The organism is Nocardioides ungokensis (assembly GCF_013466985.1).
GTDB classification, from domain to species: Bacteria; Actinomycetota; Actinomycetes; order Propionibacteriales; family Nocardioidaceae; genus Nocardioides; species Nocardioides ungokensis.
This window is the reverse complement of sequence record NZ_CP059164.1, coordinates 3,894,804-3,949,859: the sequence shown is the minus strand read 5'-3', so window position 1 is coordinate 3,949,859 and position 55,056 is coordinate 3,894,804. Positions and strand designations below refer to the sequence as shown.

The following is a 55,056-nucleotide window of genomic DNA, read 5'->3' as shown; positions in this document are numbered from 1 at the left end:
GGCTGGTCGCGGTGCGCCTCGACCAGCTCGCGCACGACGTCGATCTTGTGGTGGGTGCAGGACGCCAGCCGGTAGCGCTCGTCGGCCTCCGCGGTCGCGTAGACCAGCCGCTCGTTGGTCGGCAGCGTCACCCTGACCTCGACGCAGTCGGCCGGCGCGATCCAGCCCTGCGCCTCGATGTCCTTCCAGGGCGCGTCGTACCGCTTCGGGCCGATCAGCGAGAAGACGTCGCCCTCGCGGCCGTCCTCGCGGACCAGGGTCGCGGTCAGCCCGATCCGCCGCCGCGCCTGCAGGTTGGCAGTCATCCGGAAGATCGGGGCCGGCAGCAGGTGCACCTCGTCGTAGACGATCAGGCCCCAGTCGCGGGCGTCGAGCAGCTCGAGGTGCGGGTAGACGCCCTTCCGCCGGGTCGTCAGCACCTGGTACGTCGCGATGGTGACGGGCCGGACCTCCTTGACCGCGCCGGAGTACTCCCCGATCTCGTCCTCGGTCAGGGAGGTACGACGCACCAGCTCGTCCTTCCACTGCCGGGCCGAGACGGTGTTGGTCACCAGGATCAGGGTGGTCGCCTGGGCGTGGGCCATGGCGGCCGCGCCGACCAGGGTCTTGCCGGCGCCGCAGGGGAGCACGACGACCCCGGACCCGCCGTGCCAGAACGACTCGGCCGCATCGCGCTGGTAGTCGCGCAGGTGCCACTCCGACTCGTCCAGGGCGATCGGGTGCGCCTCGCCGTCGACGTAGCCCGCGAAGTCCTCGGCCGGCCAGCCCAGCTTGAGCAGCGCCTGCTTGAGGTTGCCGCGCTCGGAGGCGTGCACCACGACGGTGTCGTCGTCGATGCGGTCGCCGAGCATCCCGGCGATCTTCTTGGCGCGGAGCACCTCCTCGAGCACGGGCCGGTCGTTGGAGACCAGCACCAGCCCGTGGATCGGGTTCTTCTCCAGCCGGAGCCGGCCGTAGCGTGCCATCGTCTCGGCGACGTCGACGAGGAGCGCGTGCGGTACGGCGTACCGGCTGAACTCCAGCAGCGTGTCGACCACCTGCTCGGCGTCGTGCCCGGCGGCGCGGGCGTTCCACAGCCCCAGCGGGGTGAGCCGGTAGGTGTGGATGTGCTCCGGCGACCGCTCGAGCTCGGCGAACGGCGCGATCGCCTTGCGGCAGTCGGCGGCGCGCTCGTGGTCGATCTCGAGCAGGAGGGTCTTGTCGGACTGGACGATCAGGGGTCCGTCGTTCACCCGGCGAGTCTACGGAGCGGGCCACGTCCGCCCTCGGCGGCACGATCAGGCGCCGGCGACCAGCTTCTGCCGGGCGCGGTACGCCGCGACGTTGGCGCGCGACGAGCACCGGTCCGAGCAGTAGCGCCGGGACTGGTTGGGGGAGGTGTCCACGAAGACGTTGGTGCACGGCGACGCCGAGCACACCCCCAGGCGGGTCGGCCCGAGGTCGCAGACCAGCGTGGCCAGCCCCAGGAGCGACTCCCCGACGAGCAGCTCGGCGACGCTGGCGCTCTTGGTGGCCACGTGCATGTGCAGGTCGTGGTGATCGTGGTGGGCGATCCGCGGGGTGATGGGGTGGCGGACCATCAGGTCGTTGAGCCCCTCCACCACGCCCTCGACGTCGCCGGCCTCCCCGGCCTCGAAGACCGGGCGCAGCTCGCGCCGGAACTTCCGCAGCAGCATGCAGTCGCGGTCGGTGCACTGCTCGTGCAGCCACTCGCGCCCCGCGAGATGGGCGACGAGCGCATCGACGTCGGCGATCTCGGTGTTGACGAGACCCGCCGACTGCTCGGCGTACCGGAGGAAGTCCACGCCCTCCAGTCTACGGAGGGTGCGCCACCGCAGGGCTTCCGCGACGGCTACGGCCCGGCGGTGACCTGGCTGACCGTCGTGATCCGGTGCACCGCGAAGGTGCGGACGTCGTCGCTGCGGTGGTCGTGCGCCGTCAGCCAGCCCCCCTCGACCTTGAGCGGGTCCACGATCCGTTCGGAGCTGCTGCCGTGGTTGTCGACGTACCCGATCAGGACGGTCCTGCCGCCCTCCACGGCCTCGCGCAGCGCAGTCAGCGACCCGCTCGGGGTGAGCGTGGCCACCGGGACGGCCGGGCGCTCGGCCGTGACCCGGTCCCCGGAGCGCACCGCGTTCACCACCTGGGCGACCTGGGCGCTCTGGTGGGCGGCCCGCACCGCGGTCCCGCGCCGGTCCCGAGGCGTGCGGGCGCGCAGCAGGTCGGGTCGCGCGACCCGCACGGTGCCGTCGGCCGCCTCGATGACCGGCGCCGCGCCGAGGTCGCGCAGCCGGGGGAGGAGGACGTCGAGGGGGGTCCCGGAGATGAGCACCGTCGGCGCGATCCGGCGAAGCCCCAGCGAGGCCGCCTGGGGATGGTGCAGCAGCTCCGTCAGCGCGGTCTCGTCGTCGGCGCGCAGGAACGCCTCCGCGTGGCCCACGCGCACGGTCCCGAAGGTGCGGGCGGTGTCGTCGACGAGGTAGGTGAGGGGCTGCGGCACCGGCGTGCGGGACACCGACTCCAGGAAGTCGTGGATCTCCACCGCGGACCAGCCCGTGTCGAGGGCCCGGCGCACCGAGGACGGGGTGAACCGGTAGACCGTGGCCCCGCCGCGCGACTCGACGTCGGCGAGCAGCTGGAGGGTGCGTGCCAGCGGCGCCTCGAGCGGGCCGGGCGCGACCGCGGTCAGGTCGGCCTGGACGAGGACGTGGTCGACGGGCTCGGGCAGCAGCCCCGCGAGCTGCTCGACGGCTCCGGCGTCGTCACCCACGAGCAGGCTGCGGGCGTACGACGGCAGCCCGCCGAGCCCGGTCACGCCGAGCGCCGCGGACTCGCCGACCGCCCACGCCACCTGGTCGGCGCGGGTACGCGGTCGCCGGGGCCGCAGCCACGCGACCCGCTGCACGAGCGAGGGCAGTCCGGTCCCGGAGGCCAGGACCTGGCCGGCCGGGAGGTCGGCGAGCACCTCCAGCGCCATCCGCCGGCTCTCGACCTGGGTGGCGGCGGCCAGCTCGGGGGCCAGGGCGTTCCAGGCCTTGCCGTTGGAGTCCCTCGACCCCACCAGGCCGGGCATCCGCGGCGAGTCCAGCCACGCCCGCACCAGCGCCACCCACCGCTCGGCGATCGAGCGGGTGACCCAGGCGTCGAAGGCGTCGGTGGGGATCCACACCGGGTTGCCGCCTCCGTCGGAGCCGGTGGCGAGCAGCTCGGCCGCGTGGGCGGTCTCGATGACCAGGGCCGCGGTGGGCTCGTCGAGGTGCAGGGTGCCGGCGGCCGCCTTCAGGTCGCGTACGCCGAGCCCGCCGCTGCGAAGCGCGCCGGGCGGGTGGCTGCCCCACTGGTCGAGCAGCAGCTCCACCCGGCGTACCGCCTCGAACGCCGTGCCCGCCGCCGCCCGCTCCACCAGGGCGGGGTCGCGGTCGGAGGTGATGACCTCCGGAAGGTCGTCGACCGGCTCCCGGGTGGTGTGACCCCCGCGCAGGGCGATCCCCACCTCGCCGGGCAGCACGACCACGCCGCCGCCGCGGGGCACCAGCAGCCTGCGGGCGAGCAGCTCCTCGGCCGGCGTCTCGGCGTCCTGGGGCAGCACCGTGTGCCGGGCCGACCCCGTGGTCGCCTCGCCGCCGCTGTCGGCGACGTGCTCGAGCAGGGCCCGGGCCGGCTCCGACAGCTCGGCCAGGAGCGCCTCGACCCGGGCCCGCGGTGGAGGCTCGGACGAGACCGGACGCAGGCCGCTGAGGCCGCGGGCCTGGCCCCCGGTGAGTCCGTCGGCCACGCCGCTGAGGGGGCGCAGCCCCTGGTCGGACTCCCAGACCAGGGCCAGGTCGAGCAGCCGCTCCAGTGCGGCGGCGACCCGCTCCGGGGCGGCGTGCACGATCCGCGCCAGGTCGGACGGTGTGGTTTGGCCGGCGACGACGAGGGCATCAAGCACACAGAGCTCGAGCCTGGTGAGCAGGTCGAGGGCGCGCAGCAGCGAGGCACGGGTGGCCGCACGGGAGGCCAGCTGGCCGAAGTCGTGAGGGGCTGGAGTGGCGAGATCGGGACGCGCGACGAGGAGCCGCGACAGTCGCTCGTCCGGCCAGCCGCGGAGCTGGTCGGCGAGGGTGCGGTACCCGTCGCGGCGGGAAGGCGATCCGGACATCCCTTCCACGCTACCCGCCCGTGGCCGCCTGTTCGGCCGTACGCTCCTCCCCACCCGGGAGGTGGGATGACAGGTCAGTCGAGGGGCATCGAGCTCCGCCACGGCGCGGCGACCGACGTGGGCCTGGTGCGGCAGGTCAACGAGGACGCGTTCCTCGCGGCACCACCCGTCTTCGTCGTCGCCGACGGGATGGGGGGCCACGCGAGCGGCGACGTGGCCAGCGCCATCGTGGTCGAGGAGTTCGGACGGCTGGCCGACGCCGGCTACGACCCACGCCGCGGGACCGACGTCGTCGCCGAGACGCTGGGTGCCTGCCAGGCCCGGATCGCGGAGTTCGGGGCCGCCCACCGACCGCGGGGCGGCAGTGCCTTCTACGCCGGCACCACCGCCGTGGTCGCGCTGCTCGTCGAGGACGACGAGGGCCCGAAGTGGCTGCTGGCCAACCTGGGGGACTCGCGGATCTACCGCTACGCCGAGGGCCGGCTAGAGCAGGTCAGCGTCGACCACAGCCTGGTGCAGGAGCTGGTCGACTCGGGACGGATCAGCCCCGACGAGGCGGCCACGCACCCCGAGCGGCACGTCATCACCCGGGCCCTCGGCGGGCCCGACCGGGCCGAGGCCGACTACTTCCTGCTGCCGCTGCCCTCGGTGGAGCGTCTGGTCCTGTGCTCGGACGGCATCACCGGGATGATCGACGACGCCCGGATGGCGGAGATCCTGGGCAGCGCGAGCGACCCGCGCGACGCGGCCGAGGAGCTGGTCGCCGCCGCGGTGGGCGCCGGCGGGCGGGACAACGCCACTGCCGTCGTCGTCGATGTGGTGGGATTGACGGCTGAGGACGACCACGACTCCGAGCACCAGCGGGTGAGTCTCGACCAGGATCTGGGGGCGCTCCGGTGAGCGACGAGCACGAGCACGAGCAGACGACGCGATCCTTCCGGCCCGGAGAGTGGTTCGGCATCTTCGGGGAGCACGCCAGCGTGATCCTGCCGCCGACCGAGAAGTCCCGGGTCGCGGCGCTGTGGGAGATGGTCGACGACGGTGCCGGGTTCGACGAGACGCTCGACGCGTGACGCGCGCGGCGGCCTCCGCGACCTCCCCGGCTTCGTGCTGGTCAGCGAGGCCGGGGGCGAGACCAGGGTCGTGCTGCGCGGCGCCGCCCGCGCCAGCTTCACCACCGCCGACGAGACGGTCGACCTCGACGGGTCGGTCGCCACCACCTGGGTGGAGCACACTGCACGGCGTCACGCGGATGAGCGTCGAGGTCGCCGAGGAGGCCGGGCAGGCCCAGAGCGGAGTCGAGGACCTACGGCTGGCCGGTGGCCTGGTGCGGCTCTCGCGCGTCGACCAGCCGGCGAGCAGTACGGCGCCCGCAGGCCCCGTGCCTGCGGAGCCGCTGCCTGTGGAGCCCCCACCCGTCGATCCGCTGCTCCCCACGGAGCCGCCGCCCGCAGAGCCGCCCCCCACAGAGCCGCCCGGCGTCCAGTGGTACGCCCACCTCGAGGACGAGCCCACCCAGGCGGTCCCCCTCCTGGAGGGAGGCCCGCCCGAGGAGCAGCCCGCCGAGGAGCAGCCCCTCGTCGAGGAGCCGGTCGAGGACGACGTCGACCCGTACTACGACGATCCGCCGATCTGGGTGCCGCGACCCCCGGCCCCGCCCTTCGGCCCGCCCGTGCTGCCGCCCGAGCCGGAGGTCCCCGGCGCGACCACGGGCCCGGTGGCCCGGCTGGTCTTCTCCAGCGGGGAGACGGTCGAGGTCGACCGCGCCGTGCTCGTCGGCAGGGCTCCCGAGGCAGCCCGCTCCGCCTCCGGCGAGGAGTCCCGACTGGTCACGGTGGCGAGCCCGCACCAGGAGATCTCCTCGACGCACCTGGAGATCCGGCCGGGCACGGGGGCCGACCACGGCACGGCCGTGATCACCGACCTCGGCTCCACCAACGGCACCGTCCTGGTCCAGCCCGGGCTGCCGCCCGAGGACCTGCAGCCGGCATCGCCGTGCAGCTGGTCCCGGGCGCCGTGGTGGACCTCGGCGACGGGGTGTCGATCCAGGTCGCGGCACCGTGACCGACCCGGGCTGCCAGCGTCGACTCTGAGAGCCAGGTCACGCCGTCCGTCTTGAGCGGTCTCACAGCAGCCACTTTCATAACAGTCTGGTAACGGTGCCGAGTTGAGGCTCGCGGAATCTCCCGATCAGGGTTCAACTACCCCGGGTCCGTGTCCTGAGGAGATGCTGAGAACCAGCTGTCTTTTTCCTGCAAGGCCGGGCCAATTCATGTGCTCAACGCCGTTACACGCGGCAATACGGGAGGCTTTGCATGAGAAGGACCAAGCTCGTCGCACTCGCGACGGCTTCACTCATCAGCGCAGCGGTCACGCTGCCGCTGAGCTCGACCCAGGCCGGTGCCGTCACGGGTACGGCCGCCGGCGCGGCGCCGTCCTCGTCCGGCAACGCCGCTCCGTCGGACTCGCTCACGCCGAAGTGGCGCGCGAAGTTCGAGGAGCGCAACCAGAAGGCGCTCGAGAAGCGCCTGCGCCAGGGCGGTCGCGGCACGTCGGTCAAGGTGGGCAAGCACGCCTACGGCCGCGTGGCCCAGACCGGCCAGGACAAGATCTTCGTGGTTCTTGCGGAGTTCGGGAACACCCAGCACTCGGCGTACGCCGGCCAGTCGCCCGACGCCCAGAAGGTCGACGGCCCGCTGCACAACCAGATCCCCGAGCCGGACCGCTCGAAGGACAACTCCACGCTCTGGAAGTCTGACTACAACCAGGCGCACTACCAGAACATGTACTTCAACCGGATGAAGAAGTTCTACGAGGACCAGTCCTCGGGGAAGTACTCCGTCGACGGCCAGGTCACCGAGTGGGTGAAGGTGCCCTTCAACGAGGCGCGCTACGGCCGTGACAAGTGCGGCAGCATCGTCTGCAGCAACACCTGGTTCCTGATCCGCGACGCCCTCGCCGAGTGGACCCAGTCCAAGCTCGACGCCGGCTGGTCGATGACGAAGATCCAGGACTACCTGAAGACCTTCGACCACCAGGACCGTTACGACTTCGACGGCGACGGCAACTTCAACGAGCCCGACGGCTACATCGACCACTTCCAGATCGTGCACGCGGGTGGCGACCAGGCCGACGGCGACCCGGTCTACGGTTCGGACGCCATCTGGAGCCACCGCTGGAACGCCCAGATCGAGCCCTTCGGCACCGGTCCCGAGGGCGGGGCGCCGATCGGCGGCGTGAATGTCGGTGAGGGCGGCGTGTCCGACCCGAACGGCGCGAACGTCCAGATCCCGAACAACCCGACCGGCGTCTGGGTCAACGACTACACGATCCAGCCCGAGAACGGCGGCCTGTCGGTCTTCTCGCACGAGTTCGGCCACGACCTCGGCCTGCCGGACCTCTACGACACCTCCGGCAACACCGGTGGCGCCTCCAACACCGTCGAGCACTGGTCGCTGATGAGCCAGTCCCGCGGCACCGCGCAGAAGGACCAGGGCATCGGCGACCAGCCCATGCCGTTCGGCGCCTGGGAGAAGTTCCAGCTCGGCTGGCTCGACTACGACACCGCCCGCCCGGGTCACGACGCGACGTACAAGATCCGTCCCGGCCAGTCGACCTCGGGTGACGAGGCCAACGGCCTGATCGTCCTGCTGCCGAACAAGCACACGACGCTCCAGCTCGGCGCTCCCTGCGCCACCTGCGGGTCGCGCTACTACTACAGCGACAAGGGCGACGACCTCGACACCACGATGACCCGTGAAGTCCCGGCCGTGTCCGGCACTGCTCCGCTGACCGCCAAGGTCCGCTACGACATCGAGCAGGACTACGACTACGCCTACCTCGAGGCCTCCAGCGACGGTGGCCAGACCTGGTCCGCGATCCAGACCAGCGAGAGCGAGCCTTCCAACGAGGCCAACCCGGACGGGACCGGCATCACCGGCAGCACCGATGGCGAGTGGGTTGACCTGACCGCGGACGTGCCGGACGGCACCAACGCCCTGCGTTGGGAGTACCGCACCGACGGCGGCGTGGCCCTGAACGGCTTCCAGGTCGACAACATCACCCTGGACGGCAACGACATCGGCACCGCCGAGACCGGCGCCGAGGGCTGGACCTTCGACGGGTTCCGCACCACCACGGGCACCGAGGACCAGTCGTTCACGAACGCCTACTTCGTGGACAACCGTCAGTACGTCGGTCGTGACCGCCTGCTGCAGCACATCTACAACTTCGGCGACATCGCTCACACGCCGGACAAGGGACTTCCAGCACTTCGAGCCGGGCGCGCTCATCTCCTACTGGGACACCTCGTACACCGACAACAACGTCGGTGACCACCCGGGCGGTGGCGAGATCCTCCCCGTGGACGCGCACCCGTACTTCGTGCACTCAGGCACCAGCCTGATGCGCACGAAGGCGCAGACGGCCGACTCGACGTTCTCGCTCGAGCCGACCGTGAAGCAGACGTGGCGTCTCAACGGCGTTCCGACCACGGTCCGTTCGGAGTCGGCGCAGCCGGTCTTCAACGACATGAAGACCTGGTGGTTCGACTGCGACGAGCACGGCTGCGGTGACCACCCCGGCTTCTACGAGCCCGAGTGGATGGGTGTGGACGTGCCGCAGACCGGTACGAAGATCCGCGTCCTGAGCGTCAGCAAGTCCGGTGTCATGACCGTCAAGGTCACCTCCTGACAGTCTGAACAGCCAAGGACGGGCCCCGTCGATCCCTCGGGATCGGCGGGGTCCGTCGCGTTCCGACCCGGCGACGGCTACGGTCCGACCGTGGCCGCCTCCTTCCTCGACCTCCTCTACGACGAGGCGCCCCGGGCGTCGTTCGACGAGGTGGTCGCGACCGCCGAGCGCGACGGCGCCGGCCCCGAGGCGCTCGCGGAGCTGCGGCGGCAGTACGACGTGGCGCTGCGGCTGCGCGACCTGATCGCCCGTCAGCGCTCCCGCGAGGCGGAGCTGAGCGCCCTCTACGACACCGCCAGCGACCTCACCGCCATCCGCGACGTCGACGCGATCCTGGCCGCGATCGTGCGGCGGGCACGGCAGCTGCTCAACGCCGACATGACCTACCTCTCGCTCAACGACGAGGCCGACGGCGCGTCGTACATGAAGGTCACCGACGGCGCGCTGACCCAGGAGTTCCGGACGCTGCGGCTCCCGCTCGGCACCGGGCTGCTCGGCCTGGTCGCGCAGTCGGGCGCGCCCTACTACACCCAGGACTACCAGTCCGACGAGCGCTTCCTGCACCGGCCGTTCATCGACGACGCGGTGGCGGGGGAGCACATCCGCGCCATCCTCGGCGTCCCGCTCGTCCTGGACGGCCGGGTCATCGGGGCGCTGCTCGCGGTGCACCGCAGCGTGCGTCCCTTCCCGTCCTCCGAGGTCAGCCTGCTGACCTCGTTCGCCGCGCACGCGGCGGTCGCGCTTGAGAACGCCCGGCTCTTCGCGGAGCTCGACGAGGCCAACCGCACGATGACCGAGCACACCGCCGCGGTGGAGAGTGCCGCGCACGCCCACGACCGGCTCACCGACCTGCTGCTGCACGGGGGAGGTGTCGAGGAGGTCGCCCGGGTGCTCGCAGAGGTCCTCGACGGGCGGCTGGCGGTCCACGACGCGACCGGGGACCTGATGGCCGGCACCGCCGCCGCCGACGGCTGGCAGGAGCGGGTGGCGGACGCGGTGGCCTCGGGCCGTTCTGTCGAGGCAGACGGCGCGTACGTCGCGGCGGCGCTCGCCGGCACCGAGCACGTCGCCACCCTGGTCCTGCACGGCCGTGCCCGGCCGCTGGCGCTCGCCGAGCGCCGGACGCTGGAGCGTGGCGCCCTGGTCACGGCCCTGGTGCTGCTCTTCGCACGCACGGTCGCCCAGACCGAGGAGCGGCTGGGGGGTGAGCTGCTCACCGACCTGCTGGAGGGCGCCACCCCCGACCTGCTGCTGCGCGAGCGGGCCCGCCGCCAGCGGGTGGTGCTCGACCCGCCGCTGTCGGTGGGCGTCGCGGCGGTGGACCGGCTCGAGCGCCACGCGGCGGTCCGGGCCGCGGCGCGGATCGCGACGGCCCGGCGGGGCCTGGCCGGCGAGCACCGCGGCGCCGTCGTGCTGCTGGTCCCGGGGGGCGACCCGCTCGAGCTCGGGACGGCGCTGCGCGAAGCGGTGCGAGCCGCGGGCGGCGAGGCGACCGTCGGGGTGGCCTGCGCCGGCGCAGACCTGGCCCCGGCGTACGCCGAGGCCCGCCGGTGCCTGGACTCGCTGGTCACCCTGGGCCGCTCGGGCGACGTGAGCGACCCGGCCGGGCTGGGCGTGACCCGGCTGCTGCTGGGTGAGAACGGTCCCGCCGAGCTCGAGGAGTACGTCGCGTCCACCCTCGGCCCGGTGCTCGCCTACGACGCCCAGCGGGGCACCAGTCTGCTGGAGACCCTCGAGGCGTGGTTCGCGACCGGCGGGCGGGTCCGGGAGACCGCCGAGCGGCTGCACGTCCACCCCAACACGGTGGTGCAGCGGCTGGACCGGGTCACCGAGCTGCTGGGGGCCGACTGGCGCGACCCGGGTCGCGGCCTCGACGTGCAGCTGGCGCTGCGGGTGCACCGGCTGCGCGGAGGAACGCCGACCGGAGGGTAGTCGTCGGCCACATGTGTGGGCGCAAGTGTGTGCTCCGCGCACATGGGGTGGGGCAGGCCTCAGCACCTAGCGTGACGGCCATGTCCGAGACCCCCGTCACACCCCTGACCCACCGCACCGCGCTGGTGACCGGCGGCGCGAGCGGCATCGGCGCCGCCGTCGCCACCCGGCTCGCCGAGCTCGGTGCCCACGTCGTGGTGCTCGACCGCGACGACGAGGGCGCGGCCAAGGTCGCCGCGGCCATCGGCGGCGAGTCACGCGGCCTCGACCTCACCGACGGCGCGGCCATCGACGCCCTCGACGTCGAGGCCGACATCCTCGTCAACAACGCCGGTATCCAGCACGTCGCCCCGATCGAGGAGTTCGACCCCGAGCGCTTCGCTCTCATCCTCCGGCTGATGCTCGAGGCGCCGTTCCGCCTCGCGCGCCGGCTGCTGCCCGGCATGTACGACCGCGGTTGGGGCCGGATGATCCACGTGTCCAGCGTGCACGGCCACCGGGCCTCGGCGTACAAGGCGGCCTACGTGAGTGCCAAGCACGGCCTCGAGGGGCTCTCCAAGGTGATCGCGCTGGAGGCGGCCGGCAAGGGCGTCACCAGCAACACCGTGTGCCCCGGCTACGTCCGCACGCCCCTGGTCGAGGGCCAGATCGCGGCCCAGGCCGAGACCCACGGCATCGACGAGAGCGAGGTCCTCGACGAGGTGCTGCTCGCCCGCACCCCGGTGAAGCGCCTCGTGGAGACCGAGGAGGTGGCCGACCTCGTCGGCTACCTGTGCGGCCCCGGCACGGCCTCGATCACCGGCTCGTCGTTCCTCCTCGACGGCGGCTGGACCGCCGGCTGACCCGCCCCCGGCTCCCGCACGACCGCAGCACCGCACCAACCCATCCCGAGCAGCGCCCCCGGCGCGGCACCCCGAAAGGCAGGACCATGACCACGTACGACGCCACCACCCCCCGCACACCGGGGAGCGATCCCGGCCGCCGCTCGATCGGCAAGGTCGTCTTCGCCAGCCTCATCGGCACGGCGACCGAGTGGTACGACTTCTTCCTCTTCGGCTCCGCGGCCGCCCTGGTCTTCGGCGAGGTCTTCTTCGGCAAGATCGGCGGCACCGAGGGCACCCTCTACGCCTTCATGACCTACGCGCTCGGCTTCGTGGCCCGCCCCATCGGCGGCGTCGTGTTCGGGCACTTCGGTGACCGGGTCGGCCGCAAGAAGATGCTGGTCGCGTCGCTGCTCATGATGGGCCTCGGCACCTTCGCCATCGGCCTGCTGCCGACGTACGCCACCATCGGCGTCGCGGCTCCGCTCCTCCTGGTCTTCTGCCGGCTCCTGCAGGGCTTCGCCGTCGGCGGCGAGTGGGGTGGCGCGGTGCTGATGGTCTCCGAGCACGGCAGTGACGGCTGGCGCGGCTTCTGGGCGTCCTGGCCGCAGGCCGGCGTCGCGATGGGCAACCTGCTCGCCACCGGCGTGCTGTGGGTGCTCGCGGCCGTCCAGTCCGACTCCGCGTTCCTCGCCTGGGGCTGGCGGATCCCGTTCCTGCTGAGCGCGGTGCTCGTCGCCGTCGGCATGTGGGTGCGCCTCACGATCGAGGAGTCCCCGGTCTTCGCCGAGGCCAAGACCGAGATGGAGAAGCAGGACCGCGGCATGCCGATCCTCGAGGTGATCCGTGAGTACCCCCGCGAGGTCTTCGTCGCGATGGGCATGCGGATGGCCGAGAACATCAGCTACTACATCTTCACGGTCATCTCGATCACCTACGCCACCACCTACATCGCCGTGGACAAGCCGGTCATCCTGCGCGCGCTGCTGATCGGCGCCGCGGTCCAGTTCTGCGTGGTCCCGGCCATCGGGGCGCTCTCCGACCGGGTCGGCCGGCGTCCGCTCTACCTCGCCGGCGCGGTCGGCGTCGCCGTGTGGACGTTCGTGTTCTTCAGCCTGCTGGACACCAAGGACCCGAACAAGATCCTGCTCGGCGTCGTGGTCGGCCTCATCCTGCACTCGCTGATGTACGCCCCGCAGGCGGCGTTCTTCTCCGAGCTGTTCGGCACCTCGGTGCGCTACACCGGCGCGTCGGTGGGCTACCAGCTCGCCTCGATCTTCGCCGGTGCGCTGGCGCCGATCATCGCGCTCAAGCTGCTCGGTGACGTGACCGACGGCAACACCACCGCGGTGGGGATCTACGTGGCCATCGCCTCGGCGCTGACCGTCATCGCGGTGCTCTTCGCCCGGGAGACCCGGGCCAGCTCGCTGCGCCACGACCGGGTCCTGAAGAACGCCCCGGTGCTCGCGGAGGCCGAGAGCCGCTGACCACTGTGTGGTCACCGCCACAGGCCACGGCCCGCCGCACGATGTGTGGCGGGCCGTGGTCATGGGTATGTTGCCGACGGTCATGTCCTATGTGTGGTACGTCAGCTACGGCTCCAACATGTCCGCGGCCCGCCTCGCGGCCTACCTCGAGGGCGGCCGCCCACCCGGCGGCTCCCGCGCCCACCCGGGAGCCCGGGACCGCACTCCACCGGCCCGCAGCATCCCTGTCGACCTGCCCGGGTCCCTCTACTTCGCCGGCGAGTCCCGCCAGTGGGGCGGCGGCGTCGCCTACTACGACCACGACACCCCCGGCTTCACCGCTGCCCGCGGCTACCTGGTCACCGCCGGCCAGTTCGCCGACATCGCGGCGCAGGAGATGCACCGGGTCCCGCAGGAGGGCGACCCCATCGAGGAGGTCGTCCTCAGCCCGCTCGAGGGCGGCCGGCACACCGCCGGGCCCGGGCGCTACGAGACGCTGGTCGAGGTCGGCCGCCACGAGGGCATCCCGCTGCTGACCTTCACCTCCCCACACGGCGTCGACCACGTCGAGCACACGCACCCCTCACCGACCTACCTCGACACCATCGGCCTGGGGCTGCGCGAGTCCCGCGGCTGGGACGAGGAGGAGGTCGTGGCGTACTTCGAGCGGGTGCTGCCGGATCCGGCTGTGCTGCCGGCCGTCCCGGCGCCGAGGCCGTTCGGGGAGATCTCGTCGGACCTCGTCGTCTCCAAGTCGTCCCGCGCCCGACGAGACTGACGGCTCCCTGGACGACCGAGCGGGCCCGGCCCGAGGGCCGAGCCCGCTCACGTCACTGTCGGGGCTGCTGGTTCGCGTCACCCCGCGAGGTCACGGTGCCGGGTCGTAGGCCGACAGCAGCGGCAGGCCGCCGCTCTGGCGCGCGATCGTGGCGTAGGCGTCGCGACCGTTGTGCTGGGGGTCGGTGACGCAGGCGCTGATGCAGCCGTCGGCGAAGCCGACCAGCACGCGACCGTGCGAGTCGGTGGTGACGTCGATGAAGTCGAGCAGGTTGCGATCGTTGCCGCAGGTCGTGCCGCCGGTGCAGATGGAGCCCACCTGGACCGGGTCGCCCGGCGTCGCGTCGGTGGTCGTCCAGGTCTTGCCGCCGTCGTAGGTGGTGTCGACGTAGAGGTGCCACTCACCCTTGAAGTTGGCCTCGTCCTGGTAGTTGCCGCCGGTGGGCGTGCCCAGGTAGGCGAACGCCGCGCGGTCGTCGTCACCGGCGACCACGGTGGGGAAGACGGCGTTCTTGATGCCGAACGCCGTGCCCACGCTCTGGCGGTCGGTCCACGTCTTGCCCTGGTCGTGGCTGACCGCGACGCCCGGGGTGCCGCTGCCGTCGACGTACCCGAAGTAGAGCGTGCCGCCGGAGCCCACGCCCACGCTCGGGTCGGAGTCGCTCGGGGTGGTGCCCGGCACCGGGTCGACGGTCCAGCTGGTGCCGTTGTCGGTGGAGGTCACCACCGCCTGGTTGGAGCCACAGCTCTTGTTGGGGAGGTACGCCGTGCCGTCCGGGGCGACCTTCACGTGACCGTGCAGGCCGTCGCAGTCGAGCAGGCTGTAGGTCGGCACGCCCGCACCGAACGTCGTGCCGCCGTCGCGCGAGACGGCGCAGAAGGCGGTGGCGATGTCCTGGCTGCAGTAGTAGACCGCGTTCGGGTAGCCAAGCGGGAGCCCGCCGAGGCCGTTGGTCGAGAAGGGGCCGCCACCGATGGTCTGGTGGTCCACGCCGCTCGGGATCCCGCCGCCGGTGCTCGGGTGCCAGCTGGCGCCGTCGTCGTCGGTGTAGCAGGTGAAGGAGTCCACGCCCGTGAGCTGCGACTCGAAGGTCCGACCGGTCGCGTGGTCGGTGAAGAGGATCGGGTCGAGGCTGATCGTCGAGCCCTGCGGGCACCCGTTGGAGGCGCTGGCCGAGACGTCGGACCAGTGTGGCGTCGCCGGGGTGGTCGAGTCGTCCCACTTCACGGAGTAGGTCGACAGGCTGGACTGGTACATCGTCGTACCCGTCTTCCAGTCGTCGCCGATCGAGGGCTCCCCGGCGTTGTCGGAGTCGGTGAACGACGACGGTGCGGCGAAGCTGGTGAACGTGGGAGCCGAGGCCGCCAGGCTGGCGGTGCGGGTGTGGTGGGGCTTGGCGACCGCCGCGTCGGCATGGGCGACGCCGAGGGCCGCGAGGATCGCGGCGGATGCAGCCAGGACGTGCAGGTGGCGAGAGCGCAGGAGTAGGTGGCGACTGGTCACGGTTGTTCCTTCCGAGGGGACCCAGCCTGAGGTTGGGGGGTACCTGGGAGGGTGCCCGTCCGGGCAACGAGCAAAACGCGGCGAGGTCACGCGGCACGAGCGGCGCAGGCGCCGCCGTGACTACGCTGGCCGGCATGACGTCGTACGCCGCGGGAGAGCTCGAGCCGGTGCTGCTCGAGGAGACGATCGGTGCCAACTTCGAGCGGACGGTCGCTGCCCATCCCGACCGCGAGGCGCTGGTGGAGGTGGCCAGCGGGCGGCGGTGGACCTGGGCCGAGCTGGACCGGGACGTCGACGCGCTGGCCGTGGGCCTGATCCGCGCCGGGATCGGCAAGGGCGACCGGGTCGGGATCTGGTCACCGAACTGCGCGGAGTGGACGATCACGCAGTACGCCACGGCCAAGATCGGCGCGGTCCTGGTCAACATCAACCCCGCCTACCGGACGCACGAGCTGGGGTACGCCCTCAACCAGTCGGGCACCCGGCTCCTGATCTCCGCACCCTCGTTCAAGACCAGCGACTACCGCGCCATGGTCGAGGAGGTCATCGACACGACCCCGGTCGAGCAGGTGCTCTACCTCGGCTCGCCGGAGTGGACCGACCACAACGTGAGCGACCCCGGGGTGACGCTGGCGGAGGTGATGACGTGGTCGCTCGACCCGGACGACCCGATCAACATCCAGTACACCTCGGGCACGACCGGCTACCCCAAGGGCGCCACGCTCAGCCACCGCAACATCCTCAACAACGGCTACTTCACGACCGAGCTGATCAACTTCACCCACGAGGACCGGCTCTGCATCCCGGTGCCCTTCTACCACTGCTTCGGCATGGTGATGGGCAACCTCGGGTGCACCACCCACGGCGCCACGATGGTGATCCCCGCTCCCGGCTTCGACCCCGAGATCACCCTGCGCACGATCGCCGCCGAGCGCTGCACCGGGGTGTACGGCGTGCCCACGATGTTCATCGCCATGCAGAACCACCCGAGCTTCGCCGAGCACGACCTCTCCACCCTTCGCACCGGGATCATGGCCGGCTCGATCTGCCCGGTCGAGGTGATGAAGCGGTGTGTGAGCGACATGCACATGACCGAGGTGTCGATCGCCTACGGCATGACGGAGACCAGCCCGGTCTCCTGCCAGACCCGCGCCGACGACGACCTCGACCGGCGGACCGCCACCATCGGCCGGGTGCACCCGCACGTGGAGGTCAAGATCGTCGACCCGGTGACGGGGGAGACCGTCGAGCGCGGGCAGACGGGGGAGTTCTGCACCCGCGGCTACTCGGTGATGCTGGGCTACTGGGACGACCCGGAGAAGACGGCCGAGGCGATCGACGCCGACGGGTGGATGCACACCGGCGACCTCGCCGAGATGCGCGAGGACGGCTACTGCAACATCGTCGGCCGGATCAAGGACATGGTGATCCGGGGGGGGGGAGAACGTCTACCCGCGCGAGATCGAGGAGTTCCTCTACCAGCACCCCGACGTCGAGGACGTGCAGGTGATCGGCGTCCCCGACGAGAAGTACGGCGAGGAGCTCTGCGCCTGGGTGAAGATGAGGGCCGGCGCCGCCCCGCTGGACGCCGACGCCGTACGGGCCTATGCCACGGGCAAGCTCGCCCACTACAAGATCCCGCGCTACGTGATGGTGGTCGAGGAGTTCCCGATGACCGTGACCGGCAAGATCCGCAAGGTCCAGATGCGCGAGGAGTCCGCCAAGGCGCTCGGCCTCTGACGCCGAGTCGGCGCACGTTGACACCCCAGGAGCGCCGAGTCGGCGCAGGTTGACCGGCGTGCGCCCCACCCGAACCCGGTGTCCCGTGCGTGAGTAGGGGTGTGGAGGACTTCGAGGCCTGGGTGCAGGCGCGGTCGGGCGCGCTGGCCCGTACGGCGTACCTCCTCACCGGCGACGTCCACCTCGCCGAGGACCTGCTCCAGGACACCCTGGCCCGGGTCGCCGACCGCTGGCGGCGGCTGGCGCGCACCGGCGGGCCCGACGCCTACGCACGCCGGGTGATGCACAACCTGTCCATCGACCGGTGGCGGCGGCGCTCGGCGCGCCCTCCGGAGCTGCTGACCGGGGAGCACCCCGAGCTCGGCCGGCCCGGTGACGACGCCGACGCGGTCGAGCGCCGCCTCGTGCTGGCGCAGGCGCTGGCCCGCCTAACCCCGAAGCAGCGCGCGGTGCTCAGCCTCCGCTTCTACGACGACCTCACGGAGGTCCAGACGGCTGCGGTGCTCGGGTGCTCGCCCAACACCGTGAAGTCCCAGACCCGGCAGGCGCTCGATCGCCTCCGCGTCCTCGCTCCCGACCTGCTCGCATCCCTCGTCGAGGAGGCGAACCCCCGATGAGCCACCAGCTGCACGAGCCCCTCCACGACCTGGTCGCCGAGGTCCCGTCGTACGTCGCGCCGGACGCCCGCGCGGCGTGGTCCGCCGGAGCCCGGCGCCGGACCCGGCGCCGGGTCGGCGTCGCTGGACTGGTGGTGCTCCTGGTCCTCGCGGCGAGCGCCGGGATCGGGCTTCTGCCGCACCGGGCGTCCGTGCCCCCCGTCGACCAGCCCGGCGGCGGGGTGGACGGCCACCCCAGCCGGATCGACTACCCCTACTGGACCCGGGACCTGCCGGAACGTCCCGGCCCGGTCGCAGGCGTCCTGGAACGGGTGTCGCACGCGGGAACCGCCGACCAGCCGCTCGGCTGGTCGCGGTCTCGCCGACCGGGAACCTGTGGCACCTGCCCGGCTCGAACAACAACTTCACACCCGCGATCTCCCCGGACGGGACGCGGCTGGCCTACCTCGACACTCGCCCCGGCCGGTGGTTCGAGATCCGCGACCTGCGGGAGGGCTCCACCACCAGCATCGACATCGGTGACAACCCGGACAGCCGGGAGCCCTGGCTGCTCCGTGGGCAGTCGCCGTTGTTCTGGTCGCCGGACTCGTCGCGGCTCCTGGCCCCGGTGTACGCCGCCAAGCACAACCGCCAACGCGGTGTGGACGCGCTGGTGCTCGACGACCGCGGCGCGACCGAGGTCCGTCGGCCGCGGACCCGGGAGGCGGTGATGCCGGTCGGCTGGGTGTCCGACAGCTCGCTTGCGTGGCTGGTGTGGCACGAGACGAAGGGCACCGTCGACGCGGCGCGCGTCCAGGTCACGGACGACCACGGGCGCCTGCAGCGCACGGTCCGGCTCGATGTCGGCCGCGGCGTGGGCGACCTCAGCCAGTGGGCAGGAGTCGTGTCTCCGGACGGGCGCACGCTGGCCCTCGGAGCTACCGCGCAGGAGCACCGGACCGCAGTCCACTTCTACGACCTCACCACCGGCAGGCTGAGGTCGACCATGCCGGGTGTCCCCGACGCGGCCGGCGTCTGCCTGCCCTCGTGGGGCGACGGCACCCTCCAGGTGCCCACCGAGAACAGCTTGCGCGACACCGTGCTCCGGTCGATCAACGGGTCGACGACGATCCTGGCCGACCCGCGCCTGGGCGCGGGCTGCTCGCTGTGGGCGACCGACGCGCTCGACGGCCCGGCCCACGCCGGCCTGGGTGGGACGATCTTCGGGGACAGCACGTCGTGGCTGTCGTGGCACTGGCGTGAGATCGCCGCCGGCGCCGCGGGGGACTGGCGCTCCTTGGCCTGCTGGTGGGGCTGCGCCGTCTCCGGCGCCGCGCCCGCCTCAGCGGCTGAGCAGCACCGGGATCCGCGCGCTCGTCCCGTTGCCGCCGCGCCAGGTGACCCAGCCGTCGTCGAGCGGGTGCACCTCGGCCCCGTGGGCGACCCGGACCGTGAAGCGGGCGCTCTCGCCGGGCGCCAGCCGGACCGCGGCGGGGCGGACCTCGACGGTGTGGCGGGTGAAGCCCGAGGCGGAGGAGGAGAGTAGAGAGCCTTCCGGCCGACGTTGGTGATGGTCCGGGTGGCCGAGGTGTCCCGGCCGGTGAGCAGGATCGAGGGCGTGTTCAGCCGCTCGGGGCGGATTGACCCGTCAGCCAGGACCGGTAGTCGCGGGGCTCGACGGAGTAGACGACGCCGGGCGGTCCTGCGGTGCCGCCCGGACCCGGCCGGCCCGCTGCGGAGGACCGAGGGCCCGCCGGTGACGTGGGCGGCGGTGGTCGCCAGGACCGAGCGGACCACGCTCGCCGGCCAGTCGTGGCGCGAGCGGAGCAGCGCGGCCGTGCCGGTGGTGTACGCCGTGGCCGCCGAGGTCCCGGACACGAAGTCCCAGCGGGTGTCGCGGACGGACGGCGGGACGGCGCCGAGCAGGCCGACGCCGGGCGCGACCACGTCCGGCTTCAGCACCCCGGCGGTCGGGTCGCCACCCGCGGACCACCCGGTGAGGCGGGCGGGTGGGTGCTCGACCCCGACCGGACGCAGAGCGACCCGCCCGTGGGGGTGATCGGCGAGCCCAGTGCCGCAGCGTCCGGGCCGACGCCACGTCGAGGTGGACGGTCGGGACGCTGTGGAAGTCGGAGTCGACGGTCCCCGGGGCGGTGTTGGCGAGCACCATGCCGACCCCGTCGGCCGCCGCGACCGCGGCGGACTTGTCGACCCGGCCGATGGTGCCCGGTCGCAGAGCACGATCGCGCCGCGGACCCGCGACGCGTCGAGGCTGCCCGGCGTGCAGACGCGGGCCTGTGCGTTGGTGGACTCGGGCGCGCGACGCGCCCGCCGATGACGACCCGGGCCGGTCCGACGCCCTGCATCGAGGCCATGGCGCCGGTGAGCGAGGGGGCGCCGGTGAGGACCACCCGACCGCGCCGGGCCACGCCGGTGGTGCTGCCGACGGTCGTCACCCAGGGGCCGGGGTGCGCGGCGTACGAGCGGGTGCCGTGGTTGCCGGCGGCCGCGACCACCACGACGTCGGCCTCGGCCGCGCCGAGCAGGGCGCGCTCCACGGTGTCGAAGGTGGGCGGTCCGCCCACCGATAGGTTGAGCACGTCGACCCGTCGCGGTCGCCTGGTCGATGGCCGTGACCAGGTCGGCGGTCGCGCAGCCGTCGTCGGCCGGGTCGGGTGCGGTCCAGCAGGCCTTGTAGACGGCCAGGCGGCCTGGGGCGCGATGCCGCCGTACCTGCCGAGGCGCTGGTCGTCACCAGCACCGAGACCCCGGCGTTGCCCGCCGCGATCGAGGCCATCTCGCTGCCGTGGCCGTCGTCGTCGCGCGCGGACAGCGAGGACGAGGTGCGGACGCGGTCGGCACCGAAGCCGTCGACGAACCAGCGCGCGCCGACGAGCTTGCGGTTGCAGGTCGCGGCGTCCCAGTCGTCACCGCCCTGGCACTCCCCGTGGAAGCTCCGCGGTGCGCGGCCCAGGTGGGGCACGTCTGCGAAGAGCGGGCTGTCGGGCCAGATCCCGGAGTCCACGACCCCCACGACCGTCCCGGCGCCGCCCTTCTGGTGGCCCGACCCGGCGAGCCCGGCAGTGTGCGCCGGTGCTCCCGCGAGGTGGCGCACGGCGTTCTTCTCCACCAGCGTCACGTGCGGGGCGAGGGCGACCTCGTCGGCCTGGGCCCGGGTCAGCCGCACGGCGAAGCCGTTGAGGGCGGTGGTCCAGCGGTAGACCGGCTCCGGCTCGCCGACCCGCGCGAGGACGGCGTCCTGCTCCTGGCGCATCTCGACCCGGTTCAGCGGCGTCGGGAGGATCCCGTGGTAGCCGGAGGTGCCCGGCCCGTCCAGGGTCACCAGGTAGAGCTGGGTGGGGCCGGTGGCCGTGGCCTGCGCGGGGGCCGAGGTGCCGATCAGGGCTGCGGTCGAGGCCACCAGGGCCGCGGCGGACCCGGCGGCGACCAGCGCGCGGCGCAGGTGCCTGTTCACTCCGCTCACCACGTCTCCCATCCGCCTCACTGGTCGCGAACTGCTCATTCTGACGCAGGACTGCCCCGCGCGACAGTGAATCCTTCCCGATTGAGCGGCGGCGCGCGCGCTGCCTACGCTTGCCAGCATGCCCGGCCTCCCCTCGACGACACCTCTGGTGGTCGGCTTCGACCTCGACATGACCCTCATCGACACGGTGCCCGGCTTCAGCGCGACCCTGCGCGTCCTCGGTGCCGAGCTCGGCGTGGAGTTCCCGGTCGCGGAGATGACCGCCCGCCTCGGCCCGCCGCTGGACCACCTGCTCTCCGAGCACCTGGCCGAGGAGGCGGTGGCATCCGCCGGGGACCGCTTCCGCGAGCTCTACCCCGACCACGCGGTCGCGCCGGTCCCGGTGCTGCCGGGCGCCCACGAGGCCATCGCCGCCGTACGCCGCGCGCGCGGACGCGTCGTGGTGGTCACCGGCAAGTTCCCCGACAACGCCCGGCGCCACGTCGACCACCTCGGCCTCGACGTCGACCACGTCGAGGGCTGGGTGTGGGGCGTTGGCAAGGCCGACGCGCTGCGCCGTGAGGGCGCCTCGATCTACGTCGGCGACCACGTGCACGACGTCGAGGGGGCGCTCGCCGCGGGCGCGCTCAGCGTGTCCGTGCTGACCGGCGGGTGCACCCGAGAGGAGCTGCTCGACGCCGGGACCCACGTCGTCCTCGACGGCCTCGAGGAGTTCCCGGCCTGGCTCGACGAGCACCTGCTCAGCACCCGGCTCGCTGCCCTCGAGGCCGACCTGCGCGAGCGCGGCTCGGTGCTGGTCGCCTACAGCGGCGGGGCCGACAGCGCCTTCCTGCTCGCGGCTGCGGTGCGGGCGCTCGGAGCCGACCGGGTCGCGGCGGCGACCGGTTACTCCCACTCGCTGCCGCAGGTGGAGCGCGACCCGGCCCGGGCCTTCGCCGAGTCGATCGGTGTCGAGGTGCTGACGCCGCGGACCAACGAGATGGAGCGCGAGGGCTACCGCGCCAACAGCGGCGACCGCTGCTTCTTCTGCAAGGCCGAGCTGCTGGACGTGCTCACCCCGCTGGCAGCCGAGCGGGGCCTGGCCCACGTGGCGACCGGCACCAACGCCGACGACGCCGTGGCCGGCTTCCGCCCCGGGATCCGGGCGGCCGCTGAGCGTGGCGCGATCACCCCGCTACGCGACGCGGGGCTGAGCAAGGCCCAGATCCGCGAGGCCTCGCGACGCTGGGGGCTGCCGACCTGGGACAAGCCGGCGGCAGCCTGCCTGTCCTCCCGGGTGGCCTACGGAGTGGAGGTCACCCCCCACCGGCTGGCCCGGGTCGAGCGGGCGGAGGCGGCGGTGCGCGCCGCGCTCGGGCGGCACGGCGTACCCGTGCGGGACCTGCGGGTCCGCGACCTCGGGGACCGGGCCTCGGTCGAGATCGACGCCGTCCTGCTCGAGGGCCCGCTCCACCCCGACGGTGAGCTCGCGACGTCGCTGCTGGCGGACGTGCGTGGGGCCGGCTTCGCGGAGGCGGCGCTGGACCCGCGTGGGTTCCGCTCCGGCTCGATGAACGACGCCCTGCGCCCCTGAACTGGTTGGCAGCCCGTGCGGGCGCCGACATAGGCTTGGCCCTCGCCACGGCACGAGGTCGCGGCGCGCACACGAGAGGTCAGACCGTGCCCACTGGCAAGGTGAAGTGGTTCGACGCCGAGAAGGGTTTCGGCTTCCTGTCCCAGGAGAGCGGCCCCGACGTCTACGTGCGCGCCGAGGCGCTGCCCGAGGGGGTCACCACCCTCAAGGCCGGCACCCGGGTCGAGTTCGGGATCGCCCAGGGGCGGCGCGGTGACCAGGCCCTGCAGGTGCGCGTCCTCGACGCCCCCGCGTCGGTCTCGCGCGGCCAGTCCCAGGCCCGCCGCAAGAAGCCCGAGGAGATGGTCCCGATCGTCGAGGACCTGATCCGCCTGCTCGACGACGTGGGCGAGGGCTACCGGCACGGCCGCCACCCCGAGCCCCGCACCGCCCGGCCGACCGCCAAGCTGCTGCGCGCCCTGGCAGACGAGCTCGAGCTGTAGTCCCCGCGGTCAGGCGGGGGCGCGGTCCGCGGCCCGGCGGCCGGTCAGCACGTACAGCGACCAGGCCGCCAGCACCGCGACGGCGACCCACAGCCCCAGGTGGGGGTCCCGGCAGGGCGATGCCGAGGAAGCCGCCCAGAACCCACGCCAGCTGCAGGGTGGTGTCCGAGCGTGCGAACGCGCTGGACTGGACGCGCTCGGGCACGTCGCGCTGGATGGTGGCGTCCAGGGCGAGCTTCGCCAGCGCCTGGGCGAGCCCGGCGGTCACGCCGAGCAGCGCGAGGGTGACCACGCCGTAGAACAGCGCCGCGAGGAGCACGGCCACGGCGTCCGCCAGCAGCGCGAGCACCACGGTGGTCGCGGGGTTGACGCGGCGCAGCAGCGAGCCCGCGGCGATGCCGAGGGTGTTGCCCAGCCCGGCCGCACCGATGACGATCGCGAGCAGCACCTGCGGGCTCCAGCCGCCGATGGGGTTCTCCCGCAGCAGGAACGCCATGAACATGATGAGGAAGCCCGACAACCAGCGCGGCCCACAGTTGGCTCGCAGCGCGAAGGCGACTGCCGGCGGCATGCGCGGGCGCGCGGTACGGCCGGTCGCGGGCGCTGACGAGCCGGGGCCGAGGGCGAGCCTGATCTCGCCCTGGCTGGCGTCCACCTGCGGCGGCAGCAGGATCGCCAGGATCGTCGCGACCACGAAGAGCACGAAGGCGTAGCGCAGCGACCACTCGGAGCCGAACTTCGACGCCAGCACCGCGATCGGTGCGGACACCGCGGCGCCGACGATGCCGGCGAGCGAGATCCGGGCGTTGGCCTTGACCAGGGTGAGGGAGCGCGGCACCAGGCGGGGTACGGCGGCGGCGCGGGTCACGCCGTACGCCTTGGACGCGATGAGCACGCCGAGTGCGGCGGGGAAGAGCCAGGTGGAGTCGGTCATCACCGCGGTGGCGAGCACCCAGCACAGGAAGCCCCGGATCGCCATGGTTGCGCCGATGGCCCAGCGGCGGCCGTGGCTGAAGCGGTCGAGGAACGGGCCGATCAGCGGCGCCACGACCGCGAACGGCAGCATCGTCAGGCCGAGGAAGAGCGCCACCTGGCCGCGCGCCTCCCCGGTCGGCACCTGGAAGAAGAGCGTGCCCGCCAGCGAGATGGCGACCGCGGCGTCGCCGGCGGTGTTGAAGGCGTGCATCTCGATCAACCGTGAGAGCCCGGAGTCGCCGGCGCCCTCGGCCCGGGCCGCCCGGCGCGCCTGGAGCACCGTGTATCGGCCCGCCCGGCCAGTCACGCGCGCGGCGCCGCGGACCCCGCGGGCCGTGGCCCGCGCCCCCGTGCCGAGACCGCGCCCGACGGACCGGGTGCGCTCGCCGGATCCGGTGGCGGAGCCTGTGCCGGGGCCGCCGGGGGAGCGCTCGCCCGGAGGCGGCTCGGACCAGCGCGAGTCCCCGGCAGGGGAGTCAGGGTGCGGCGCGCTCATGTCCCCATCCTGCCTGCTGTCGGCGACGCGGGAGGACCGAGACACGGGGCCGACCTGACAGCGCGGTGCCCCATGGGTCATGATTTCGCCGTGATGACCTCCGTGCGCACCAAGCCCGATGCCGCCGCCGTCGCCGCGGTCGACGCGGCCCGCGCGGCGCTGCTCGAGGAGGTCGACGCCGCCGACGTGGGCGAGCACCTCGGCCACCTCGTCGAGGGCGAGCGCCTGGTGACCCATCTCTTCGCCTGCGAGCGGGCCGGCTACCGCGGCTGGCGCTGGTCGGTCACCGTCGCCCGCGCGCCCCGCCAGAAGGTGGTGACGGTCGACGAGATCGTGCTCGTCCCGGGTGCCGAGGCCATCATCGCGCCCGAGTGGGTGCCCTACCGCGAGCGCATCAAGCCCGGGGACCTCTCGCCCGGCGACCTGCTGCCCGTCGACGACGACGACCCGCGGCTGGTGCCCACCTACTCCTTCGGCGACGACCCCCTGGACGCCGACGAGAAGGCCCAGGTCCGGCAGGTCGCACAGGACCTCGGCCTGGGCCGCGTCCGCACCCTGTCGCCCGAGGGCCGCGAGCTGGCGGCCCAGCGGTGGTACGACGGCGACGGCGGCCCGGGCTCGCCCCTGGCCCAGTCGGCGCCCGACAACTGCACCACCTGCGGCTTCCTGCTGCGCATCGCCGGGCCGCTCTCGGAGACCTTCGGCGTGTGCGCCAACGGCGACGCCAACGACGACGGCCGCGTGGTCTCCTTCGACCACGGCTGCGGCGCCCACTCGGAGGTCCGGCTGGCCAAGAAGCACGAGCCCCTGCCGCTCCCCGAGCCGGTCTTCGACACCCTGACCCCGGCCGAGGTCGAGACCTTCTGACCGCCGCGACCTAGCGGGTGGTTCCCCTGCGTCGCAGCTCGGCGCGGGCCCGGCGGCGGCGCCGGCAGTACTCCAGGCCGAAGAGGCCCAGCCCGAAGCCCGCCAGGCAGGTCCACAGCCACCACACGTTGCCGGATTCCTCCAGCCGCCCGTAGAAGGGCAGCAGGGCGAGGAAGCCGACCAGCCACAGCGCCACGCCGACCTCGACGGTGCGGACTCCGTCGACGTCGAGCGGCTCGACGTCTGCCACGAGGTACGTGCGGCTGCCGATCTCGTGCTGCATCGGCTGGTCGTCGCTGAGCTCCACGTCCCCAACGCTAGTCCAGCGAGCCCGGAAGGTGGTCGTCACCCGCACGAAACACGACGTCTGCCAGAATGACGGCCCGTGAGCAACCAGGGCAGCCCCCGCAGCAGCACGACCACCGCGACCGGCCGGCGTACCGGCGGCCTCGACGGCTTCTTCAAGATCTCCCAGCGGGGGTCGACCGTCGGGCGGGAGGTGCGCGGCGGCATCGTCACCTTCTTCACGATGGCCTACATCGTGGTCCTGAACCCGCTCATCCTCGGCTTCGCCACCGACGTCGACGGCAAGACCCTGGGTGGCCCCAACCCGGGCAACCTGGCCGCGATCGCCGCCGCCACCGCCCTGGTCGCCGGCGTGATGACGATCCTGATGGGCGTCGTCGCCAACTTCCCGCTCGCCCTGGCCACCGGGCTCGGCCTGAACGCCTTCGTGGCCTTCTCGATCGCCTCCCAGATGACCTGGGCCGACGCGATGGGACTGGTCGTCCTCGAGGGCCTCGTGATCCTGGTGCTGGTGCTCACCGGCTTCCGCCAGGCGGTGTTCCACGCCGTACCGGCCCAGCTGAAGACGGCCATCTCGGTCGGGATCGGGCTCTTCATCGCGCTGATCGGCTTCGTCGACGCCGGGTTCGTACGCCGCATCCCGGATGCCGCGCACACCACCGTCCCGGTCCAGCTGGGTCAGACCGGCGAGCTGGCCGGCTGGCCGGTGGTCGTCTTCGCGATCGGTCTCGCGCTGGTCATCACGCTCTGGGTTCGCCGCGTCAAGGGCGCCATCCTGATCTCGATCGTCGCGACCACCCTGATCGCCATCGTCGTGGAGGCGATCGGGAACTTCGGCAGCGGCAACGACAGCCCCACCGGGTGGAGCCTGAACGTGCCGACCTGGCCCAAGGACGTGATCGCCAAGCCCGACTTCGGCACGCTCGGCCACTTCTCCCTGCTCGGCTCCTTCGAGTCGGTCGGCGTCGTCGCTGCCGTGCTGCTGGTCTTCACGCTGATGCTCGCCGACTTCTTCGACACCATGGGCACGATGACCGCCATCGGCGCGGAGGCCGGGCTGCTCGACGCCGACGGCGTACCCCCGAACACCCAGCGCATCCTGGTCGTCGACTCGCTCGCCGCCGCCGCGGGTGGCGCGGCCGGCGTCTCCTCGAACACCTCCTACATCGAGTCCGCCTCCGGCGTGGGCGAGGGCGCGCGCACCGGGCTCGCCTCGGTGGTCACCGGCCTTCTGTTCCTGGTCTCGATCGTCTTCGCGCCGCTCGTCACGATCATCCCGTCCGAGGCGGCGGTCCCCGCCCTGGTCCTGGTCGGCTTCCTGATGATGCAGCAGGTCAAGGGCATCGACTGGGACGACCTCGAGATCGCCATCCCGGCGTTCCTCACCATCGTGCTGATGCCGTTCACCTACTCGATCACCGTCGGCATCGGCGCCGGCTTCCTCGCCTTCGTGCTGATCAAGGTGGTCCTCGGCAAGGCCGCGAAGGTCCACCCCCTGCTGTGGGTGGTGGCCGGGCTGTTCGTCGTCTACTTCGCCATCCACCCGATCACCGCCTGGCTGGGCTGACCCCCCGAGTCGGCGCTGCTTGGACGCCGACCCCACGCCGAGTCGGCGCAGGTTGACCTCTCACCGGGGCAACGGCGCCGGCTCGGTGGCATTTCGGGGGTCAACGAACGCCGACTCGGCGAGGAATGCTTAGCAAGGGTAATGAGTTATGCTAACGACATGCCCACGGTCGAGAAGGTTGCCCGCACCGACGCCGGACTCGCGTCCGAGCTGCGGCTCTCCGTCATGCGGCTGCGCAGGCGGTTGGCCAACGAGCGCCATCCCGACAACGAGCTGAGCCTGAACCAGATGGCCGTGCTCGGTGCGCTCTACCGCGCCGGCGACCTCACCGTCGGTGAGCTGGCCACCCGGGAGCGGGTGCAGCCGCCGAGCATGACCCGCACCGTCAACTGCCTGGAGCAGGGCGGGTACGTCGCCCGCCGTCCGCACGAGACCGACGGCCGGCAGGTGCTCGTCGTGCTGACCGAGTCGGGCCGGTCGACCGTGCTGGCCGACCGGGCCCGCCGCGACGCCTGGCTCGCGACCTGCCTGCGTGACCTCACCGCCGAGGAGCGCGCGGTGCTGCGCCAGGCCGCCCCCATCCTCGAACGTCTCGCCCAGAACGACTGACCTGAAGGACTGATCACCCGCTTGAGTCCCACATTCCGCGCCCTCGTCAACCCGAACTAACCCGCCGCTACCTCGCCGGTAGCGTCGTGTCGAACACCGGCACGTGGATGCAACGGGTCGCGCAGGACTGGCTGGTGCTCCAGCTCCCCGGCAACAGCGGCACGGCGCTGGGCATCACCAACGGACTGCAGTTCCTGCCGGTGCTGCTGCTCTCGCCGTACGCCGGGGTCATCGCCGACCGGTTCCCCAAGCGCCGGCTGCTGCAGCTGACCCAGCTCACGATGGCGGCGGCGTCGCTGCTGCTCGCCGCGCTGGCCGTGACCGGGGTGGTGCAGACCTGGCAGGTCTACGTGATCGCCTTCGCCTTCGGCGTCGGGTCGGCCTTCGACGCCCCTGCCCGCCAGTCCTTCGTCTCCGAGATGGTCGGGCCCGACGAGCTGACCAACGCCGTCGGCCTCAACTCCGCCGCGTTCAACGTCGCGCGGATCCTGGGGCCCGGCCTCGCCGGCCTGATGATCGGCGCCCTCGGGGGCGGGGTGACGGCCACCGGCTGGGTCATCCTCATCAACGCCGCGTCGTACGCCGCGGTCATCTGGCAGCTGCAGCGGATGGACCCGCGCCTGCTGCACACCACCGAGCTGCGCCCGCGGACCCCGGGGATGCTCCTCGAGGGCGTGCGTTACATCCGCAGCCAGCCCAAGATGGTGATGATCCTGATCATGGTGTTCTTCGCCGGCACCTTCGGGATGAACTTCCAGATCACCTCGGCGCTGATGGCCACGCAGGTCTACGGCAAGGGCGCGGGGGAGTTCGGCATCCTCGGGTCGGCGATGGCCGTCGGGTCGCTCACCGGGGCGCTCCTCGCCGCGCGCCGCACCCGGATCCGGATGCGCCTCCTCGTCATGGCCGCCCTGGGGTTCGGGGCCGCCGAGGTCGTCGCCGGGCTGCTGCCGTCGTACGTCGCGTTCGCGCTGTTCGCGCCCGTGATCGGGCTGTGCACGCTCACCCTGCTCAACTCGGCCAACGCCACCATGCAGCTGGAGTCGGACCCGGCGCTGCGCGGGCGGGTGATGGCGCTCTACATGACCATCGTGATGGGCGGCACGCCCCTCGGCTCACCCATCATCGGCTGGATCGGGGAGCACCTCGGCGCCCGCTGGACCCTGATCTCCGGGGGCCTGCTCACGATGCTCGGCGTCCTGGTCGCCGTGCTGGTCCTGGCGCACCTCCGCGGGGGCGTCCGTACCGTTTTGACCGCTGTTCAGCGACCGAGTAATCTCGTTCCTCGTGTCTGGGACAACCAGACCGTTGCGCGTGCTCGGAAATAGCCCGCGACCTCAGGTCCTCCAGGATCCGGCCGCGAGCGGCGCCAGCACTCAACCACAGGCACACAGCACAGAGCAGCATCACCGTGCCCGGCAGAGCGCCGGGTTCTGACGAGAGACCAAGAAGGGGAACCACCAAGGTGCCCACCATTCAGCAGTTGGTCCGCAAGGGCCGCCAGGACAAGGTGTCGAAGAACAAGACGCCTGCCCTGAAGGGTTCGCCCCAGCGACGCGGCGTCTGCACGCGCGTCTACACCACCACCCCGAAGAAGCCGAACTCCGCCCTCCGCAAGGTCGCCCGCGTGCGCCTGTCGAGCGGCGTCGAGGTCACCGCTTACATCCCGGGCGTGGGCCACAACCTCCAGGAGCACTCGATCGTGCTCGTGCGCGGCGGCCGTGTGAAGGACCTCCCCGGTGTCCGCTACAAGATCATCCGCGGCACGCTCGACACCCAGGGCGTGAAGAACCGCAAGCAGGCTCGCAGCCGCTACGGCGCCAAGAAGGAGAAGAGCTGATATGCCGCGCAAGGGTCCCGCACCGAAGCGCCCCATCGACATCGACCCCGTGTACGGGTCGCAGCTGGTCTCCCAGCTCGTCAGCAAGGTTCTCCAGGACGGCAAGAAGCAGGTCGCTCAGCGCATCGTCTACACCGCGCTCGAGGGCTGCCGCGAGAAGACCGGCACCGACCCGGTGGTCACGCTCAAGCGTGCCCTCGACAACGTGAAGCCGGCCATCGAGGTCAAGTCCCGCCGCGTCGGCGGTGCGACCTACCAGGTCCCGATCGAGGTCAAGGGCGGCCGTGGCACCACGCTGGCGCTGCGCTGGCTGGTCGGCTACGCCCAGGACCGTCGCGAGAAGACGATGTCCGAGCGCCTGATGAACGAGATCCTCGACGCCTCCAACGGCCTCGGTGCCGCTGTGAAGAAGCGCGAGGACACCCACAAGATGGCCGAGTCCAACAAGGGCTTCGCGCACTACCGCTGGTGACCACGGGCGGGACGGGGTGCCCCACAGGGTGCGCCGTCCCGCTCCACCTCACTCTCCCGAAATCTTTCTAAGGAACGCTGACCACAGTGGCTGTCGACATCACCACGGACCTCAACAAGGTCCGCAACATCGGCATCATGGCTCACATCGACGCCGGTAAGACCACGACCACCGAGCGGATCCTGTTCTACACCGGCATCACCTACAAGATCGGTGAGGTCCACGAGGGCGCTGCCACGATGGACTGGATGGAGCAGGAGCAGGAGCGCGGCATCACCATCACGTCCGCCGCGACGACCTGCTGGTGGAAGAACCACCAGATCAACATCATCGACACCCCCGGCCACGTGGACTTCACGGCCGAGGTCGAGCGCTCGCTGCGCGTCCTCGACGGCGCCGTCGCGGTGTTCGACGGTGTCGCCGGTGTCGAGCCCCAGACCATGACCGTGTGGCGCCAGGCGAACAAGTACTCCGTGCCCCGGATGTGCTTCGTCAACAAGTTGGACCGCACCGGCGCGGACTTCTTCCGCTGCGTCGACATGATGGTCGACCGCCTCAACTCCACCCCGCTCGTCCTCCAGCTGCCCATCGGCGCGGAGTCCGACTTCCTCGGTGTCGTCGACCTGGTCGGCATGCGTGCCCTGACCTGGCGCGGCGAGACCAAGATGGGTGAGGACTACGAGGTCGAGGAGATCCCCGCGGAGATGGCCGAGCAGGCCGCCGAGTACCGCGAGAAGTTCCTCGAGACCCTCGCCGAGGCCGACGACGCCGTCATGGAGAAGTACCTCGAGGGCGAGGACCTCTCCGTCGAGGAGCTCGAGGCCGCGATCCGTCGCGCCACCCTGGCCGACAAGGTCAACCCGGTCCTGTGCGGCACGGCGTTCAAGAACAAGGGCGTGCAGCCCCTGCTCGACGCGGTCGTCAAGTACCTGCCCTCGCCGCTCGACATCGACGGCATCGTCGGTCACTCGGTCAAGGACGAGAACGAGCAGATCATCCGCAAGCCGTCCGACGACGAGCCCTTCTCCGGCCTGGCCTACAAGATCGCCTCCGACCCGCACCTGGGCAAGCTGATCTACGTCCGGGTCTACTCGGGCAAGCTCGAGGCCGGCTCGACCGTGGTCAACTCGGTCAACGGCCGCAAGGAGCGGATCGGCAAGGTCTACCAGATGCACGCCAACAAGCGTGAGGAGATCGCGTCGGTCGGCGCCGGCCAGATCGTCGCCGTCATGGGCCTGAAGGACACCAAGACCGGCCACACGCTCTGCGACGCGCAGAACCAGGTCATCCTCGAGTCGATGACGTTCCCGGCCCCGGTGATCGAGGTCGCGATCGAGCCCAAGACCAAGAGCGACCAGGAGAAGCTGGGCATGGCGATCCAGCGCCTCTCCGACGAGGACCCGACCTTCACGGTCAAGTCCGACGAGGAGACCGGCCAGACGATCATCGCCGGCATGGGCGAGCTCCACCTGGAGATCCTGGTCGACCGCATGAAGCGCGAGTTCCGCGTCGAGGCGACCGTCGGCAAGCCGCAGGTCGCCTACCGCGAGACCCTCCGCAAGGAGGTCACGAACCACAGCTACACGCACAAGAAGCAGACCGGTGGCTCGGGTCAGTTCGCGAAGGTCGTCATCTCGCTCGGGCCGAACATCGACCCCGAGACCGGCACCGGCGCGGGCTACGAGTTCGCGAACAACGTGTCGGGTGGTCGCGTGCCGCGCGAGTACATCCCCTCGGTGGACCAGGGCGGCCAGGAGGCCATGGAGTTCGGCGTGCTCGCCGGCTACCCGATGGTCGACGTGAAGTTCACCCTCGAGGACGGCGCCTACCACGACGTCGACTCCTCCGAGCTCGCGTTCAAGATCGCCGGCAACCAGGCCTTCAAGGAGGCCGCCCGCATGGCCAAGCCGGTGCTGCTCGAGCCGATGTTCGCCGTCGAGGTGACCACCCCCGAGAGCTTCCTCGGCACGGTCATCGGTGACATCAACAGCCGACGCGGCCAGATCCAGGCCCAGGAGGAGCGTCACGGTGACATGGTCATCAACGCCCTGGTGCCCCTGTCCGAGATGTTCGGGTACGTTGGCGACCTGAGGTCCAAGACCTCCGGCCAGGCTTCGTACTCGATGGAGTTCGACTCGTACGCCGAGGTTCCTTCGAACATCGCCGACGAGATCATCAAGAAGGTCCGCGGCGAGTAGTTCGTCTCGACCCTCGGCACCACCCACTGCAAGTACGAGTCAAGTAACAACCACACCAGGAGGAGCCCACCGTGGCTAAGGCGAAGTTCGAGCGGACCAAGCCGCACGTCAACATCGGCACCATCGGTCACATCGACCACGGTAAGACGACGCTGACCGCAGCAATCACCAAGGTGCTGCACGACAAGTACCCGGACCTGAACCCCTTCACGCCGTTCGACGAGATCGACAAGGCCCCTGAAGAGCGTCAGCGCGGTATCACCATCTCCATCGCGCACGTCGAGTACCAGACCGAGGCTCGCCACTACGCGCACGTCGACTGCCCGGGTCACGCCGACTACATCAAGAACATGATCACCGGCGCGGCTCAGATGGACGGCGCGATCCTCGTGGTCGCCGCCACCGACGGCCCGATGCCGCAGACGCGTGAGCACGTGCTGCTCGCCCGCCAGGTCGGCGTGCCCGCCCTGGTCGTCGCCCTGAACAAGTGCGACATGGTCGACGACGAGGAGCTCATCGAGCTCGTCGAGATGGAGGTGCGCGAGCTCCTCTCCGAGTACGAGTTCCCGGGCGACGACATCCCCGTCGTGCGCGTGGCGGCCTTCCCGGCCCTCAACGGCGACGCAAGTGGGGCGAGTCGGTTGCCGAGCTCATGCAGGCCGTGGACGACTACATCCCGACCCCGGAGCGCGACACCGACAAGCCGTTCCTGATGCCCGTCGAGGACGTCTTCACGATCACCGGTCGTGGCACCGTCATCACCGGTCGCATCGAGCGCGGCATCGTCAAGGTGAACGAGGAGGTCGAGATCGTCGGCATCCGCGAGAAGTCGCAGAAGTCGACCGTCACCGGCGTCGAGATGTTCCGCAAGCTGCTCGACGAGGGCCAGGCGGGCGAGAACGTCGGTCTGCTCCTCCGCGGCACCAAGCGCGAGGACGTCGAGCGCGGCATGGTCGTCATCAAGCCGGGCACCACGACCCCGCACACCAACTTCGACGCCTCGGTCTACATCCTGTCGAAGGAGGAGGGCGGCCGTCACACGCCGTTCTTCAACAACTACCGCCCGCAGTTCTACTTCCGTACGACGGACGTGACCGGCGTCGTGACCCTCCCCGAGGGCACCGAGATGGTCATGCCGGGTGACAACACCGAGATGTCGGTCGAGCTCATCCAGCCCATCGCGATGGACGAGGGCCTGCGGTTCGCGATCCGTGAGGGTGGCCGCACCGTCGGCGCCGGCCGGGTCACCAAGATCACCAAGTGATCCCCGCTGGTCGATGACCAGCTGATCCACCAGTTCGGCCCCGGACCTCGGTCCGGGGCCGTTCTGCATGTCCGGCCGAGCCACGAGAGAGGATGGCGGCGATGAACGAGCGAGTCCGCCCCGCCCGCCCCCACGAGAAGCTGACCGAGGACGGCCGGCGGATGCGTGAGGTGCTGACCTACGCGCGCCGCGGCAGCCGCTTCACCCCGCGCCAGCAGGCCGCCTGGCAGGCCCACCACGAGGAGTGGGTCGTGCCCGACGAGGCTGTCGACCGGCCGGGCTTCACCTTCGCGACCTGGTTCGGCCGCGAGGCGCCGCTCATCGTCGAGATCGGCTCGGGCGTGGGCGAGGCGACCGCGGCACTGGCCGCCACCCGTCCGGCGTACGACGTGCTGGCCCTCGAGGTCTGGCGGCCCGGGGTGGCCGACAGCCTGGGCCGGGTCGCCGAGGCCGGCGCGACCAACGTCCGGTTCTGCTCGGTCGACGCGGTCTGGTCGATGGAGCACCTCGTGGCGCCCGGCAGCCTCGCGGGGCTGTGGACGTTCTTCCCCGACCCGTGGCACAAGAAGCGTCACCACAAGCGCCGGCTGGTCACCCCCGCGTTCGCGTCGCTCGCGGCTTCCCGGCTGGCGCCGGGCGCCGAGTGGCGGCTGGCGACCGACTGGGCCGACTACGCCGAGCAGATGGTCGAGGTGCTCGACGCCGAGCCGCTCCTGGACGGCGGGGTCTCCGAACGCTGGGACGAGCGGCCGGTCACCCGGTTCGAGCGCAAGGGCCTGGCCGCGGGGCGGTCCATCACGGACCTGGTCTACACCCGCGTCACGCGCTGAGGCGCAGCCCGGCGCGGGTCAGTGCGTCCTCCACGTGGAGCCGTTCGGCATCGCGCTCGGTCCCGGGGGGCAGGCCGGTGAGCGTGTCCGGCACGCCGAGGGCGTGGCAGGCGTCGACGAGCAGGTCGTCGTAGGCCCGGCTGATCCCGACCCGGCGTGCCATGGGCATGCCCGGGGCCGGTTGGAAGACCTCGCTGCGCACCCGCCGCACGTCGCTCGCGATCCGTTCGATGGGTCGGCGGGCCGGGCGTTCGGGGGGCGGTGAGATCCGCTCCAGCACGTGGTGGCGGACGAACCCCACCACGGCGCCGAAGTAGAGCACGCTGCCGACGGCCAGGCCGAGGACCACGGTGTCCAGCGCGACCGTGAGCAGCCCACCGACTCCGCCGAGGACGCCACGTCCCATGATTCGACGGTAAGCCGGGCCGCGGCCGACGACAAGGGTCGTGGGCCGGTCACTCCAGGAGGGCGAGCTCCTCGTCCACGTACGGGTCGGTGCGTCCGGCGGCGTCGAGCTCAGCCTTGAGGGCCCGCTGCATCGCGAGAGCCTCGTCGCGCCGGCCGAGGTTGCGCAGTGACCACGCCACCATCCACCGGGCCACGCGGATGCGGGCCGGGTCGCCGATCCGCTCGCAGGCCGCGAGAGCGTCGCGGAACGACGCCAGCGCGGCTTCGAAGTCGCCGGCGTCGGCGTGGGTCATCCCGATGTTGTTCAGCAGCGAGGCGTCCCAGTCCCGCGCCTGCGGGTCCGACGAGGCGCGGGCGGCCGCGAGCGCCTCCTCCGCGATGCTCAGCTGGTCGGCCGGCTCGGCCACCAGGGCCACCATGTGCAGGGCGTCCACCCGCAGCGCGTCGAGGTGGGCCGCGACCGCGGTCTGCGCCGCCGCCTCGAAGAGCGGCCGGGCCTGCTCTGGGTCACCCTGGGAGCGGAACAGCCGGCCCCGCTCGAGGGCGATCCGCACTGCGACCTCGTCCCCGGTGGGTGACAGGTCGTCGAGGACCGCGTGGCCCTCGTCGTACTGCTCCTGGAGGCCCAGCGCCCGCGCCACCTGGGTCATCAGCACCAGCCGGTCGTCGGGGTCGGCCTCCTCGGCGGCGGCCCGGAGGCGCAGCTCCGACGCGGCGGGGTCGTCGAAGTCCCAGAGCGGGGTCGGGTCGATCATGCGGACAGCTCCCTGACGGCACCGGCGAAGACCTCGGTGTGCCGGTCGACGTCGGCCGGGGTGTGGTGGGGCGAGAACAGGGCCATGTTGTGGAACGGGGTCAGCAGGATGCCGCGGTTGAGCGCGTACAGGTGGAAGAAGCCCTCGAGCTCCTCGTCAACGGCGGCCGCTGCGGCAGCGCCGGTGCGTGGCGGCGGGCAGAACCAGTACTCCGCGCGGCAGCCGAGCCGCTGCACGTGCCAGGGGAGGTCGTGCTCGGCGATCACGCCGGCAACGCCGTCGGCGAACCGCTCGGCGAGCGGGACCGCCACCGCGAAGTCCTCCGCGCGCAGGGCGGTCGACAGGGTCGCCCGCACCGCCGCCATCGCGAGCGCGTTGCCGGTGAGGGTCCCGCCGACGCCGGACACGTCGACCTCGGCCTCCTCCATCGGCTTCAGCAGCCGGTCGGCGACCTCGGCAGTCATGCCGTACGCCGCCACCGGGATGCCGCCGCCGATCGGCTTGCCCACCACGACCAGGTCCGGCTCCAGTCCCCAAGCGGCGGTGCAGCCGCCGGGTCCGGCGCACAGGGTGTGGGTCTCGTCGATCACCAGCAGCACGTCGTGGCGCCGGGTCACCTCGCGGACCGCGGCGAGGTAGCCCTCGTCGGGCAGCACGATCCCGATGTTGGTCAGGGCCGGCTCCATGAGCAGGCAGGCCACGTCACCGACGGCGAGCCGCCGGTCCAAGGCGTCGATGTCGTTGAAGGGCACGACGGCCGTCGTCTCCGCGACGTCGACCTGGGGGCCCAGGGCGCCCGGCCGCGGGACGACCCGGTCGCCGTCGAGCACGGCGAGGGTCTCGTCGACGGTGCCGTGGTAGCACCAGTCCATCACCGCGATCCGTTGCCGGCCGGTGAGGTGCCGGGCGAAGCGGAGCACGAAGCGGTTCGCGTCGGTCGCCGACATCGCCATCTGCCAGCGCGGGAGACCGAAGCGCCGGGTCAGCTCCTCGCCGACCCACACCGCGTCGGGGGAGGGCAGCATCGCGGTGATCCCGGCCCGGGCCCGCTGCTCGACGGCGGCGGTCACGGCCGGCAGGGCGTGCCCGGTCATCGCGCCGGTGTCGCCGAGGCAGAGGTCGACGTAGGAGACCCCGTCGACGTCCACCAGCCGGGCACCCGACGCGTGGTCGAGGAACACCGGGAAGGCGCCCGGCCAGCGGGTCATCCACGGCATCGGGACCCCGGCGAGGAGGGAGAGGCCGGCCTTGGTCGCCAGCTCGGCGGAGCGGGGGTGGGCCCGGACGAACCGGTCCTCCTCGGCCGCCCGCAGGGCAGCCAGACGCGCACGGTCGATCATGACCTCACGGTAGTGAACGCGTGCCCGGCTGGGCAGGGGTCCCGGCAGGTAGCGTCGGCGCCCTCTCAACCTTCTCGGCAACGCGGGCCTCTACATCTCCTGAGGGACCATCGATCAGGAGGACACAGCCACATGGCAGGCACCGAGCACTCGTTCAGCGAGTTCATGGCGGCTCGCTGGGGTCCGCTCTTCCGTACGGCCTACCTACTGACCGGGGACCGGCACGAGGCCGAGGACCTGCTGCAGGGTGCCCTCGCCCGGACCTGCGTGAAGTGGGACGGGATCCGCGACAAGGCGGCGGCCGACGCCTACGTCCGCCGCGCCATGGTCAACCACATGTCGAGGCAGTGGGGCAAGCGGCGACGCGAGGTCGTCACGGACCAGCTCCCCGACGCCGGCCCGGCGGAGGCCTCGATGTCCGCGCCGACCACCTCGCCCTGTGGGAGGAGATCCGCAGGCTGCCGCCGCGGATGCGGGCCACGCTGGTGCTCCGCTACGTCGAGGACCTCACCGAGGAGGCCACGGCGCGCGAGCTCGGCTGCTCGGTCGGCTCGGTCAAGAGCCAGACCCACCACGCGATCAAGCGGCTCCGGGCCGCGCTGCCCATGCTCGAGCTCGTCGAGGAGATGTCATGACCACCACCGAGATCCGCGACGCCCTCACCCAGGTCCAGCACGCCGTCCCGGTGCCGCCGGTCGACGAGGTCGCGTTCCGGGCGCGGGTGCGAGGCGAGCGGCGCCGGCGTACGACGCGCCGGGTGCTGGCCGGCGGCGCCGGGCTGGTGGCCGCGGCGGCGGTCGTGGCCGCGGGCATGCTCGAGGACACCGGGTCCAGCCCGGGGCGCCACGTGGCGCCCGCACCGGCGGACCGGCCCTCGGCGAGCAGGGAGGGGCTCGCCGTGGTGCGCCTCGAAGGCCGGCTCCAGGTGCTCCAGCCGGGCAACGGCAGCTACGCCGGCGACCTGCGGATCCAGCAGGTCGTCGGTCGCTCCGCCGCCGGGGATGCGGTCGTCATCGACGGCGACGCCCATCTGTGGCGGGTGCCGCTCGCCGACGACGGCGAGCCGGGTGACCCCGTGCCGCTGGCCGACGGCCGCCCGGTGGTCAACGCCTGGCTCGACGAGGCGGGGACCACCCTCGCCTTCGTCGACCGGGGCAACACGCTGCACCTGCGCCCGCTGGGTTCAGACCGGGACACCGAGAAGGTGCCGCTGCTGGAGCAGCAGACAGACCGACCTGGTCGCCACCGACGGCACGTCGTGGATCGAGGACGAGGGCGACCGGCTCTCGCTGCGGCACCCGGATGACTCGTCGGAGGTCGACGTCGACGGGGATCCGGTGTCCGCGGACCTGACCCGCGACGTCCTCGCCGTGCGGACCACGCAGGGGACCGAGCTCTGGGACGTGCGGCAGACGCAGCCGGACCGGGTCACCCCGCCGCGGCGCGTCGCCCGGCTGGACGGCGGCGTCGGCTCGCTCGCCCCGGACGGACGGGCCTACGCCGCGGCCGGTGCCAGCGGCCTCGCGGTCATGGAGTCCGACGACGGCGTCACCTGGTCGACGCGACCGGTCGACCTCGACGACGACCTCACGCCCCTTGCGATCCACTGGCAGGACGCCGACCGGTTCCTGGTGCTGGCGACCAGCGCCGCGCGCACCGGCAATCACGTGCTGCTGGACTGCTCGGTGGCGCTGGGCCGCTGCGACGAGCGCTACGACGACCCCACCGGGACGCTCGAGATCCCGACCCAGTAGCGAGGAGCCCAGCCCGGATCCCCCCACCAGCCGGCGCCGGCGGTGGCCTGGCCACCGTTCTGGTGCGGCGGATGGTGGCTGGTCCACCGCTGCCCGGGTGGGTGGTGACCCGGCGCAGGTGGACGAGCACGTCGCCCGGAGCCCGCGCCGCCGGGGTGCTCATCCGCGGGACGTGAGTCGGCGGCGCAGCTCGGCCTCGCGGGCCAGCCGGGCCGTGTCGCGCTCGCGCCGGGACGCGACGACCGCCGCGAGGAAGGCCTCGGGAGGGGTGCCCTCCGGCGGCGACGGGGCGACGTACTCGCCGACCTGCGCGGCCAGGCGACCGCCGATCGAGGCGCGGGACGCCGGGTCGATCTGCGGCAGCCGGCCGAGGAACTGGCGCACCGCCAGGGCGAGGCCGGTGGGGAGCGAGGCCATGTCGGCGGCGGCGGCCCAGGCCGCCAGCTGCGGGGGCATCGTCGCGGGCGTGGCGAGCCGGAGCCGGACCCGCTCACGCACGACGTAGGTCCCCGCCGCGTAGTCGCCCAGCCGCTTGCCCCGGGAGCTGAGCAGCGCGGCGAAGAAGGCCGGGCCGGCGGAGAAGGCGTAGACCTCGACCACGGCGACCAGGGCGCGGACGAACGCGTGGTGGAAGGAGATCGGGCCGGCGTCGTCGCGGACGGTGCGCAGCCCCAGCACCAGCTTGCCGAGCGACTTGCCCCGGGTGAGCGTCTCCACCGTGGTCGGGAAGACGAGGAACACGAAGACGAGGGTGCCGACGAAGGCGACCGTGACCAGGGCCTGGTCGGTCTGGAGCGCGGCGACGGTGAAGAGCAGGACCACCGCGACCAGCAGCAGCACGGTGACCGTCACGTCGATCAGCCCGGAGGCGATCCGCGGACCCAGGCTGGCCGGGGGCAGGTCGAGCGCGACCGCTTCACCCGTCACCAGGTCGTCGGTCGTCAGCGTCGCGAGCTCGGGAGTCGACATCGCGGTCAGCATAAGGTTGCGCCGTGGATCTCGACGCCTACGTGCTCGCTCACGCGGACGAGTGGCAGCGCCTCGAGGAGCTGACCCGCCGGCGCCGGCTGTCCGGCGCCGAGAGCGACGAGTTCGTCGAGCGCTACCAGCAGGTCGCCACGCACCTCTCGGTCGTGCGGACCTCGGCGCCCGACGCGTCGCTCATCGCCCACCTGTCCTCGCTGCTCTCCCGCGCCCGCAACCGGGCGTCGGGCACGCGCGTGGGCACCTGGCGCGGGGTGACGTCGTTCTTCGTCGACCGCTTCCCCGCCGCTCTCTACCGGCTGCGCTGGTGGTGGCTGGGCACGCTCGCGGCCAACGTCGTGGTGACCGCGGTGATGATGCTGTGGCTGCTCGACCACCCGAACGTCGAGCAGTCGCTGCTCTCGCCCGACCAGGTCGACCAGCTGGTCAACCACGACTTCGAGGGCTACTACAGCGAGTACGCCGCGTCCCACTTCGCCGCCCAGGTGTGGATCAACAACGCCTGGGTCTCCGCCCTCTGCCTGGCGCTGGGGGTGCTCGGGTTCCCGATCGTCCTGCTGCTCTTCCGCAACATCGCGAACCTCGCCGTGATCGGCTCGATCATGACCCGGCACGGCCAGGGCGCCCACTTCTGGGGGCTGATCCTGCCGCACGGGATGCTCGAGCTGACCGCGGTCTTCGTCGCCGGCGGGGTGGGGCTGCGGCTGTTCTGGTCGTGGGTCGAGCCCGGCGAGCTCTCCCGATCCCAGTCCCTGGCGCGGGAGGGGCGCACGGCCGGGACCGTGGCCCTGGGGCTGGTGGCCGTGCTGTTCGTCAGCGGGATGATCGAGGCCTTCGTGACCCCCTCCGACCTGCCCACGGCGGCGCGCATCGGGATCGGCGTCCTCGCAGAGTGCTGCTTCCTCGCCTACGTCTTCGGGCTCGGCCGCGCCGCCCACCGCCGCGGCCACACCGGCGACATCGACGCCTCCCTCCTCGAGGACCGCGTCGCCACCCAGGCCTGACTGTCGAAACCCGGGCGGCTCCGGCACTCCCTCTGGGTAGGGTCGGGCGGTGCCCGAGCTGAAGCGGCTGCAGGCCGGCGACGCCCCGGCGGTCCTGGCCTTCGAGCTGGCCAACCGCGCCTACTTCGCCGCCTCGATCTCCGACCGCGGTGACGAGTTCTTCGACCAGTTCACCGACCGGTACGCCGCGTTGCTCGCCGAGCAGGAGGCCGGCACCGCCGCCTTCCACCTGCTCGTGGACGAGGACGGTTCGGTGCTGGGCAGGTTCAACCTGTACGACCTCACCGACGGCACCGCCGACCTGGGCTACCGGGTCGCCGAGAGCGCCACCGGACGCGGCCTGGCGACCTGGGCCGTCACGGAGCTGTGCCGGCTGGCGGCGACGCGCCACGGGCTGCGCACGCTGCGGGCGGCGACCTCCCGCGACAACGCCGCTTCCCACCGGGTGCTCACCAAAGCCGGTTTCGTCGCGGTCGGCCCGGCAGGACCCGCCGATCTGGGCGGCAGGACGGGCACCTGGTACCAACGCGACCTGGCGCAGGAGGGTTGACGACCGGGCCGGGTGCGACGAGCGATCAGAGGAGGCAGCGCGCCTTCAGGTCGAGGTAGTGGTCGGCCAGGGCCGGTGGCAGCTGCTCGGCGTCCGCGTCGACCACGTCGACCCCCAGGGCGCGCAGCAGCCCGGCGGTGCGCCGCCGCCGGACGAGGACCTGCTCGGCGGCGGCCGCGTCGTACACCTCGTCGAGGGTCCCGCGGGTCGCGGCAAGCTGCTCGAGGGCGGGGTCCTTCACCGAGGCGAGCACCACCCGGTGGTGCCGGGTCAGCGACGGCAGCACCGGGAGCAGCCCCTCCTCGATGGCCGCCGGCTCCAGCGGCGTCAGCAGTACGACGAGGGCCCGCTGCCGCCCGAACCCGCTGACCGCTCCGGCCAGCGAGGCCCAGTCCGCCTCGGCGATCACCGGCTCGAGGTCGGCCATGGTGTCCTGCAGGTTGGCGACGACGTCCTTGGCGCCGGCGGAGCGCACCCGGCTGCGGACCCGCCGGTCACCGGCCACGAAGTCGATCCGGTCGCCGGCCCGGGCCGCGAGGGCGGCGAGCAGCAGCGCGGCATCCATCGCCGAGTCGAGCCGGGGGACGTCCTCGACGCGTCCCGCGGAGGTGCGCGAGGTGTCCAGCACCAGCACCACCCGCCGGTCCCGCTCCGGCTGCCAGGTCCGCACCACGACGTTGCGGTTGCGGGCACTGGCCCGCCAGTCGATCGAGCGCACGTCGTCGCCGCGGACGTACTCGCGCAACGAATCGAACTCCGTCCCCTGGCCGCGCACCCGCACCGCCGCCCGGCCGTCGAGGTCCCGCAGCCGGGCCAGCCTGCTCGGCAGGTGCCTGCGCGCTTCGAAGGGAGGTAGCGACCGCACGCTCCCGGCGACCTGGCGGGTGCGCTGCCGCGCCGCCAGGCCCAGCGGACCGTGGGTGCGCACGGTGACCCCGACCGCGCGCAGGTCACCGCGACGGCGGGGCAGCAGGGGAGTGCGGAGCACTGTCCGGTCACCGGGGCCGAGGCGGAGGCGGTGCCGGTTCTCCTGCGCGCCCGCGGTCGGCTGCCAGGCGTCCCGCAGCCGGCCGCGCACCCGACGCGAGCCGGTGTTGCTCGCGAGCAGCACGGTCTCGGCCGGGTGCCCGAGGCGGACCGTCCCGACGGGAGGCCGGTCGAGCCCGACCGTGTCGGGGGACGGCGCGAGCAGCCAGTCGGCGAGCACCAGCAGCGACACCGCGAGCACCCACAGCCAGACCGTGGACATGGCGGGGCGCACCAGCACCGGGACCAGGCCGAGCAGGAGCAGCAGGGGGACCCGCCCGCGGAGCGCCATCAGAGCTCGTTCACCGCGGCACCGGCACGGACCCCAGGGCGCTGCCGAGCACCTGGGCGACGTCGACCCCCTCGAGCTCGGCCTCGGGACGCAGCCCCAGCCGGTGCACCAGCGTCGCGTGGGCCAGCGCCTTGACGTCGTCGGGTGTCACGAAGTCGCGCCCGGTCAGCCACGCCCACGCGCGCGCCGCCCGCAGCAACGCGGTCGCCCCTCGAGGGCTGACCCCGAGGCTCAGCGAGGGCGACTGACGGGTGGCGCGGGCGATGTCGACGATGTAGCCGGCCACCTCCTGCGACACCTGCACGCGGCGTACGGCGGCCTGGCCGGCGGCGATGTCCGCGACGCCGGCGACCGGCGACACCCCGGCGGCCGCCACGTCGCGCGGGTCGAAGCCGTCGGCGTGCCGGCGCAGGATCTCCAGCTCCGAGGCGCGCTCGGGTACCGGCAGGACGACCTTGAGCAGGAAGCGGTCGAGCTGGGCCTCGGGCAGCGGATAGGTGCCTTCGTACTCCACCGGGTTCTGGGTGGCCGCCACCAGGAACGGCGTCGGCAGGTCGCGCGAGACCCCGTCGACCGACACGGTGCCCTCCTCCATGGCCTCGAGGAGCGCCGACTGGGTCTTGGGCGGGGTCCGGTTGATCTCGTCGGCCAGCAGCAGGTTGGTGAAGAGCGGGCCTTCGCGGAAGCTGAGCTCGCCGCGGTTGCTGTCGATGACCATCGAGCCGGTGATGTCGCCGGGCATCAGGTCGGGGGTGAACTGCACGCGGCGGGTGTCGACCGAGAGCGCGCCCGCGAGGGTGCGCACCAGCAGCGTCTTGGCGACCCCGGGCACGCCCTCCATGAGGACGTGGCCCCCGCACAGCAGGGCGACGAGCAGCCCGGAGACGGCCGCGTCCTGACCGACGACGGCCTTCGCGACCTCCGCGCGTACGGCGGCGAGCCGCTCGCGGGCCTCGGCGCCGGCCTCCGGCCCGGGGCCGACGGGGTGCTCGGCCTGCGTGGTTCCGGTGTTCATGTGCGGCGTACCTCTCTGTCGAGTGCGGCCAGGTCGTTGGCCAGAGCAATCAGGTCGTGGTCGGTGGTCGGGGCGGGGCCGTCCGGGCCGAGGAGGAGCGCGACGGCCTCGACCGGGCGCCCGACCTGGTGGGCGACCGCGCGCACCAGCGCGGTGTCGTCGCCGGCTCCCAGCTGCAGGCGTTCGCGGGCCCGGGAGCGGGCGGCCGAGCGCAGGGCGTCCGCGGCGTGCGCCCGGTCGCCCGACCGGCGGTAGAGGCGGCCGCGGCTGTGCGTGGTCTCGATGGCCTTGACCACGACGGGCAGCGGCTCGGTGGCCAGGGGACCCAGCCGGCGGGCCCGCCAGGCCACGAGCGCCACCAGGGCGAGGGCGCCGAGCCAGAGGCCGGGCCGGATCCACCGGGGGAGCAGCGTCGACAGGCTGACGCCGTCGTCCGCGACCAGGTCGTCGATCGAGGGGACGTACCACACCAGCCGGTTCCCGCCACCGAGCAGGCGGAGCAGGACGGCCGCGTTGTCGGACCGCAGCACCTGGTCGTTGCTGAGCGCCTCGGACGCTCCCAGCAGGGTCAGGCCCTGGCGCGGCTCGGCCACCAGCGCGCCGTGCTCGCCCCCGAAGCAGCCGTCGGGCCCGGGGTACTCCAGCGCGTGGTCGACCTGCATCGACAGGTCGGCGAAGCGTGGGTCGTCGCAGCCCGCCGGGCGGGCGTCGCCGACCGAGACGGTGAAGGGCAGCCCGGAGACTCCCAGGGCGGCCGTGGTCCCCGGTCCGGGACCGGCCAGCACGAGTCGGGCACCGCGGGTGTCGTCGAGCATCCGGCGGACCGTGCTGTCGCCGAGCTGGTCGGTCGAGGTCACCAGGACCGTGGTGCCCGCCTGGACACCCGCCCGCGCCAGCGCGTCGGCGCCACGGACGACGGTGACGTCGACGCCGTGGTCCTCCAGCACCCGGGCCAGCGCCTGGGCGCCCGCCGGGTCCGGGTTGTCCGGGTCGAGCGGGGTCGAGGTGCGGACCCCGCCACCCCCCAGCACGAGCACCACGACGACCGCCGCGGCGAGGCCGAGGACGATCAGGAGGGTGGCGCGCTGGCGCCCCCACCAGGAGGTGGCCGGCGTGGCGGGTGCCGAGGCCGTCGCGGTGGCGCTCATCGGCGCGCCGCCAGCTCGTCGTCGAGGGCGAGGACGCCGGCGGCCTGCTCCCGCGCCGCCGGGTGGTGGCCGTAGAGCACCGCGTCGAAGGCCGCTGCGCTGCCGTCGACCCGCCCGCCCTGCTCGGGGTACGCCGCAGCGAGCGCGACCGCCACCTCGTGCGCAGTGGCGCCGGGGAGGTCGTCGAGCCGGCCGCGCTCGACCTGGCGCACGGCCAGCGCCCGGAACGCGTCCACGAGGGCGTCGGCGTGCCGCCCCTCGGCCAGGGCCGCCTCGGCACGGCCGCGCAGCTGGTCGGCCGTCACGGTCGCGTCGCCGAGGACCGGTCCTCGCGCGGCGGCCCGGTGGGCGGTCCGGCGGGTCCGGGAGAGCAGCCAGGCCAGCCCGCCGACGAGCAGCAGCAGGACGACCATGGCGGCGAAGGTCGACAGCGGGGGAGCGTGGCTGGCGGCGTCGACGCCCCGCTGCACCTGGCGCTGGAGCCAGTTGATGACCTGCTCCACGAGGTTCTGCTGGTGGTACTCGGGGTGCATGAGCTCCCGGCGCAGCCACGACCGCCCCTCGTCCCCGGACGGGTCCAGGGGCGGGGCGGTCCGCAGCAGGCCGGCGGGGATCACGAGGGGACGATCCCGGCCCGGGCCATCAGCTCGACGTCGTACGCCTCCTTGCGCATCCGCTGGTCGAGGTACTGCAGGGAGGCGACCGTGGTGGTGAACGGGGCCACGAAGGCGGCCGAGATCACCGAGGTGAGCGCGTTGGTCACGACGAGGGCCAGGACGCCGTACTTCGCCGACCCGGCTCCCATCAGCATCGCCTGGCCCACCAGCGAGACCGGCATCGCCAGGATCGACCCCGCGATCTGGGCGATGATCACGGTGAGCAGGGCGATGCCGAAGGTGCGCCAGAACTGCCGGCGCGTCAACCGGAAGGCGCGGCCGATCGCGGCGGTGACGCCGATCGGCTCGAGCATCAGCGCAGGCACCGGCAGGTAGTAGACCCGCACCCAGAACCACACCAGGAAGCAGAGGAAGAGGGGCACGGTGACGATCCCGTAGCTGGCGACCTGCCAGCCGTGCGCGAGCATCACGACCGGCACCCACGTCAGCGCGTAGCCGGCGATGATCCCGGTCAGCATCAGGCCGAGGAGGAACGTCAGCCCGATCAGGCGCCACCGCTTGCCGTGCGTGGCGCGCCAGGCCTCGCCCAAGGAGAGGCGCCGGCCGATCGCGGCCGCGGCCGTGACGTGGGCGATCATCCCGGTGACCAGGATCAGCCCGATCGACTGCAGGACGCTGCCGAGCCCGAGGGAGCCGAAGGCGCCCACCATGCCCGCGACGTCGGATCCGGACACGTCCCCGCCCGACCGGTCGAGCGAGAGGTCGACGGTCCAGGACAGCAGGGCCGTCACCACCACCGGGATCGCCATCGCGACCGCCGCCACCAGCACGGCGGACCCGACAGTCGCCTTGGGGTTGAAGCGGATGATGCGGAACGCCGCGTCGTACATGTCGCCGATGGCCAGCGGGCGCAGGGGCAGGGCACCGGGCTTGTGCGCGGCGCCGAGCATGCCGGGCGGCGGGCCCGGGGGAGGCGCCCAGCCCGGAGCCGGTGGTGGGGCCCAGCCCGGGGGCGGTGGCGCCCAACCGGGAGGTGGAGCAGACTGGCCGGGAGGCGTCGCCGGTCCCGGCGGCGGGTACCACTCACTGCCCGACATCACATCCCCCTCTGGGCCGCGTCCTTCAGCGCGCACATCCTGTCAGAGGACACCCTTTCCGCAGCCCCGGGAAGCGATTTGGCGCTGCGCGGGATCTCTGCCAAGATAGTCCGGTTGCTCCGGCGGGTCGCCGGGGTGCGGCAGAAACACAACCTTGACTACTGAATCGCGTCTCCTTGTGAGGTTTCGGTGGTTTGGCGTGCGGCCGCACCGGCTCTGCATCAGTGCAGGGGAGGAGACCCGATCCACTCGACGAACCCGTCGAGTGACACCAACAAGTTGCGGGACCCCGGTCTCGTGTCGCGCGCCCAGTGCCTGCGACACGCCCGACCGCGGGGGTCGGCCGAAAGGCTGAGCAGCGGGGTGGTGGAGCAGGGCGGCAGGGCCTCACCCGGGGCCAGGTCGAGAAACGAAGGCACGCGGTTCCGGCTCGCAAGGGCTGGCACAGAACTGACTAAGGACGAGAGAGACCTATGGCGGGACAGAAGATCCGCATCAGGCTCAAGGCCTATGACCACGAGGTGATCGACACCTCGGCGCGCAAGATCGTGGACACCGTCACCCGTACGGGTGCCAAGGTCGCCGGCCCCGTGCCGCTGCCGACCGAGAAGAACGTGTACTGCGTCATCCGCTCGCCCCACAAGTACAAGGACTCCCGCGAGCACTTCGAGATGCGCACCCACAAGCGCCTCATCGACATCATCGACCCCACGCCGAAGACGGTCGACTCGCTCATGCGACTCGACCTGCCTGCCGGTGTCGACATCGAGATCAAGCTCTGAGGTCACTGAAATGACTTTCGAACGCAATGTGAAGGGGCTGCTGGGCACCAAGCTCGGCATGACCCAGCTGTGGGACGAGAACAACCGCGTCGTCCCCGTGACCGTGATCGCCGCGAGCACCAACGTGGTCACCCAGGTCCGCCAGCCCGCCACCGACGGCTACAACGCCGTCCAGGTCGGCTTCGGCGAGATCGAGGGCCGCAAGGTGAACAAGCCGCGTGCCGGTCACTTCGCCAAGGCCGGGACCACCCCGCGTCGCCACCTCGTCGAGATCCGCACCGCTGACGCCTCCACGTACACCGTGGGTCAGGAGCTGGCCGTCGACACCTTCGCCGCAGGCGAGGAGATCGACGTCACCGGCACCAGCAAGGGCAAGGGCTTCGCCGGCACGATGAAGCGTCACGGCTTCTCCGGTGTGGGCGCCTCGCACGGTGCCCACCGCAACCACCGCAAGCCCGGTTCGATCGGCGCCTGCGCCACGCCCGGTCGCGTGTTCAAGGGTGTGCGGATGGCCGGCCGGATGGGTGCCGACACCGTCACCACCCAGAACGTCACCGTCCACGCGGTCGACACCGAGAAGGGCCTGATCCTCCTCAAGGGCGCCGTTCCCGGCCCCAAGGGTGGTCTCGTGGTGCTCCGCTCGGCCGCCAAGCAGATCCAGGAGGCGTGAGCATGGCTACCAAGTCCTCGTCCACCAGCGCGGTCAAGACCCTCAAGGTCGACTTCCCCGCCGAGATCTTCGACGTGGCGGTCAACGTCCCGCTGATCCACCAGGTGGTCGTCGCCCAGCAGGCCGCGGCTCGCCAGGGCACCCACGCCACCAAGACTCGCGGCGAGGTCCGCGGTGGTGGCAAGAAGCCCTACAAGCAGAAGGGCACCGGCCGCGCCCGCCAGGGTTCGACCCGTGCGCCGCAGTTCGCCGGTGGTGGCACCGTCCACGGCCCGCAGCCGCGCAGCTACGACCAGCGCACCCCCAAGAAGATGAAGGCCGCCGCCCTGCGTGGCGCCCTCTCCGACCGGGCGCGCAACGACCGCATCCACGTGGTCGAGTCGCTGTTCTCGGGTGACAAGCCTCCACCAAGTCGGCCCTGGCCGGCCTGTCGGGCCTGTCGGACCGCACGCGGTTCCTCGTGGTCCTCGAGCGCAACGACGCCCTCACCTGGCTGTCGCTGCGCAACGCCCCCGAGGTGCACATCGTGGCCGTCGACCAGCTCAACCGTACGACGTGCTGGCCTGCGACGACATCGTCTTCACCAAGGGCGCGTACGACGTGTTCGTGTCCGGCACCGCCAAGGAGGGCTCGAAGTGAGCACCCTGCACAAGGACCACCGCGACATCCTGATCGCACCGGTCGTGTCCGAGAAGAGCTACGGCCTGCTCGACGCGAACAAGTACACCTTCATCGTGCGCCCGGACGCCAACAAGACCGAGATCAAGATCGCGGTCGAGAAGGTGTTCAACGTCAAGGTCACGTCGGTCAACACCATCAACCGACAGGGCAAGACGCGTCGTACCCGCAACGGTCTCGGCAAGCGTGCCGACACCAAGCGCGCGATCGTCAGCCTCGCCGAGGGCCACCGCATCGACATCTTCGGAGGTCCGGTCTCCTGACCGGCTACTGATACGAGGACTGAGAAATGGCTATCCGCAAGTACAAGCCGACCACCCCGGGCCGTCGTGGCTCGTCGGTCGCCGACTTCGTCGAGGTGACCCGGACCACGCCGGAGAAGTCGCTGACGCGTCCGCTGCCCAAGAAGGGCGGCCGTAACAACCAGGGCCGGATCACCACCCGGCACCAGGGTGGCGGTCACAAGCGCGCCTACCGCATCATCGACTTCCGTCGCTACGACAAGGACGGCGTGCCCGCCAAGGTCGCGCACATCGAGTACGACCCGAACCGGACCGCGCGCATCGCGCTCCTGCACTACGCCGACGGCGAGAAGCGCTACATCATCGCGCCGAAGGACCTGCGCCAGGGCACCCCGGTCGAGTCGGGCACCGGCGCCGACATCAAGCCGGGCAACAACCTGCCGCTGCGCAACATCCCCGTCGGTACGACCATCCACTGCGTGGAGCTTCGTCCCGGTGGCGGTGCCAAGATCGCCCGCTCGGCCGGCAACAGCGCCCAGCTCGTGGCCCGCGAGGGCTCGCGCGCCACGCTGCGCATGCCGTCGGGGGAGATGCGCTTCGTCGACGTGCGCTGCCGCGCGACCGTGGGCGAGGTCGGCAACGCCGAGCAGTCGAACATCAACTGGGGCAAGGCCGGCCGCATGCGCTGGAAGGGCAAGCGTCCGACCGTCCGCGGTGTCGTCATGAACCCCGTCGACCACCCGCACGGTGGTGGCGAGGGCAAGACGTCCGGTGGTCGTCACCCGGTGTCCCCCTGGGGCAAGCCCGAGGGCCGTACGCGCAAGCGCAAGGCCTCTGACTCGCAGATCATCCGTCGCCGCAAGTCCGGCAAGGGTAGGAAGTAACTGAGATGCCTCGCAGCCTGAAGAAGGGCCCCTTCATCGACGGCCACCTGCAGAAGAAGGTGGACGCGGAGAACGAGAAGGGCACCCACAACGTCATCAAGACCTGGTCGCGCCGCTCGATGATCGTCCCGGACATGATCGGTCACACGATCGCCGTCCACGACGGTCGCAAGCACGTGCCGGTCTTCGTGACCGACTCGATGGTCGGCCACAAGCTCGGGAGTTCGCTCCCACCCGCACCTACCGCGGGCACGTCAAGGAAGATCGGAAGGGGCGCCGTCGATGAGCACCACCGACCGCCAGCGCGTCAGCGCACGCCGCCGAGTCGCTGCTCGGCGACCAGCCGGGTGCCTTCGCGAGCGCACGCTTCGTGCGGATCAGCCCGATGAAGGCCCGTCGTGTCGTCGACATGGTCCGCGGCCTTCCCGTCGGGGATGCCCTGGCGCTGCTGCAGTTCGCGCCGCAGGCCGCCTCGGAGACCGTCTACAAGGTGCTGGAGAGCGCCGTCGCCAACGCCGAGACCACCGAGGGTCTCGACGCCGGTGACCTGGTCGTCTCCGTCTGCACCGTGGACGAGGGTCCGACCATGAAGCGGTGGCGTCCTCGTGCCCAGGGCCGCGCGACGCGGATCAACAAGCGCACGAGCCACATCACGCTGGCGGTTCAGCCGGCCGCTGTGGTCGCAGACAAGAAGGCGACCCCCAAGAACAGGAAGAGTGCCTGATGGGACAGAAATCAACCCGAACGGCTTCCGCCTGGGGATCTCGACGGACCACAAGAGCCGCTGGTACGCCGACAAGCTCTACAAGAGCTACGTCGGTGAGGACGTCGCGATCCGCAAGCTGCTGTCCAAGGGCATGGAGCGCGCCGGCATCGCCAAGGTCGAGATCGAGCGCACCCGGGACCGCGTGCGGGTGGACATCCACACCGCGCGTCCGGGCATCGTCATCGGTCGCCGTGGCGCCGAGGCCGACCGCATCCGTGGCGAGCTGGAGAAGCTCACCGGCAAGCAGGTCCAGCTGAACATCCTCGAGGTCAAGAACCCCGAGGTCGACGCTCAGCTGGTCGCCCAGGGTGTCGCCGAGCAGCTCGCCGGCCGCGTGCAGTTCCGCCGCGCGATGCGCAAGGCCATGCAGACCTCGATGCGTTCCGGTGCCAAGGGCATCCGGATCCAGTGCTCGGGCCGCCTCAACGGCGCCGAGATGTCGCGCACCGAGTTCTACCGCGAGGGCCGCGTGCCCCTGCACACCCTGCGTGCCGACATCGACTACGGCTTCTACGAGGCCAAGACCACCTTCGGCCGCATCGGTGTGAAGGTCTGGATCTACAAGGGCGAGGTCGCCGGCACCCGTGCCGAGCGCCAGGCCCAGGCCGCTGCCCGCGCCGGCGTCCCCGGCCGCGGCGGTCGTCCCTCGCGTGGCGGCGACCGTCCGAGCCGTGGCTCGCGTGGCGACCGTCCGAGCCGTTCGGACCGCGCCGCCGAGACCCCGGCCCAGGACGCTCCGGCCGAGGCCGCTGCTCCCGCCGCTGACTCCGGTAAGGAGGCCTGAACACCATGTTGATGCCCCGTCGTGTCAAGCACCGCAAGCAGCACCACCCCAAGCGGACGGGTGCGGCCAAGGGTGGCACGAAGCTCGCCTTCGGCGACTTCGGCATCCAGGCGGTCGAGGGCCACTACGTGACCAACCGCCAGATCGAGTCGGCGCGTATCGCGATGACCCGCCACATCAAGCGCGGTGGAAAGGTGTGGATCAACATCTACCCCGACCGCCCGCTGACCAAGAAGCCCGCCGAGACCCGCATGGGTTCCGGCAAGGGCTCGCCGGAGTGGTGGATCGCCAACGTCAAGCCCGGCCGCGTCATGTTCGAACTCTCCGGTGTTTCGGAGGAGATCGCCCGCGAGGCCATGCGCCGCGCGATGCACAAGCTCCCCATGAAGTGCCGCTTCGTCTCCCGTGAGGCAGGTGAATTCTGATGGCTACGACTGCTCACGAGCTCGACGAGATGACCAACATCGACCTCGAGGCCAAGCTGCGCGAGTCCAAGGAGGAGCTCTTCAACCTCCGCTTCCAGGCGGCCACCGGCCAGCTGGAGAGCCACGGCCGGCTCCGCACGGTCAAGAAGGACATCGCCCGGATCTACACCGTGGTGCGCGAGCGCGAGCTCGGCATCCGGACCGCTCCGGGTTCTGACAACGAGCCCAGCTCTGAAGGGGGCGCCGCATGAGCGAGCAGACCACCGACAACAAGGTCGAGCGCAACGCTCGCAAGGTCCGCGAGGGCCTGGTCGTCAGCGACAAGATGGACAAGACCGTGGTCGTGTCCGTCGAGGATCGCGTCAAGCACGCGCTGTACGGCAAGGTCATGCGCCGCACCAGCAAGCTGAAGGCGCACGACGAGCAGAACGAGTGCGGCATCGGCGACCGCGTCCTCCTGATGGAGACCCGGCCGCTGTCCGCCACCAAGCGGTGGCGCGTCGTGCAGATCCTCGAGAAGGCGAAGTAACCCTCTCGCCTTCCGGCGAGGACAACCACATCAGTTCGGCCAGGCTCACCGTCCGCGAGGCGCTGAGAACCAGCTCGACAACCAGGAGAGACAATGATCCAGCAGGAGTCGCGACTCAAGGTCGCCGACAACACCGGTGCGAAGGAGATCCTCTGCATCCGTGTTCTCGGCGGCTCGGGTCGGCGCTACGCCGGTATCGGCGACGTCATCGTTGCCACCGTGAAGGACGCGATCCCCGGTGGCAACGTGAAGAAGGGTGACGTCGTCAAGGCCGTTGTCGTGCGCACCGTGAAGGAGCGTCGCCGTCCCGACGGTTCGTACATCCGCTTCGACGAGAACGCCGCCGTCATCCTCAAGAACGACGGCGAGCCGCGAGGCACCCGCATTTTCGGCCCGGTGGGCCGCGAGCTGCGCGAGAAGAAGTTCATGAAGATCATCTCGCTCGCGCCGGAGGTGCTCTGACTCATGGGCAAGAACAGCGTGAACATCAAGAAGGGCGACACCGTCAAGGTGATCGCCGGCAAGGACAAGGGTGCCGAGGGCAAGGTCATCCAGGTGCTCCGTGAGGAGCAGCGGGTGATCGTCGAGGGCGTCAACCGGATCAAGCGCCACACCAAGGTGCAGAACCAGGGCGGTCGCGCCGGCACCACCGGCGGCATCATCACCGCCGAGGCCCCGATCCACGTCTCGAACGTGATGCTCGTGGAGGGCGAGGGCGTGACCCGCATCGGCTTCCGCCGCGACGAGGTCACCAAGCGCCGTCCGGACGGCTCGACGTACTCCTCGACGCGCAGCGTTCGCATCTCGCGCAAGACCGGCAAGGAGATCTGATGACCGAGACCCAGACCTCGGCCGCGGTGACCCCGCGCCTGAAGACCCGCTACCGCGAGGAGATCCTCCCCGCGCTGCAGTCCGAGTTCGACATCAAGAACGTCATGCAGGTGCCCGGCCTGACCAAGATCGTGGTCAACATGGGCGTCGGCGAGGCGGCTCGCGACTCGAAGCTGATCGAGGGTGCGGTCAAGGACCTCACCGCGATCACCGGTCAGAAGCCGCTGGTCACCAAGGCCCGCAAGTCCATCGCGCAGTTCAAGCTGCGCGAGGGCATGCCGATCGGTGCGCACACCACGCTGCGCGGCGACCGGATGTGGGAGTTCCTGGACCGGCTGCTGTCGCTCGCGCTGCCCCGTATCCGTGACTTCCGCGGCCTCTCGCCGAAGCAGTTCGACGGTCGCGGCAACTACACCTTCGGTCTCACCGAGCAGGTCATGTTCCACGAGATCGACCAGGACAGGATCGACCGGTCGCGCGGCATGGACATCACGATCGTGACCACGGCCACCAACGACGACCAGGGTCGGGCGCTGCTCAAGCAGCTCGGCTTCCCCTTCAAGGAGAACTGACATGGCGAAGACCGCTCTGAAGGTCAAGGCCGCCCGCAAGCCGAAGTTCGCTGTCCGCGGTTACACCCGCTGCCAGCGTTGCGGCCGGCCCAAGGCCGTCTACCGCAAGTTCGGCCTGTGCCGCATCTGCCTGCGGGAGATGGCGCACCGCGGCGAGCTGCCCGGCGTGACCAAGTCCTCTTGGTGACCGATTTCGAGACGGTTGCTGTGCAACCTCCTCAATCACCGATCCACTTCTAACAACGATCGCTGCAGGTCGTACCTGAGATGCAGGTGCGAAACCACGGTGGAGAAAGGGCCTCGCGGCCATGACGATGACTGACCCGATCGCAGACATGCTCACTCGTCTGCGTAACGCCAACCAGGCGTACCACGACGCGGTGACCATGCCGTACAGCAAGCTCAAGCAGGGCGTCGCGGAGATCCTCCAGCAGGAGGGCTACATCACGTCGTTCGACGTGAAGGAGCCGGCCGAGGGTGAGGTCGGCAAGACGCTGACCATCACGCTGAAGTACGGCCGCAACCGTGAGCGCTCCATCGCGGGCGTTCGCCGCATCAGCAAGCCCGGTCTTCGGGTCTACGCCAAGCACACGGGTCTCCCGAAGGTGCTCGGCGGCCTGGGCGTCGCGATCATCTCGACGAGCCAGGGCCTGCTGACCGACCGCCAGGCCAACCAGAAGGGCGTGGGTGGGGAAGTCCTCGCCTACGTCTGGTAGCCCGAGACCCGAGAAGGAGAACTGACATGTCGCGCATCGGAAGAATGCCCGTCGTCGTGCCCTCGGGTGTCGACGTGGCGATCGACGGCTCGCTGGTGACGGTCAAGGGCCCGAAGGGCACCCTGAGCCACACGGTGGTCTCCCCGATCACCATCGAGAAGAACGACGACGTCCTCAACGTGACCCGGCCCGACGACGAGCGCGAGAGCCGGGCCCGCCACGGGTTGACCCGGACGCTCGTGAACAACATGGTCGTGGGTGTCACCGAGGGGTACGAGAAGAAGCTCGAGATCGTGGGCGTGGGTTACCGCGTCCTGTCCAAGGGCCCGACCCAGCTGGAGTTCCAGCTCGGTTACTCCCACCCCATCACGTTCAACGCGCCCGAGGGCATCACGTTCACCGTGGACGGCCCGACCCGGCTCGGCGTCCAGGGCATCGACAAGCAGCTCGTCGGTGAGGTTGCGGCCAACATCCGCAAGCTGCGCAAGCCCGAGCCGTACAAGGGCAAGGGCGTTCGCTACGCCGGCGAGCAAATCCGCCGCAAGGTCGGAAAGG

55 protein-coding genes and 9 pseudogenes (2 of these 64 running past the window's edge) are annotated in these 55,056 nt (G+C 71.7%); 46 read left to right on the top strand and 18 right to left on the bottom strand.

Features of this window, described 5'->3' with window-relative positions; genetic code table 11:
• The 3 genes and pseudogenes from H0S67_RS19530 to H0S67_RS19520 all read right to left on the bottom strand — a co-directional run.
• Nucleotides 1-1,232, bottom strand: a pseudogene (locus H0S67_RS19530) (DNA repair helicase XPB); it reaches 407 nt to the left of the window's first position.
• Between the two features lie 45 nt (nucleotides 1,233-1,277).
• Nucleotides 1,278-1,805, bottom strand: coding sequence for a CGNR zinc finger domain-containing protein (locus H0S67_RS19525; RefSeq protein WP_180934392.1), 528 nt, complete (start codon nucleotides 1,803-1,805; stop codon nucleotides 1,278-1,280).
• 47 nt (nucleotides 1,806-1,852) lie between these two features.
• Nucleotides 1,853-4,141, bottom strand: a complete 2,289-nt coding sequence (locus H0S67_RS19520) for a helicase-associated domain-containing protein (protein WP_180934391.1) — start codon at nucleotides 4,139-4,141, stop codon at nucleotides 1,853-1,855.
• A 66-nt stretch (nucleotides 4,142-4,207) separates the two neighbouring features.
• On the opposite strand from H0S67_RS19520, the gene H0S67_RS19515 reads away from it, so the two are divergent.
• From H0S67_RS19515 to H0S67_RS19475, 9 genes are all read left to right on the top strand, one after another.
• Complete coding sequence (locus H0S67_RS19515; RefSeq protein ID WP_180934390.1) at nucleotides 4,208-5,041, top strand: PP2C family protein-serine/threonine phosphatase; 834 nt, start codon at nucleotides 4,208-4,210, stop codon at nucleotides 5,039-5,041.
• Nucleotides 5,038-5,214, top strand: a complete 177-nt coding sequence (locus tag H0S67_RS19510) for a hypothetical protein (protein WP_180934389.1) — start codon at nucleotides 5,038-5,040, stop codon at nucleotides 5,212-5,214. The genes H0S67_RS19515 and H0S67_RS19510 overlap by 4 nt, the downstream gene beginning before the upstream one ends.
• 179 nt (nucleotides 5,215-5,393) lie before the next feature.
• Nucleotides 5,394-6,260 carry an FHA domain-containing protein gene (locus H0S67_RS19505; RefSeq protein WP_180934388.1) on the top strand — a complete coding sequence of 289 codons (867 nt, stop codon included), beginning with the start codon at nucleotides 5,394-5,396 and terminating at the stop codon, nucleotides 6,258-6,260.
• Between the two features lie 196 nt (nucleotides 6,261-6,456).
• Nucleotides 6,457-8,475, top strand: coding sequence for an immune inhibitor A domain-containing protein (locus H0S67_RS19500; RefSeq protein WP_180934387.1), 2,019 nt, complete (start codon nucleotides 6,457-6,459; stop codon nucleotides 8,473-8,475).
• Complete coding sequence (locus tag H0S67_RS19495; RefSeq protein ID WP_246355411.1) at nucleotides 8,432-8,833, top strand: immune inhibitor A domain-containing protein; 402 nt, start codon at nucleotides 8,432-8,434, stop codon at nucleotides 8,831-8,833. The genes H0S67_RS19500 and H0S67_RS19495 overlap by 44 nt, the downstream gene beginning before the upstream one ends.
• Nucleotides 8,834-8,923: 90 nt before the next feature.
• A complete protein-coding gene (locus tag H0S67_RS19490; protein ID WP_180934386.1) occupies nucleotides 8,924-10,765 on the top strand; it encodes a helix-turn-helix domain-containing protein in 1,842 nt (613 codons plus the stop codon).
• 80 nt (nucleotides 10,766-10,845) lie between these two features.
• The gene (locus H0S67_RS19485) at nucleotides 10,846-11,607 is read left to right on the top strand and encodes a 3-hydroxybutyrate dehydrogenase (protein ID WP_180934385.1); all 762 of its coding nucleotides are present in this window, start codon (nucleotides 10,846-10,848) and stop codon (nucleotides 11,605-11,607) included.
• 86 nt (nucleotides 11,608-11,693) lie between these two features.
• Nucleotides 11,694-13,073, top strand: a complete 1,380-nt coding sequence (locus H0S67_RS19480) for an MFS transporter (protein ID WP_180934384.1) — start codon at nucleotides 11,694-11,696, stop codon at nucleotides 13,071-13,073.
• 82 nt (nucleotides 13,074-13,155) lie between these two features.
• Nucleotides 13,156-13,830 carry a histone deacetylase gene (locus H0S67_RS19475; protein WP_219635348.1) on the top strand — a complete coding sequence of 225 codons (675 nt, stop codon included), beginning with the start codon at nucleotides 13,156-13,158 and terminating at the stop codon, nucleotides 13,828-13,830.
• 90 nt (nucleotides 13,831-13,920) lie between these two features.
• Here the strand turns inward: H0S67_RS19475 and H0S67_RS19470 are convergent, their stop codons facing one another.
• Nucleotides 13,921-15,333, bottom strand: a complete 1,413-nt coding sequence (locus H0S67_RS19470) for a sialidase family protein (protein WP_180934383.1) — start codon at nucleotides 15,331-15,333, stop codon at nucleotides 13,921-13,923.
• Nucleotides 15,334-15,467: 134 nt separating this feature from the next.
• Between H0S67_RS19470 and H0S67_RS19465 the strand changes: the two genes are divergently transcribed.
• From H0S67_RS19465 to H0S67_RS25930, 3 genes are all read left to right on the top strand, one after another.
• Nucleotides 15,468-17,126, top strand: a complete 1,659-nt coding sequence (locus tag H0S67_RS19465) for an AMP-binding protein (RefSeq protein WP_425489833.1) — start codon at nucleotides 15,468-15,470, stop codon at nucleotides 17,124-17,126.
• Between the two features lie 36 nt (nucleotides 17,127-17,162).
• Nucleotides 17,163-17,690 carry a SigE family RNA polymerase sigma factor gene (locus H0S67_RS19460; RefSeq protein ID WP_180934382.1) on the top strand — a complete coding sequence of 176 codons (528 nt, stop codon included), beginning with the start codon at nucleotides 17,163-17,165 and terminating at the stop codon, nucleotides 17,688-17,690.
• Nucleotides 17,691-18,258: 568 nt separating this feature from the next.
• Entirely contained in the window at nucleotides 18,259-19,215 is a 957-nt protein-coding gene (locus H0S67_RS25930; protein ID WP_246354892.1) for a hypothetical protein, read from the top strand.
• 272 nt (nucleotides 19,216-19,487) lie between these two features.
• Here H0S67_RS25930 and H0S67_RS28445 read toward each other — a convergent pair.
• The 3 genes and pseudogenes from H0S67_RS28445 to H0S67_RS28435 all read right to left on the bottom strand — a co-directional run.
• Nucleotides 19,488-19,616 (bottom strand): annotated as a pseudogene (locus tag H0S67_RS28445) (hypothetical protein); the annotation flags it as partial.
• Between the two features lie 8 nt (nucleotides 19,617-19,624).
• Entirely contained in the window at nucleotides 19,625-20,392 is a 768-nt protein-coding gene (locus H0S67_RS28440; RefSeq protein ID WP_425489948.1) for a S8 family serine peptidase, read from the bottom strand.
• A 392-nt stretch (nucleotides 20,393-20,784) separates the two neighbouring features.
• Nucleotides 20,785-20,943: pseudogene (locus H0S67_RS28435) on the bottom strand (protease inhibitor I9 family protein); the annotation flags it as partial.
• A gap of 328 nt (nucleotides 20,944-21,271) precedes the next feature.
• On the opposite strand from H0S67_RS28435, the gene larE reads away from it, so the two are divergent.
• A complete protein-coding gene (larE, locus tag H0S67_RS19440) occupies nucleotides 21,272-22,726 on the top strand; it encodes an ATP-dependent sacrificial sulfur transferase LarE (RefSeq protein ID WP_219635346.1) in 1,455 nt (484 codons plus the stop codon).
• A gap of 86 nt (nucleotides 22,727-22,812) precedes the next feature.
• The gene (locus tag H0S67_RS19435) at nucleotides 22,813-23,208 is read left to right on the top strand and encodes a cold-shock protein (protein WP_180934378.1); all 396 of its coding nucleotides are present in this window, start codon (nucleotides 22,813-22,815) and stop codon (nucleotides 23,206-23,208) included.
• Between the two features lie 193 nt (nucleotides 23,209-23,401).
• On the opposite strand, the pseudogene H0S67_RS25920 reads toward H0S67_RS19435, so the two are convergent.
• A pseudogene (locus H0S67_RS25920) lies at nucleotides 23,402-24,274 on the bottom strand (MFS transporter); the annotation flags it as partial.
• A 498-nt stretch (nucleotides 24,275-24,772) separates the two neighbouring features.
• Between H0S67_RS25920 and H0S67_RS19425 the strand changes: the two are divergent.
• Nucleotides 24,773-25,546, top strand: a complete 774-nt coding sequence (locus H0S67_RS19425) for a DUF3027 domain-containing protein (RefSeq protein WP_246355410.1) — start codon at nucleotides 24,773-24,775, stop codon at nucleotides 25,544-25,546.
• Between the two features lie 10 nt (nucleotides 25,547-25,556).
• Here H0S67_RS19425 and H0S67_RS19420 read toward each other — a convergent pair whose 3' ends face one another.
• The gene (locus H0S67_RS19420) at nucleotides 25,557-25,853 is read right to left on the bottom strand and encodes a DUF2530 domain-containing protein (RefSeq protein WP_246354891.1); all 297 of its coding nucleotides are present in this window, start codon (nucleotides 25,851-25,853) and stop codon (nucleotides 25,557-25,559) included.
• Between the two features lie 78 nt (nucleotides 25,854-25,931).
• Between H0S67_RS19420 and H0S67_RS19415 the strand changes: the two genes are divergently transcribed.
• From H0S67_RS19415 to trmB, 8 genes and pseudogenes are all read left to right on the top strand, one after another.
• The gene (locus tag H0S67_RS19415; RefSeq protein ID WP_180934376.1) at nucleotides 25,932-27,419 is read left to right on the top strand and encodes an NCS2 family permease; all 1,488 of its coding nucleotides are present in this window, start codon (nucleotides 25,932-25,934) and stop codon (nucleotides 27,417-27,419) included.
• A 159-nt stretch (nucleotides 27,420-27,578) separates the two neighbouring features.
• Nucleotides 27,579-28,028: a MarR family winged helix-turn-helix transcriptional regulator gene (locus H0S67_RS19410; RefSeq protein ID WP_246354890.1), complete on the top strand. Its 450-nt coding sequence runs from the start codon at nucleotides 27,579-27,581 to the stop codon at nucleotides 28,026-28,028.
• 107 nt (nucleotides 28,029-28,135) lie between these two features.
• Entirely contained in the window at nucleotides 28,136-29,356 is a 1,221-nt protein-coding gene (locus H0S67_RS19405) for an MFS transporter (protein WP_246354889.1), read from the top strand.
• 137 nt (nucleotides 29,357-29,493) lie between these two features.
• Nucleotides 29,494-29,868 carry a 30S ribosomal protein S12 gene (gene rpsL, locus H0S67_RS19400; RefSeq protein WP_011757353.1) on the top strand — a complete coding sequence of 125 codons (375 nt, stop codon included), beginning with the start codon at nucleotides 29,494-29,496 and terminating at the stop codon, nucleotides 29,866-29,868.
• 1 nt (nucleotide 29,869) lies between these two features.
• On the top strand, nucleotides 29,870-30,340 hold the full coding sequence (rpsG, locus tag H0S67_RS19395) for a 30S ribosomal protein S7 (protein WP_180934374.1): 471 nt from the start codon (nucleotides 29,870-29,872) through the stop codon (nucleotides 30,338-30,340).
• 137 nt (nucleotides 30,341-30,477) lie between these two features.
• On the top strand, nucleotides 30,478-32,538 hold the full coding sequence (gene fusA, locus H0S67_RS19390; protein ID WP_425489947.1) for an elongation factor G: 2,061 nt from the start codon (nucleotides 30,478-30,480) through the stop codon (nucleotides 32,536-32,538).
• Nucleotides 32,539-32,609: 71 nt separating this feature from the next.
• Nucleotides 32,610-33,802: pseudogene (tuf, locus tag H0S67_RS19385) on the top strand (elongation factor Tu).
• A gap of 101 nt (nucleotides 33,803-33,903) precedes the next feature.
• The gene (gene trmB, locus H0S67_RS19380; RefSeq protein ID WP_180934372.1) at nucleotides 33,904-34,632 is read left to right on the top strand and encodes a tRNA (guanosine(46)-N7)-methyltransferase TrmB; all 729 of its coding nucleotides are present in this window, start codon (nucleotides 33,904-33,906) and stop codon (nucleotides 34,630-34,632) included.
• On the opposite strand, the gene H0S67_RS19375 is transcribed toward trmB, so the two are convergent.
• Genes H0S67_RS19375 through H0S67_RS19365 form a run of 3 tightly spaced genes read right to left on the bottom strand, consistent with a single transcriptional unit; the run spans nucleotide 34,622 to nucleotide 37,135 of the window.
• On the bottom strand, nucleotides 34,622-35,038 hold the full coding sequence (locus tag H0S67_RS19375; RefSeq protein ID WP_180934371.1) for a hypothetical protein: 417 nt from the start codon (nucleotides 35,036-35,038) through the stop codon (nucleotides 34,622-34,624). The genes trmB and H0S67_RS19375 overlap by 11 nt on opposite strands.
• A 49-nt stretch (nucleotides 35,039-35,087) precedes the next feature.
• A complete protein-coding gene (locus H0S67_RS19370; RefSeq protein WP_180934370.1) occupies nucleotides 35,088-35,795 on the bottom strand; it encodes a tetratricopeptide repeat protein in 708 nt (235 codons plus the stop codon).
• Nucleotides 35,792-37,135 carry an aspartate aminotransferase family protein gene (locus H0S67_RS19365; RefSeq protein ID WP_180934369.1) on the bottom strand — a complete coding sequence of 448 codons (1,344 nt, stop codon included), beginning with the start codon at nucleotides 37,133-37,135 and terminating at the stop codon, nucleotides 35,792-35,794. The genes H0S67_RS19370 and H0S67_RS19365 overlap by 4 nt, the downstream gene beginning before the upstream one ends.
• A 132-nt stretch (nucleotides 37,136-37,267) precedes the next feature.
• Here H0S67_RS19365 and H0S67_RS25915 point away from each other — a divergent pair.
• The 4 genes and pseudogenes from H0S67_RS25915 to H0S67_RS19350 form a co-directional block, all read left to right on the top strand.
• A pseudogene (locus H0S67_RS25915) lies at nucleotides 37,268-37,441 on the top strand (SigE family RNA polymerase sigma factor); the annotation flags it as partial.
• A gap of 164 nt (nucleotides 37,442-37,605) precedes the next feature.
• Nucleotides 37,606-37,770, top strand: a complete 165-nt coding sequence (locus H0S67_RS25910) for a sigma factor-like helix-turn-helix DNA-binding protein (protein WP_246354888.1) — start codon at nucleotides 37,606-37,608, stop codon at nucleotides 37,768-37,770.
• Nucleotides 37,767-38,441 carry a hypothetical protein gene (locus H0S67_RS19355; protein ID WP_180934368.1) on the top strand — a complete coding sequence of 225 codons (675 nt, stop codon included), beginning with the start codon at nucleotides 37,767-37,769 and terminating at the stop codon, nucleotides 38,439-38,441. Before H0S67_RS25910 ends, H0S67_RS19355 begins: the two co-directional genes overlap by 4 nt.
• A 31-nt stretch (nucleotides 38,442-38,472) precedes the next feature.
• A complete protein-coding gene (locus tag H0S67_RS19350) occupies nucleotides 38,473-38,889 on the top strand; it encodes a hypothetical protein (protein WP_180934367.1) in 417 nt (138 codons plus the stop codon).
• Nucleotides 38,890-39,048: 159 nt separating this feature from the next.
• Here the strand turns inward: H0S67_RS19350 and H0S67_RS19345 are convergent, their stop codons facing one another.
• Nucleotides 39,049-39,858: an RDD family protein gene (locus H0S67_RS19345; RefSeq protein WP_180934366.1), complete on the bottom strand. Its 810-nt coding sequence runs from the start codon at nucleotides 39,856-39,858 to the stop codon at nucleotides 39,049-39,051.
• A gap of 23 nt (nucleotides 39,859-39,881) precedes the next feature.
• Here H0S67_RS19345 and H0S67_RS19340 point away from each other — a divergent pair, with 23 nt between their 5' ends.
• Nucleotides 39,882-40,877 carry a stage II sporulation protein M gene (locus tag H0S67_RS19340; RefSeq protein ID WP_180934365.1) on the top strand — a complete coding sequence of 332 codons (996 nt, stop codon included), beginning with the start codon at nucleotides 39,882-39,884 and terminating at the stop codon, nucleotides 40,875-40,877.
• A gap of 49 nt (nucleotides 40,878-40,926) precedes the next feature.
• The gene (locus H0S67_RS19335; RefSeq protein WP_180934364.1) at nucleotides 40,927-41,427 is read left to right on the top strand and encodes a GNAT family N-acetyltransferase; all 501 of its coding nucleotides are present in this window, start codon (nucleotides 40,927-40,929) and stop codon (nucleotides 41,425-41,427) included.
• Between the two features lie 25 nt (nucleotides 41,428-41,452).
• On the opposite strand, the gene H0S67_RS19330 is transcribed toward H0S67_RS19335, so the two are convergent.
• The 5 genes from H0S67_RS19330 to H0S67_RS19310 are packed head-to-tail and all read right to left on the bottom strand — an operon-like array spanning nucleotide 41,453 to nucleotide 46,475.
• A complete protein-coding gene (locus H0S67_RS19330; RefSeq protein ID WP_180934363.1) occupies nucleotides 41,453-42,745 on the bottom strand; it encodes a DUF58 domain-containing protein in 1,293 nt (430 codons plus the stop codon).
• A 10-nt stretch (nucleotides 42,746-42,755) separates the two neighbouring features.
• Nucleotides 42,756-43,760 carry an AAA family ATPase gene (locus tag H0S67_RS19325; protein WP_180934362.1) on the bottom strand — a complete coding sequence of 335 codons (1,005 nt, stop codon included), beginning with the start codon at nucleotides 43,758-43,760 and terminating at the stop codon, nucleotides 42,756-42,758.
• A complete protein-coding gene (locus H0S67_RS19320; RefSeq protein ID WP_180934361.1) occupies nucleotides 43,757-44,908 on the bottom strand; it encodes a DUF4350 domain-containing protein in 1,152 nt (383 codons plus the stop codon). The genes H0S67_RS19325 and H0S67_RS19320 overlap by 4 nt, the downstream gene beginning before the upstream one ends.
• Complete coding sequence (locus tag H0S67_RS19315) at nucleotides 44,905-45,525, bottom strand: DUF4129 domain-containing protein (RefSeq protein WP_180934360.1); 621 nt, start codon at nucleotides 45,523-45,525, stop codon at nucleotides 44,905-44,907. Before H0S67_RS19315 ends, H0S67_RS19320 begins: the two co-directional genes overlap by 4 nt.
• Entirely contained in the window at nucleotides 45,522-46,475 is a 954-nt protein-coding gene (locus H0S67_RS19310) for a hypothetical protein (RefSeq protein WP_180934359.1), read from the bottom strand. Before H0S67_RS19310 ends, H0S67_RS19315 begins: the two co-directional genes overlap by 4 nt.
• Before the next feature lie 620 nt (nucleotides 46,476-47,095).
• Between H0S67_RS19310 and rpsJ the strand changes: the two genes are divergently transcribed.
• The 17 genes and pseudogenes from rpsJ to rplF form a co-directional block, all read left to right on the top strand.
• A complete protein-coding gene (gene rpsJ / locus H0S67_RS19305; RefSeq protein WP_008360994.1) occupies nucleotides 47,096-47,404 on the top strand; it encodes a 30S ribosomal protein S10 in 309 nt (102 codons plus the stop codon).
• Nucleotides 47,405-47,414: 10 nt separating this feature from the next.
• Nucleotides 47,415-48,074: a 50S ribosomal protein L3 gene (gene rplC, locus H0S67_RS19300; RefSeq protein WP_180934358.1), complete on the top strand. Its 660-nt coding sequence runs from the start codon at nucleotides 47,415-47,417 to the stop codon at nucleotides 48,072-48,074.
• Between the two features lie 2 nt (nucleotides 48,075-48,076).
• Nucleotides 48,077-48,683 (top strand): annotated as a pseudogene (rplD, locus tag H0S67_RS27570) (50S ribosomal protein L4); the annotation flags it as partial.
• Between the two features lie 26 nt (nucleotides 48,684-48,709).
• Entirely contained in the window at nucleotides 48,710-49,015 is a 306-nt protein-coding gene (gene rplW, locus H0S67_RS27565; protein ID WP_219635345.1) for a 50S ribosomal protein L23, read from the top strand.
• Between the two features lie 26 nt (nucleotides 49,016-49,041).
• A complete protein-coding gene (gene rplB, locus H0S67_RS19290; RefSeq protein WP_180934356.1) occupies nucleotides 49,042-49,878 on the top strand; it encodes a 50S ribosomal protein L2 in 837 nt (278 codons plus the stop codon).
• Between the two features lie 5 nt (nucleotides 49,879-49,883).
• A pseudogene (gene rpsS, locus H0S67_RS19285) lies at nucleotides 49,884-50,164 on the top strand (30S ribosomal protein S19).
• A pseudogene (gene rplV / locus H0S67_RS19280) lies at nucleotides 50,161-50,602 on the top strand (50S ribosomal protein L22). The pseudogenes rpsS and rplV overlap by 4 nt, the downstream one beginning before the upstream one ends.
• Nucleotides 50,595-51,428 (top strand): 30S ribosomal protein S3, encoded by an 834-nt coding sequence (rpsC, locus tag H0S67_RS19275; protein WP_180934354.1) that lies wholly within the window; start codon nucleotides 50,595-50,597, stop codon nucleotides 51,426-51,428. The pseudogene rplV and the gene rpsC overlap by 8 nt, the downstream one beginning before the upstream one ends.
• A gap of 5 nt (nucleotides 51,429-51,433) precedes the next feature.
• Complete coding sequence (gene rplP, locus H0S67_RS19270; protein WP_180934353.1) at nucleotides 51,434-51,853, top strand: 50S ribosomal protein L16; 420 nt, start codon at nucleotides 51,434-51,436, stop codon at nucleotides 51,851-51,853.
• Nucleotides 51,853-52,104, top strand: coding sequence for a 50S ribosomal protein L29 (gene rpmC, locus H0S67_RS19265; RefSeq protein ID WP_180934352.1), 252 nt, complete (start codon nucleotides 51,853-51,855; stop codon nucleotides 52,102-52,104). Before rplP ends, rpmC begins: the two co-directional genes overlap by 1 nt.
• Nucleotides 52,101-52,382 carry a 30S ribosomal protein S17 gene (rpsQ, locus tag H0S67_RS19260; protein WP_180934351.1) on the top strand — a complete coding sequence of 94 codons (282 nt, stop codon included), beginning with the start codon at nucleotides 52,101-52,103 and terminating at the stop codon, nucleotides 52,380-52,382. The genes rpmC and rpsQ overlap by 4 nt, the downstream gene beginning before the upstream one ends.
• Before the next feature lie 93 nt (nucleotides 52,383-52,475).
• On the top strand, nucleotides 52,476-52,844 hold the full coding sequence (gene rplN / locus H0S67_RS19255; RefSeq protein ID WP_011757324.1) for a 50S ribosomal protein L14: 369 nt from the start codon (nucleotides 52,476-52,478) through the stop codon (nucleotides 52,842-52,844).
• Nucleotides 52,845-52,847: 3 nt separating this feature from the next.
• Entirely contained in the window at nucleotides 52,848-53,213 is a 366-nt protein-coding gene (gene rplX, locus H0S67_RS19250) for a 50S ribosomal protein L24 (RefSeq protein ID WP_219635344.1), read from the top strand.
• Nucleotides 53,213-53,785: a 50S ribosomal protein L5 gene (gene rplE / locus H0S67_RS19245; protein ID WP_180934350.1), complete on the top strand. Its 573-nt coding sequence runs from the start codon at nucleotides 53,213-53,215 to the stop codon at nucleotides 53,783-53,785. The genes rplX and rplE overlap by 1 nt, the downstream gene beginning before the upstream one ends.
• A 1-nt stretch (nucleotide 53,786) precedes the next feature.
• Nucleotides 53,787-53,972 carry a type Z 30S ribosomal protein S14 gene (locus tag H0S67_RS19240; protein ID WP_011757321.1) on the top strand — a complete coding sequence of 62 codons (186 nt, stop codon included), beginning with the start codon at nucleotides 53,787-53,789 and terminating at the stop codon, nucleotides 53,970-53,972.
• A 121-nt stretch (nucleotides 53,973-54,093) separates the two neighbouring features.
• Nucleotides 54,094-54,501, top strand: a complete 408-nt coding sequence (rpsH, locus tag H0S67_RS19235; protein WP_180934349.1) for a 30S ribosomal protein S8 — start codon at nucleotides 54,094-54,096, stop codon at nucleotides 54,499-54,501.
• Between the two features lie 26 nt (nucleotides 54,502-54,527).
• Nucleotides 54,528-55,056 carry the 5' portion of a 50S ribosomal protein L6 gene (gene rplF / locus H0S67_RS19230; protein ID WP_180934348.1) on the top strand. It continues 11 nt past the right edge of the window, so only the first 529 of its 540 coding nucleotides appear in the window; its start codon is at nucleotides 54,528-54,530; the stop codon falls past the right edge of the window.

Bases quoted from the DNA above. Each gene is read 5' to 3' on its own strand.
- H0S67_RS19520 (WP_180934391.1), bottom strand. From the start codon at position 4,141: ATGTCCGGATCGCCTTCCCGCCGCGACGGGTACCGCACCCTCGCCGAC.
- H0S67_RS19515 (WP_180934390.1), top strand. From the start codon at position 4,208: ATGACAGGTCAGTCGAGGGGCATCGAGCTCCGCCACGGCGCGGCGACC.
- H0S67_RS19505 (WP_180934388.1), top strand. From the start codon at position 5,394: ATGAGCGTCGAGGTCGCCGAGGAGGCCGGGCAGGCCCAGAGCGGAGTC.
- H0S67_RS19500 (WP_180934387.1), top strand. From the start codon at position 6,457: ATGAGAAGGACCAAGCTCGTCGCACTCGCGACGGCTTCACTCATCAGC.
- H0S67_RS19485 (WP_180934385.1), top strand. From the start codon at position 10,846: ATGTCCGAGACCCCCGTCACACCCCTGACCCACCGCACCGCGCTGGTG.
- H0S67_RS19480 (WP_180934384.1), top strand. From the start codon at position 11,694: ATGACCACGTACGACGCCACCACCCCCCGCACACCGGGGAGCGATCCC.
- H0S67_RS19475 (WP_219635348.1), top strand. From the start codon at position 13,156: ATGTCCTATGTGTGGTACGTCAGCTACGGCTCCAACATGTCCGCGGCC.
- H0S67_RS19465 (WP_425489833.1), top strand. From the start codon at position 15,468: ATGACGTCGTACGCCGCGGGAGAGCTCGAGCCGGTGCTGCTCGAGGAG.
- larE (WP_219635346.1), top strand. From the start codon at position 21,272: ATGCCCGGCCTCCCCTCGACGACACCTCTGGTGGTCGGCTTCGACCTC.
- H0S67_RS19425 (WP_246355410.1), top strand. From the start codon at position 24,773: ATGACCTCCGTGCGCACCAAGCCCGATGCCGCCGCCGTCGCCGCGGTC.
- H0S67_RS19410 (WP_246354890.1), top strand. From the start codon at position 27,579: ATGCCCACGGTCGAGAAGGTTGCCCGCACCGACGCCGGACTCGCGTCC.
- H0S67_RS19405 (WP_246354889.1), top strand. From the start codon at position 28,136: ATGCAACGGGTCGCGCAGGACTGGCTGGTGCTCCAGCTCCCCGGCAAC.
- rpsG (WP_180934374.1), top strand. From the start codon at position 29,870: ATGCCGCGCAAGGGTCCCGCACCGAAGCGCCCCATCGACATCGACCCC.
- fusA (WP_425489947.1), top strand. From the start codon at position 30,478: ATGGCTCACATCGACGCCGGTAAGACCACGACCACCGAGCGGATCCTG.
- trmB (WP_180934372.1), top strand. From the start codon at position 33,904: ATGAACGAGCGAGTCCGCCCCGCCCGCCCCCACGAGAAGCTGACCGAG.
- H0S67_RS19375 (WP_180934371.1), bottom strand. From the start codon at position 35,038: ATGGGACGTGGCGTCCTCGGCGGAGTCGGTGGGCTGCTCACGGTCGCG.
- H0S67_RS19370 (WP_180934370.1), bottom strand. From the start codon at position 35,795: ATGATCGACCCGACCCCGCTCTGGGACTTCGACGACCCCGCCGCGTCG.
- H0S67_RS19365 (WP_180934369.1), bottom strand. From the start codon at position 37,135: ATGATCGACCGTGCGCGTCTGGCTGCCCTGCGGGCGGCCGAGGAGGAC.
- H0S67_RS25910 (WP_246354888.1), top strand. From the start codon at position 37,606: ATGCGGGCCACGCTGGTGCTCCGCTACGTCGAGGACCTCACCGAGGAG.
- H0S67_RS19355 (WP_180934368.1), top strand. From the start codon at position 37,767: ATGACCACCACCGAGATCCGCGACGCCCTCACCCAGGTCCAGCACGCC.
- H0S67_RS19345 (WP_180934366.1), bottom strand. From the start codon at position 39,858: ATGTCGACTCCCGAGCTCGCGACGCTGACGACCGACGACCTGGTGACG.
- H0S67_RS19330 (WP_180934363.1), bottom strand. From the start codon at position 42,745: ATGGCGCTCCGCGGGCGGGTCCCCCTGCTGCTCCTGCTCGGCCTGGTC.
- H0S67_RS19325 (WP_180934362.1), bottom strand. From the start codon at position 43,760: ATGAACACCGGAACCACGCAGGCCGAGCACCCCGTCGGCCCCGGGCCG.
- H0S67_RS19320 (WP_180934361.1), bottom strand. From the start codon at position 44,908: ATGAGCGCCACCGCGACGGCCTCGGCACCCGCCACGCCGGCCACCTCC.
- H0S67_RS19310 (WP_180934359.1), bottom strand. From the start codon at position 46,475: ATGCTCGGCGCCGCGCACAAGCCCGGTGCCCTGCCCCTGCGCCCGCTG.
- rpsJ (WP_008360994.1), top strand. From the start codon at position 47,096: ATGGCGGGACAGAAGATCCGCATCAGGCTCAAGGCCTATGACCACGAG.
- rplC (WP_180934358.1), top strand. From the start codon at position 47,415: ATGACTTTCGAACGCAATGTGAAGGGGCTGCTGGGCACCAAGCTCGGC.
- rplB (WP_180934356.1), top strand. From the start codon at position 49,042: ATGGCTATCCGCAAGTACAAGCCGACCACCCCGGGCCGTCGTGGCTCG.
- rplP (WP_180934353.1), top strand. From the start codon at position 51,434: ATGTTGATGCCCCGTCGTGTCAAGCACCGCAAGCAGCACCACCCCAAG.
- rpmC (WP_180934352.1), top strand. From the start codon at position 51,853: ATGGCTACGACTGCTCACGAGCTCGACGAGATGACCAACATCGACCTC.
- rpsQ (WP_180934351.1), top strand. From the start codon at position 52,101: ATGAGCGAGCAGACCACCGACAACAAGGTCGAGCGCAACGCTCGCAAG.
- rplN (WP_011757324.1), top strand. From the start codon at position 52,476: ATGATCCAGCAGGAGTCGCGACTCAAGGTCGCCGACAACACCGGTGCG.
- rplX (WP_219635344.1), top strand. From the start codon at position 52,848: ATGGGCAAGAACAGCGTGAACATCAAGAAGGGCGACACCGTCAAGGTG.
- rplE (WP_180934350.1), top strand. From the start codon at position 53,213: ATGACCGAGACCCAGACCTCGGCCGCGGTGACCCCGCGCCTGAAGACC.
- H0S67_RS19240 (WP_011757321.1), top strand. From the start codon at position 53,787: ATGGCGAAGACCGCTCTGAAGGTCAAGGCCGCCCGCAAGCCGAAGTTC.
- rpsH (WP_180934349.1), top strand. From the start codon at position 54,094: ATGACGATGACTGACCCGATCGCAGACATGCTCACTCGTCTGCGTAAC.